Annotated in this window: 53 protein-coding genes, 4 tRNA genes and 1 pseudogene (1 of these 58 running past the window's edge); 29 read left to right on the top strand and 29 right to left on the bottom strand. The window is 61.9% G+C overall.

Annotated features, from left to right (window positions below; all coding sequences use genetic code 11):
* The 6 genes from purB to BMW49_RS13730 form a co-directional block, all read right to left on the bottom strand.
* Positions 1-855: the 5' portion of an adenylosuccinate lyase gene (gene purB, locus BMW49_RS13705; RefSeq protein ID WP_069517337.1), read on the bottom strand. It extends 516 nt beyond the left edge of the window; 855 of the gene's 1,371 nt are visible here — the first part of the coding sequence; the start codon lies at positions 853-855; its stop codon lies off the left edge, out of view.
* 85 nt (positions 856-940) lie between these two features.
* The gene (locus BMW49_RS13710; protein ID WP_244168341.1) at positions 941-1,756 is read right to left on the bottom strand and encodes a DMT family transporter; all 816 of its coding nucleotides are present in this window, start codon (positions 1,754-1,756) and stop codon (positions 941-943) included.
* A gap of 45 nt (positions 1,757-1,801) precedes the next feature.
* Complete coding sequence (gene hflD / locus BMW49_RS13715) at positions 1,802-2,422, bottom strand: high frequency lysogenization protein HflD (RefSeq protein WP_069517333.1); 621 nt, start codon at positions 2,420-2,422, stop codon at positions 1,802-1,804.
* A complete protein-coding gene (gene mnmA, locus BMW49_RS13720; RefSeq protein ID WP_069517331.1) occupies positions 2,419-3,537 on the bottom strand; it encodes a tRNA 2-thiouridine(34) synthase MnmA in 1,119 nt (372 codons plus the stop codon). Before mnmA ends, hflD begins: the two co-directional genes overlap by 4 nt.
* Before the next feature lie 60 nt (positions 3,538-3,597).
* On the bottom strand, positions 3,598-4,038 hold the full coding sequence (locus BMW49_RS13725) for an NUDIX hydrolase (protein WP_069517329.1): 441 nt from the start codon (positions 4,036-4,038) through the stop codon (positions 3,598-3,600).
* Between the two features lie 139 nt (positions 4,039-4,177).
* Entirely contained in the window at positions 4,178-6,403 is a 2,226-nt protein-coding gene (locus BMW49_RS13730; protein WP_069517327.1) for an NADP-dependent isocitrate dehydrogenase, read from the bottom strand.
* 366 nt (positions 6,404-6,769) lie between these two features.
* Here BMW49_RS13730 and icd point away from each other — a divergent pair, with 366 nt between their 5' ends.
* Positions 6,770-8,026 (top strand): NADP-dependent isocitrate dehydrogenase, encoded by a 1,257-nt coding sequence (gene icd / locus BMW49_RS13735; RefSeq protein ID WP_069517325.1) that lies wholly within the window; start codon positions 6,770-6,772, stop codon positions 8,024-8,026.
* 57 nt (positions 8,027-8,083) lie between these two features.
* Here the strand turns inward: icd and cspD are convergent, their stop codons facing one another.
* Positions 8,084-8,347, bottom strand: a complete 264-nt coding sequence (gene cspD / locus BMW49_RS13740) for a cold shock domain-containing protein CspD (RefSeq protein ID WP_069517323.1) — start codon at positions 8,345-8,347, stop codon at positions 8,084-8,086.
* Between the two features lie 211 nt (positions 8,348-8,558).
* Here cspD and clpS point away from each other — a divergent pair, with 211 nt between their 5' ends.
* Entirely contained in the window at positions 8,559-8,921 is a 363-nt protein-coding gene (clpS, locus tag BMW49_RS13745) for an ATP-dependent Clp protease adapter ClpS (RefSeq protein ID WP_069517321.1), read from the top strand.
* 29 nt (positions 8,922-8,950) lie between these two features.
* Positions 8,951-11,221: an ATP-dependent Clp protease ATP-binding subunit ClpA gene (gene clpA, locus BMW49_RS13750; RefSeq protein ID WP_069517319.1), complete on the top strand. Its 2,271-nt coding sequence runs from the start codon at positions 8,951-8,953 to the stop codon at positions 11,219-11,221.
* An 89-nt stretch (positions 11,222-11,310) separates the two neighbouring features.
* Here clpA and infA read toward each other — a convergent pair whose 3' ends face one another.
* The 4 genes from infA to trxB form a co-directional block, all read right to left on the bottom strand.
* Positions 11,311-11,529 carry a translation initiation factor IF-1 gene (infA, locus tag BMW49_RS13755; protein ID WP_002553999.1) on the bottom strand — a complete coding sequence of 73 codons (219 nt, stop codon included), beginning with the start codon at positions 11,527-11,529 and terminating at the stop codon, positions 11,311-11,313.
* A 100-nt stretch (positions 11,530-11,629) separates the two neighbouring features.
* Entirely contained in the window at positions 11,630-12,337 is a 708-nt protein-coding gene (locus tag BMW49_RS13760) for an arginyltransferase (RefSeq protein ID WP_069517317.1), read from the bottom strand.
* A gap of 97 nt (positions 12,338-12,434) precedes the next feature.
* A complete protein-coding gene (gene aat / locus BMW49_RS13765) occupies positions 12,435-13,115 on the bottom strand; it encodes a leucyl/phenylalanyl-tRNA--protein transferase (protein WP_069517315.1) in 681 nt (226 codons plus the stop codon).
* Positions 13,116-13,160: 45 nt separating this feature from the next.
* Positions 13,161-14,111: a thioredoxin-disulfide reductase gene (gene trxB, locus BMW49_RS13770; RefSeq protein ID WP_069517313.1), complete on the bottom strand. Its 951-nt coding sequence runs from the start codon at positions 14,109-14,111 to the stop codon at positions 13,161-13,163.
* Between the two features lie 223 nt (positions 14,112-14,334).
* Between trxB and ftsK the strand changes: the two genes are divergently transcribed.
* The 6 genes from ftsK (at position 14,335) to cysG (ending at position 21,984) form a co-directional block, all read left to right on the top strand.
* Positions 14,335-16,737, top strand: coding sequence for a DNA translocase FtsK (ftsK, locus tag BMW49_RS13775; RefSeq protein WP_069517311.1), 2,403 nt, complete (start codon positions 14,335-14,337; stop codon positions 16,735-16,737).
* Between the two features lie 31 nt (positions 16,738-16,768).
* Entirely contained in the window at positions 16,769-17,395 is a 627-nt protein-coding gene (gene lolA / locus BMW49_RS13780) for an outer membrane lipoprotein periplasmic chaperone LolA (protein WP_069517309.1), read from the top strand.
* Positions 17,396-17,411: 16 nt separating this feature from the next.
* Positions 17,412-18,737, top strand: a complete 1,326-nt coding sequence (locus BMW49_RS13785) for a replication-associated recombination protein A (protein ID WP_069517307.1) — start codon at positions 17,412-17,414, stop codon at positions 18,735-18,737.
* Positions 18,734-19,114, top strand: a complete 381-nt coding sequence (gene crcB, locus BMW49_RS13790) for a fluoride efflux transporter CrcB (protein WP_069517305.1) — start codon at positions 18,734-18,736, stop codon at positions 19,112-19,114. The genes BMW49_RS13785 and crcB overlap by 4 nt, the downstream gene beginning before the upstream one ends.
* A gap of 84 nt (positions 19,115-19,198) precedes the next feature.
* The gene (serS, locus tag BMW49_RS13795) at positions 19,199-20,479 is read left to right on the top strand and encodes a serine--tRNA ligase (protein WP_069517303.1); all 1,281 of its coding nucleotides are present in this window, start codon (positions 19,199-19,201) and stop codon (positions 20,477-20,479) included.
* Between the two features lie 104 nt (positions 20,480-20,583).
* Positions 20,584-21,984, top strand: coding sequence for a siroheme synthase CysG (gene cysG / locus BMW49_RS13800; RefSeq protein ID WP_069517301.1), 1,401 nt, complete (start codon positions 20,584-20,586; stop codon positions 21,982-21,984).
* A 14-nt stretch (positions 21,985-21,998) separates the two neighbouring features.
* On the opposite strand, the gene BMW49_RS13805 is transcribed toward cysG, so the two are convergent.
* From BMW49_RS13805 to BMW49_RS13835, 7 genes are all read right to left on the bottom strand, one after another.
* Positions 21,999-22,997, bottom strand: a complete 999-nt coding sequence (locus BMW49_RS13805; protein WP_069517299.1) for a glutathione S-transferase family protein — start codon at positions 22,995-22,997, stop codon at positions 21,999-22,001.
* 144 nt (positions 22,998-23,141) lie between these two features.
* The gene (locus BMW49_RS13810; RefSeq protein WP_069517297.1) at positions 23,142-24,125 is read right to left on the bottom strand and encodes a glycosyl transferase family protein; all 984 of its coding nucleotides are present in this window, start codon (positions 24,123-24,125) and stop codon (positions 23,142-23,144) included.
* On the bottom strand, positions 24,122-24,457 hold the full coding sequence (locus tag BMW49_RS13815) for a TusE/DsrC/DsvC family sulfur relay protein (protein ID WP_069517295.1): 336 nt from the start codon (positions 24,455-24,457) through the stop codon (positions 24,122-24,124). Before BMW49_RS13815 ends, BMW49_RS13810 begins: the two co-directional genes overlap by 4 nt.
* A complete protein-coding gene (tusB, locus tag BMW49_RS13820; RefSeq protein ID WP_069517293.1) occupies positions 24,454-24,753 on the bottom strand; it encodes a sulfurtransferase complex subunit TusB in 300 nt (99 codons plus the stop codon). The genes BMW49_RS13815 and tusB overlap by 4 nt, the downstream gene beginning before the upstream one ends.
* The gene (gene tusC / locus BMW49_RS13825) at positions 24,753-25,112 is read right to left on the bottom strand and encodes a sulfurtransferase complex subunit TusC (protein WP_069517291.1); all 360 of its coding nucleotides are present in this window, start codon (positions 25,110-25,112) and stop codon (positions 24,753-24,755) included. The genes tusB and tusC overlap by 1 nt, the downstream gene beginning before the upstream one ends.
* Before the next feature lies 1 nt (position 25,113).
* Positions 25,114-25,506 (bottom strand): sulfurtransferase complex subunit TusD, encoded by a 393-nt coding sequence (gene tusD, locus BMW49_RS13830; protein WP_069517289.1) that lies wholly within the window; start codon positions 25,504-25,506, stop codon positions 25,114-25,116.
* Positions 25,507-25,616: 110 nt separating this feature from the next.
* Entirely contained in the window at positions 25,617-26,285 is a 669-nt protein-coding gene (locus tag BMW49_RS13835; RefSeq protein ID WP_069517287.1) for a Bax inhibitor-1/YccA family protein, read from the bottom strand.
* A 136-nt stretch (positions 26,286-26,421) separates the two neighbouring features.
* On the opposite strand from BMW49_RS13835, the gene BMW49_RS13840 reads away from it, so the two are divergent.
* Positions 26,422-26,511: transfer RNA gene (locus BMW49_RS13840), tRNA-Ser, on the top strand.
* A 424-nt stretch (positions 26,512-26,935) separates the two neighbouring features.
* Here the strand turns inward: BMW49_RS13840 and BMW49_RS13845 are convergent.
* Positions 26,936-27,184, bottom strand: coding sequence for a DUF1654 domain-containing protein (locus BMW49_RS13845; protein WP_069517285.1), 249 nt, complete (start codon positions 27,182-27,184; stop codon positions 26,936-26,938).
* 52 nt (positions 27,185-27,236) lie between these two features.
* Between BMW49_RS13845 and BMW49_RS13850 the strand changes: the two genes are divergently transcribed.
* The 10 genes from BMW49_RS13850 (at position 27,237) to galU (ending at position 35,176) form a co-directional block, all read left to right on the top strand.
* A complete protein-coding gene (locus tag BMW49_RS13850) occupies positions 27,237-27,668 on the top strand; it encodes a S24 family peptidase (protein WP_069517283.1) in 432 nt (143 codons plus the stop codon).
* A gap of 2 nt (positions 27,669-27,670) precedes the next feature.
* On the top strand, positions 27,671-28,933 hold the full coding sequence (gene umuC / locus BMW49_RS13855) for a translesion error-prone DNA polymerase V subunit UmuC (RefSeq protein ID WP_069517281.1): 1,263 nt from the start codon (positions 27,671-27,673) through the stop codon (positions 28,931-28,933).
* Positions 28,934-29,210: 277 nt separating this feature from the next.
* The gene (gene gacA, locus BMW49_RS13860; protein WP_069517279.1) at positions 29,211-29,855 is read left to right on the top strand and encodes a response regulator transcription factor GacA; all 645 of its coding nucleotides are present in this window, start codon (positions 29,211-29,213) and stop codon (positions 29,853-29,855) included.
* A gap of 1 nt (position 29,856) precedes the next feature.
* Positions 29,857-31,683 (top strand): excinuclease ABC subunit UvrC, encoded by a 1,827-nt coding sequence (gene uvrC, locus BMW49_RS13865; RefSeq protein ID WP_069517447.1) that lies wholly within the window; start codon positions 29,857-29,859, stop codon positions 31,681-31,683.
* A 32-nt stretch (positions 31,684-31,715) separates the two neighbouring features.
* Complete coding sequence (gene pgsA / locus BMW49_RS13870) at positions 31,716-32,276, top strand: CDP-diacylglycerol--glycerol-3-phosphate 3-phosphatidyltransferase (protein ID WP_069517277.1); 561 nt, start codon at positions 31,716-31,718, stop codon at positions 32,274-32,276.
* A gap of 66 nt (positions 32,277-32,342) precedes the next feature.
* Positions 32,343-32,418, top strand: a tRNA-Gly gene (locus BMW49_RS13875).
* 39 nt (positions 32,419-32,457) lie between these two features.
* Positions 32,458-32,531: transfer RNA gene (locus tag BMW49_RS13880), tRNA-Cys, on the top strand.
* Positions 32,532-32,645: 114 nt separating this feature from the next.
* Positions 32,646-32,732: transfer RNA gene (locus BMW49_RS13885), tRNA-Leu, on the top strand.
* Between the two features lie 200 nt (positions 32,733-32,932).
* Positions 32,933-34,294, top strand: coding sequence for a UDP-glucose dehydrogenase family protein (locus tag BMW49_RS13890; RefSeq protein ID WP_069517275.1), 1,362 nt, complete (start codon positions 32,933-32,935; stop codon positions 34,292-34,294).
* Between the two features lie 42 nt (positions 34,295-34,336).
* Positions 34,337-35,176, top strand: a complete 840-nt coding sequence (galU, locus tag BMW49_RS13895) for a UTP--glucose-1-phosphate uridylyltransferase GalU (protein WP_069517272.1) — start codon at positions 34,337-34,339, stop codon at positions 35,174-35,176.
* Between the two features lie 70 nt (positions 35,177-35,246).
* Here galU and BMW49_RS13900 read toward each other — a convergent pair whose 3' ends face one another.
* A complete protein-coding gene (locus BMW49_RS13900) occupies positions 35,247-35,669 on the bottom strand; it encodes a VOC family protein (RefSeq protein WP_069517270.1) in 423 nt (140 codons plus the stop codon).
* 107 nt (positions 35,670-35,776) lie between these two features.
* On the opposite strand from BMW49_RS13900, the gene gorA reads away from it, so the two are divergent.
* Genes gorA through BMW49_RS13915 form a run of 3 tightly spaced genes read left to right on the top strand, consistent with a single transcriptional unit; the run spans position 35,777 to position 38,157 of the window.
* The gene (gorA, locus tag BMW49_RS13905; RefSeq protein ID WP_069517268.1) at positions 35,777-37,141 is read left to right on the top strand and encodes a glutathione-disulfide reductase; all 1,365 of its coding nucleotides are present in this window, start codon (positions 35,777-35,779) and stop codon (positions 37,139-37,141) included.
* Between the two features lie 2 nt (positions 37,142-37,143).
* On the top strand, positions 37,144-37,767 hold the full coding sequence (locus BMW49_RS13910; protein WP_069517266.1) for a trimeric intracellular cation channel family protein: 624 nt from the start codon (positions 37,144-37,146) through the stop codon (positions 37,765-37,767).
* A gap of 12 nt (positions 37,768-37,779) precedes the next feature.
* On the top strand, positions 37,780-38,157 hold the full coding sequence (locus BMW49_RS13915; RefSeq protein WP_069517264.1) for a VOC family protein: 378 nt from the start codon (positions 37,780-37,782) through the stop codon (positions 38,155-38,157).
* On the opposite strand, the gene BMW49_RS13920 is transcribed toward BMW49_RS13915, so the two are convergent.
* The 5 genes from BMW49_RS13920 to BMW49_RS13940 form a co-directional block, all read right to left on the bottom strand.
* Positions 38,148-38,363: a PLD nuclease N-terminal domain-containing protein gene (locus tag BMW49_RS13920; RefSeq protein WP_069517262.1), complete on the bottom strand. Its 216-nt coding sequence runs from the start codon at positions 38,361-38,363 to the stop codon at positions 38,148-38,150. The two genes, BMW49_RS13915 and BMW49_RS13920, sit on opposite strands and share 10 nt — an antisense overlap.
* Positions 38,360-38,584 carry a DUF3203 family protein gene (locus BMW49_RS13925; protein WP_069517260.1) on the bottom strand — a complete coding sequence of 75 codons (225 nt, stop codon included), beginning with the start codon at positions 38,582-38,584 and terminating at the stop codon, positions 38,360-38,362. The genes BMW49_RS13920 and BMW49_RS13925 overlap by 4 nt, the downstream gene beginning before the upstream one ends.
* A gap of 44 nt (positions 38,585-38,628) precedes the next feature.
* On the bottom strand, positions 38,629-39,144 hold the full coding sequence (locus tag BMW49_RS13930; protein ID WP_069517258.1) for a DUF4142 domain-containing protein: 516 nt from the start codon (positions 39,142-39,144) through the stop codon (positions 38,629-38,631).
* An 89-nt stretch (positions 39,145-39,233) separates the two neighbouring features.
* A complete protein-coding gene (locus BMW49_RS13935; protein WP_069517256.1) occupies positions 39,234-39,653 on the bottom strand; it encodes a hypothetical protein in 420 nt (139 codons plus the stop codon).
* A 170-nt stretch (positions 39,654-39,823) separates the two neighbouring features.
* Positions 39,824-40,231: a hypothetical protein gene (locus tag BMW49_RS13940; RefSeq protein WP_069517254.1), complete on the bottom strand. Its 408-nt coding sequence runs from the start codon at positions 40,229-40,231 to the stop codon at positions 39,824-39,826.
* 253 nt (positions 40,232-40,484) lie between these two features.
* Here BMW49_RS13940 and katE point away from each other — a divergent pair.
* Positions 40,485-42,638: pseudogene (gene katE, locus BMW49_RS13945) on the top strand (catalase HPII); the annotation flags it as partial.
* Between the two features lie 332 nt (positions 42,639-42,970).
* Here katE and BMW49_RS24810 read toward each other — a convergent pair.
* Positions 42,971-43,129 (bottom strand): hypothetical protein, encoded by a 159-nt coding sequence (locus BMW49_RS24810; protein ID WP_167362809.1) that lies wholly within the window; start codon positions 43,127-43,129, stop codon positions 42,971-42,973.
* Positions 43,130-43,579: 450 nt separating this feature from the next.
* On the opposite strand from BMW49_RS24810, the gene BMW49_RS13950 reads away from it, so the two are divergent.
* From BMW49_RS13950 to glgB, 5 genes are all read left to right on the top strand, one after another.
* Complete coding sequence (locus BMW49_RS13950; RefSeq protein ID WP_069517250.1) at positions 43,580-44,068, top strand: MgtC/SapB family protein; 489 nt, start codon at positions 43,580-43,582, stop codon at positions 44,066-44,068.
* A 340-nt stretch (positions 44,069-44,408) separates the two neighbouring features.
* Complete coding sequence (locus BMW49_RS13955; RefSeq protein ID WP_069517248.1) at positions 44,409-45,266, top strand: SDR family oxidoreductase; 858 nt, start codon at positions 44,409-44,411, stop codon at positions 45,264-45,266.
* Between the two features lie 219 nt (positions 45,267-45,485).
* Positions 45,486-47,495 carry an alpha-1,4-glucan--maltose-1-phosphate maltosyltransferase gene (locus BMW49_RS13960; RefSeq protein ID WP_069517246.1) on the top strand — a complete coding sequence of 670 codons (2,010 nt, stop codon included), beginning with the start codon at positions 45,486-45,488 and terminating at the stop codon, positions 47,493-47,495.
* Between the two features lie 11 nt (positions 47,496-47,506).
* The gene (gene treS / locus BMW49_RS13965) at positions 47,507-50,839 is read left to right on the top strand and encodes a maltose alpha-D-glucosyltransferase (protein ID WP_069517244.1); all 3,333 of its coding nucleotides are present in this window, start codon (positions 47,507-47,509) and stop codon (positions 50,837-50,839) included.
* The gene (glgB, locus tag BMW49_RS13970) at positions 50,832-53,033 is read left to right on the top strand and encodes a 1,4-alpha-glucan branching protein GlgB (RefSeq protein ID WP_069517242.1); all 2,202 of its coding nucleotides are present in this window, start codon (positions 50,832-50,834) and stop codon (positions 53,031-53,033) included. The genes treS and glgB overlap by 8 nt, the downstream gene beginning before the upstream one ends.
* Before the next feature lie 59 nt (positions 53,034-53,092).
* Here the strand turns inward: glgB and BMW49_RS13975 are convergent, their stop codons facing one another.
* Genes BMW49_RS13975 through BMW49_RS13985 form a run of 3 tightly spaced genes read right to left on the bottom strand, consistent with a single transcriptional unit; the run spans position 53,093 to position 56,033 of the window.
* The gene (locus tag BMW49_RS13975) at positions 53,093-54,067 is read right to left on the bottom strand and encodes a lysylphosphatidylglycerol synthase domain-containing protein (RefSeq protein ID WP_069517241.1); all 975 of its coding nucleotides are present in this window, start codon (positions 54,065-54,067) and stop codon (positions 53,093-53,095) included.
* The gene (gene clsB / locus BMW49_RS13980) at positions 54,064-55,302 is read right to left on the bottom strand and encodes a cardiolipin synthase ClsB (RefSeq protein WP_069517240.1); all 1,239 of its coding nucleotides are present in this window, start codon (positions 55,300-55,302) and stop codon (positions 54,064-54,066) included. The genes BMW49_RS13975 and clsB overlap by 4 nt, the downstream gene beginning before the upstream one ends.
* On the bottom strand, positions 55,299-56,033 hold the full coding sequence (locus BMW49_RS13985) for an endonuclease/exonuclease/phosphatase family protein (RefSeq protein WP_244168348.1): 735 nt from the start codon (positions 56,031-56,033) through the stop codon (positions 55,299-55,301). The genes clsB and BMW49_RS13985 overlap by 4 nt, the downstream gene beginning before the upstream one ends.
* Between the last annotated feature and the right edge of the window lie 82 nt (positions 56,034-56,115).

The raw sequence follows: 56,115 nt of genomic DNA on the forward strand, positions 1-56,115 counted from the left end.
GAAATAGCCGAGGGAGATGTAACCCCAGATATCGCGGTCGAAATCGATCAGAATAGTGTTGAAACGGGCAATCGCATCGAACAGCTCGGCGATGTAGTCGTGCGGCTCAATCTGCGTGGTGTAGGGGTTGAACTGCAGCCCCAGGTCACCTTCGATGAACTGCTTGGCGTTGGCTTCCCAGTCGATCTGCGGATAGGCCGACAGGTGCGCGTTGTAGTTGCCCACGGCGCCGTTGATCTTGCCCAGCAAAGGCACAGCGGCCACTTGGGCGATCTGCCGCTCCAGGCGGTAGACCACGTTAGCCAGTTCCTTGCCCAGGGTGGTCGGCGACGCCGGTTGGCCGTGGGTGCGCGAGAGCATCGGCACGTCGGCGAATTTGATCGCCAGCTCGCGGATCGCTTCGGCGGTCTGGCGCATCAGCGGCAGCAGCACGTCGTCGCGACCGGCGCGCAGCATCAGAGCGTGGGACAGGTTGTTGATGTCTTCGCTGGTGCAGGCGAAGTGGATGAATTCGCTGACCTTGTCCAGCTCGGGCAGCTTGGCGGCCTGTTCCTTGAGCAGGTACTCCACGGCCTTGACGTCGTGGTTGGTGGTGCGCTCGATTTCTTTGACGCGCTCGGCATGCTCGACGGCGAAGTTGTCGGCCAGCTCATTGAGAACGGCGTTGGCTTCGGCGGAGAAGGGCGCCACTTCAGTCACGCCTTCGTGGGCGGCGAGGCGCTGCAGCCAGCGCACTTCAACCATGACGCGGAAACGGATCAGGCCGTATTCGCTGAAGATTGGCCGCAGGGCGCTGGTTTTGCCGGCATAGCGGCCGTCTACGGGGGAAACCGCGGTGAGCGAGGAAAGCTGCATGGGAGGCGTTCTCGGCAGTCGGCGACGAAAAGGGCGCATATCATACATGAAATCGTCCTGAATTCGTCGTGCCTGTGGGCGCGACTCAGGCCTTGCGCCGCAGAATGGCCAGCAAGCTGGCAGAAAAAATCAGCCCGGCACCCAGCAATGAGGTCAAACCGGGGGTTTCTCCCCAGCGCCACCAGGCGATCACGCCGGCGAAGACGATGGCCAGGTAAGCCACCGGTCCGATCAGCCCAGGCGGGGCCAAGGCATAGGCCTGGGACATGATCAGTTGGCTGACAGTCGCCAGCAGGCCGATACCCAGCAGCAGAAGCAGGGTATGACTATCCAGCGGCTGCCAGGCCCAGAGCAAAGGAATGGCGGAGGCGAGGGTGCTGAACAGCGTGAAGTAAAACACGATGCGGTAGGTCGGCTCGGTGTCGCTCATCTCGCGAATGGAGACGAAGGCGAACGCGGCCATAATGCTGGCGGCCAGGCCGACCAATGCCTGACCCTCGAACAGTGCCGCAGAGGGCCGTGCCACCAGTAGTACGCCGGCCAGACCCAGCAGCGAGGTCAGCAGAATACGCGGATTCAGCGGCTCCTTGAGCCACCACCAGGCGATCAGCGGGGTGAACAGCGGCGCCGAGTAGGTGAACAGCATGGCGTCGGCCAACGGCAGGTGGGCGATGGCGTAGAAGAAGCAGTACATGGCTGCCAGGCCATAGCCGGTGCGCCACAGATGGGCGCGCAGGCGCGTCGTGCGCAATGGCCGCACGCCCTTGATAAGCAGCAGGGGAAGAAACAACAGCAGGCCGACGGCATTGCGAAAGAACACCACCGACTCGTTGTTGACCGACCCGGAGAGTTCGCGAATGCCCACGCCCATCAGGGCGAACAGCAAGGCAGACAGCGCCAACAGTGCTGCGCCTTGCAGTGGCCGAGTCTGCCGGCCGCTCATCGGTTAGCCGCGCAGCAGCGGGTAGAGTTCTTTGAGCAAGCGACCGCGGCTGAAGACCAACTGCCAGCGATGTCCGCCAAGCTGGCGCCACAGACGCGCCGAGCGGACACCGGCGAGTAGCAGGGCGCGGATCTTTGAGGCGTTGTTCGGCTGCTGCAAATGGCGCATGTCGCCTTGCACCTGAATGCGCTGGCGGAAGGTGCTGATGGTGTCCTGATACAGGCCGCCGCACGAGGCGATGACGTTTTCGTGGACCAGGCCGAAGTGTTCGACCTGTTGCTGGATTTGATCGAGGCGACTGCCCATGATCTGCAGCAGGTCATCGCGCTTGGCCAGTTGCCGTTCCAGGCTCAGCAGCCCCAGCGTGTAGCGCAATGGGTCGCGCTGCAATGTGCCGGGGTCGCGCTCCAGGGCGCTGGCAAGGGCGCGGTAGCCGTCGCGCAGGTTGAGGTCGTCGCCGCCATAGACGTCAAGGGTGGTCTTTGGGTCGCGGATCAGCAGGCTGCCGAGCATGCAGCCCAGGGCCGCTTCGCTGATCTGGCCGGTCTTGGCGACCTTGTCGACCAGGGCCGTGGCTTCGAAAACGGCGGCCAGGGCGACTAACTGCTCCTGAGTCGGGGTCATGGGCGTGCGTCCTCGTGGTACCAGGGTTCGGCTGTTTCGATGACGCCGCCGCCTAGACAGATATCGCCGTCGTAGAACACCACGGACTGGCCGGGAGTTACCGCGCGCTGCGGTTCGTCGAAGGTGGCGCGGTAGCCGTCGGCGGTTTTTTCCAGGGTGCAGGCCTGGTCGCCTTGGCGGTAGCGGACTTTGGCGGTGAGGCGGCGCGGCGTACTCAGGTCGACCGGGTTGACCCAGTAGATTTCGGACGCCAGCAACGCCCGTGAGAACAACCAAGGGTGCTCGTTACCCTGACCGACGATCAGTACATTGCGCGTCAGGTCCTTTTTGAGCACGTACCAGGGCTCGTCGCTGGCGTCCTTCTGGCCGCCGATACCCAGGCCCTGGCGCTGGCCGATGGTGTGGTACATCAGGCCGTGGTGTTTGCCGATCGCCTGGCCTTCGGTGGTTTCAATGATGCCGGGCTGGGCGGGCAGGTATTGCTTGAGGAAATCGCTGAAACGCCGTTCGCCGATAAAACAGATGCCGGTGGAGTCCTTCTTTTTCGCCGTGGCCAGGGCATATTTCTCGGCAATGGCGCGCACGGCGGGCTTTTCCAGCTCGCCGACCGGGAACAGGGTCTTGGCGATCTGTTCGCCGCCCACCGCATGCAGGAAGTAGCTCTGGTCCTTGTTCGGGTCCAGGCCCTTGAGCAGTTCGGTGCGCCCGTCGATGTCGCGGCGGCGCACGTAGTGACCGGTGGCGATCAGGTCGGCGCCCAGCATCAGGGCGTAATCGAGGAACGCCTTGAACTTGATTTCACGGTTGCACAGGATGTCCGGGTTTGGCGTGCGTCCGGCCTTGTATTCGGCCAGGAAATGCTCGAACACGTTGTCCCAGTACTCGGCGGCAAAGTTGGCGGTATGCAGTTTGATGCCGATTTTGTCGCACACGGCCTGAGCATCGGCCAGGTCGTCCATGGCGGTGCAGTAGTCGGTGCCGTCGTCTTCGTCCCAGTTCTTCATAAACAGGCCTTCGACCTGATAGCCCTGTTCAAGCAGCAGCAGGGCGGAAACGGAGGAGTCGACGCCGCCGGACATGCCGACTATGACGCGCGTGGTAGTTGGATCTTGCATGGGAATACTGGGCACAGTGTTGAAAAGAGCGCGATTCTAGCAGGCGCAGCGGTGTGGCCGTTAATCGCGGATCAGGCTCAGGGGAAAACACGCCCCGCTCAGGTAGTCGTCAATGCAGCGCAGCACCAGTTCGCTGCGCCAGCGCTCTGGTTGGGCGGCGAGTTCATCGCGGCTCAGCCAGCGTGGGCCAATGATGCCGTCGTCGAGCGGCAGCTCTGGATGGTGGCGCAGGGCCTTGGCGGCGAAGCACACGCGCTGGTAGGTGATGCCATTGCTCGGCGCGGTGTACAGGTAGATGCCGGTAATGCCGCTCAGCTCGACATCCCAGCCGGTTTCCTCGAGGGTTTCGCGGATCGCTGCCTGCAGCAGGCTTTCGTTGGCCTCCAGGTGTCCGGCGGGCTGGTTGAACACCGCTCGACCTTCGGCCATTTCCTCGACCAGCAGGAACTTGCCGTCATCTTCAATAACGGTGGCGACGGTAATGTGGGGTTGCCATTGCATAGGTAGGGCGCTGCCTTCGAGGTTTGGATGCGCAGATCATATCAGTGCAGTTGCCACTTTACGGCAGGCGAAAACACAGAACCCCGGCACGAGGGCCGGGGTTCTGTGTGGCGTGATGCCTTGCAGCGACTAGCGTCGTTTAAGCAAGTTCAGCCAGTGCGGCGTTGAACGTCGCGCTCGGGCGCATGACCTGGCTGGTGCGCTCCGGGTTGGAGCGGTAGTAGCCACCGATATCGACCGGCTTGCCTTGAGCGGCATTGAGTTCGGCGACGATGGTCGCTTCCTGCGCGCTCAGGGTCTTGGCCAGCGGTGCGAAGCGGGCCTGCAACTCGCGGTCTTCAGTCTGCTCAGCCAGGGCCTGGGCCCAGTACAGCGCCAGGTAGAAGTGGCTACCACGGTTGTCCAGCTCGCCGGTCTTGCGCGACGGCGACTTGTTGTTGTCCAGCAGTTTGCCGGTGGCCGCGTCGAGGGTGGTGCCCAGGATCTTGGCTTTCGGGTTGCTGGTCTTGATCCCGGTTTCTTCCAGGGAGACCGCCAGGGCAAGGAATTCGCCGAGCGAGTCCCAGCGCAGGTGGTTCTCTTCGATCAGCTGCTGCACGTGCTTGGGTGCCGAGCCGCCTGCACCGGTTTCGTACATGCCGCCACCGGCCATCAGCGGCACGATGGAGAGCATCTTCGCCGAGGTGCCCAGTTCCATGATCGGGAACAGATCGGTCAGGTAGTCACGCAGTACGTTGCCGGTCACCGAAATGGTGTCCTGGCCACGGATCAGGCGCTCCATGCTCACGCGGATGGCTTCGTTGTAGCCCATCATGCGGATATCCAGGCCGTTCAGGTCGTAGTCCTGCAGGTAGGTTTCAACCTTTTTCTGCAGTTCACGATCGTGAGCGCGTTCTGGATCGAGCCAGAAGATTGCCGGGGTGTTGGACTGGCGGGCGCGGGTGACGGCCAGCTTGACCCAATCACGGATCGGCGCATCTTTGGTCTGGCAGGCGCGCCAGATATCGCCGGCTTCCACTTCGTGCTGCATCAGTACGGTGCCGTCGGCGAGGACCACACGCATGCTGCCATTGGCGCTCATTTCGAAGGTCTTGTCGTGGGAGCCGTACTCTTCGGCTTTCTGCGCCATCAGGCCAACGTTCGGTACGGTGCCCATGGTGGTGGGGTCGAACGCGCCATTGGTTTTGCAGAAATTGATCATTTCCTGGTAGATGCGGGCGTAGGTGCTTTCCGGCATCACCGCTTTGGTGTCCTTGAGCTTGCCGTCCTTGCCCCACATCTGCCCGGAGCTACGGATCATTGCCGGCATCGAGGCGTCGACAATCACGTCGCTTGGGATGTGCAGGTTGGTGATGCCCTTGACCGAGTCAACCATCGCCATTTCCGGGCGGTGGCTGTAGCAGGCATGGATGTCATCGAGGATTTCTTCCTGCTGCGAAGCCGGCAGGGATTTGATCTTGTCGTAGACGCTGCTGATACCGTTGTTCGGGTTGACGCCCAGCTCTTCGAACAGCTTGCCGTATTTGTCGAATACGTCTTTGTAGTAGACGCTGACGGCGTGGCCGAAGACGATCGGGTGGGAGACCTTCATCATGGTCGCCTTGACGTGCAGGGACCACATCACGCCCGTCTCTTTGCAGTCTTGCAGGGTCTTCTCGAAGAACTCGCGCAGCTTGCGGCAGCTCATGAACATGCTGTCGAAGACTTCGCCTTCTTGCAGGGCGAGTTGTTTCTTGACCTCGACCTTGCCGTCTTTGCCGACGAACTCGATGCGTACATCACCGGCCTTGGCCATGGTGATCGACTGTTCGCTGGAGAAGAAGTCGCCGCCGCGCATGTAGTCGGCGTGGGATTGCGAGGCCATGCTCCACTTACCCATGGAGTGCGGGTGCTTGCGGGCGAAAGCCTTGACCGCTGCAGGCGCGCGACGGTCCGAGTTGCCTTCGCGCAGCACTGGGTTCACGGCGCTGCCGAGGACCTTGCTGTAACGCGCACGGGCTTCTTTCTCGGCGTCGGTCTGCGGGTCTTCCGGGAAGTCCGGAATGGCGTAGCCCTGGGCCTGCAGCTCGGCGATGGCGCCTTTGAGCTGCGGTACCGACGCGCTGATGTTCGGTAGCTTGATGATATTGGCGTCTGGCGAGGTGGCCAGTACGGCAAGCTCGGCGAGGTCATCCTCGATCTGCTTGTCTGCACCCAGTTGATCGGCAAAGCTCGCCAGGATTCGACCTGCCAGGGAGATGTCGCGCGTTTCGACGGCGATATCTGCGGAGGCAGCGAAGGCTTCTACAATGGGAAGAAGCGAATAGGTGGCCAGGGCCGGGGCTTCGTCGGTGAAGGTATAGATGATCTTCGAACGGGTGGGCATTTAGAGTTAACTCTCTTCTTTGCTGAGCGTGCACAGAAACTCGACATGCGCAGATAGGCGCCTTGGCTCCTGAAGTATCGAGCCGTACGTCGAGGACTCGCCGCAGTGATGTGGGATGCACCAGTAGAGTGTCGAACATTTCGAGCCGTCGAGCCACGGTAGCGTATCGACGGGATCAAGAAGCAGGGCGCCTTGTCCAAGGCTATCCGCTCCTTATGACTCGTTAGTCATGGGTGGAGTATACCACTGCGTCAGGGCGTCGCAGAATGCCCTTGCGCATAAGACCAATGAACATATGGTTTCGCCCGTTTCATGTGGAGTACCCTCGGGAGACGCGCACAGTTCATACATCAGACGGAGTTCAGCATGGGATACCAAAAGATCCAAGTGCCAGCCCAGGGTGACAAAATCACCGTAAACGCCGACATGTCGCTCAATGTACCGAACAATCCGATCATCCCGTTCATCGAAGGCGATGGCATCGGCGTAGACATCAGCCCGGTGATGATCAAGGTGGTCGATGCCGCTGTCGAGAAAGCCTATGGCGGCCAGCGCAAGATTTCCTGGATGGAGGTCTATGCCGGCGAGAAAGCTACCCAGGTCTACGATCAGGACACCTGGCTACCACAGGAAACCCTGGATGCGGTCAAGGACTACGTCGTATCCATCAAGGGGCCGCTGACCACGCCGGTCGGCGGCGGTATCCGCTCTCTGAACGTTGCCCTGCGCCAACAGCTCGATCTGTATGTCTGCCTGCGCCCAGTACGTTGGTTCGAAGGCGTGCCCAGTCCGGTGAAGAAGCCTGGCGACGTGGACATGACCATCTTTCGCGAGAACTCCGAAGACATCTATGCCGGTATCGAGTGGAAAGCTGGCTCGCCTGAGGCGAACAAGGTGATCAAGTTCCTCAAGGAGGAGATGGGCGTCACCAAGATCCGTTTCGACCAGGATTGCGGTATCGGCATCAAGCCGGTTTCCAGGGAGGGCACCAAGCGCCTGGCACGTAAAGCACTGCAGTATGTGGTCGACAACGACCGCGACTCGCTGACCATCGTGCACAAAGGCAACATCATGAAGTTCACCGAAGGGGCGTTCAAAGAGTGGGCTTACGAGATTGCGGCCGATGAGTTTGGCGCTACCTTGCTCGATGGCGGGCCCTGGATGCAGTTCAAGAATCCACGTACCGGCAAGAATGTCGTCGTCAAAGACGCCATTGCCGACGCCATGCTGCAGCAGATTCTGTTACGCCCGGCCGAGTACGATGTGATCGCCACGCTTAACCTCAATGGCGATTACCTCTCCGACGCGCTGGCGGCTGAAGTCGGCGGGATCGGTATTGCGCCGGGCGCCAACCTGTCCGATAACGTGGCAATGTTCGAAGCGACCCACGGTACGGCACCCAAGTACGCCGGGCTGGACAAGGTCAATCCGGGTTCGCTTATTCTCTCGGCGGAAATGATGTTGCGGCATATGGGCTGGAGCGAGGCGGCCGACCTGATCATCAAAGGCACCAACGGAGCGATTTCCGCCAAGACGGTGACCTATGACTTCGAGCGGCTGATGGAGGGCGCGACCTTGCTGTCATGCTCGGAGTTTGGTGATGCGATGATCTCGCACATGTGATGCGGGCGCGCGAAGACCGACCTTGCGGCCGGTCTTCTGCCCAAGTGGTGCTGAGGGTCAGGCTTGGGCGGTAGCGCGAGTTGTAGCCATTGGCGTCGACGAGGTGTCGCCATTTGCCATGACGGTGCTGATATTCACGGCATGTAGGCCTTTAGGGCCCTGGATGATATCGAAGCTGACCGGCTGGCCCGCCTTGAGCGTTTTGTAGCCATCCATCTGAATCGCCGAGTAATGGGCGAACAGGTCCTCATCGCCGCCGTCAGCAAGGATGAATCCATAGCCCTTGGCGTTGTTGAACCACTTGACCTTACCGCTGACCATGCTGATATCCCTCTGCAAAGCACTCCATCACTGGAGTATCATCCACTTCGTCACCCCGACAGTTGCCGCCGGGAAACCCTGATGCCCAGAAGGGGCATTCATTGTTTGTAACACCGTTTTGCCTATAGTCAAGGCGCAGCTGCAATAGACCGAGAAGCTGGTCAAACTCCATCCAGTGCCTATTCGCCCAATCAAGAATCCGTATCCCAGCATGCATGCAAGTAGCCAGATTCGACTAACATTCAATCAGGATCGCCCCACCACGCATGAGGACGATGGCTCCGGTGTTGCCGTGCAGGAGGCCAGGCCGGCGTTGCAGGCACCTCCTCTGTATAAGGTGGTCATATTTAATGACGATTACACGCCAATGGATTTTGTGGTTGAAGTGCTTGAGGTGTTCTTCAGCATGAACCGCGAGGTGGCTACGCGACTGATGCTCACCGTCCATACCGAAGGTCGGGCCGTGTGCGGCATGTATACGCGAGATATAGCCGAAACTAAGGCGATGCAGGTTAATCAATACGCTAGGGAGAGCCAGCATCCGCTACTCTGTGAGATCGAGAAGGACGGTTAACGCCGGCCATTGGGGCATGAGGTGAAGCTATGTTAAATCGAGAGCTCGAAGTCACCCTCAATCTAGCCTTCAAGGAGGCACGTACCAAGCGTCATGAGTTCATGACGGTTGAGCACCTGCTGCTTGCGCTGCTGGATAACGAGGCTGCCGCCAGCGTCCTGCGTGCGTGCGGTGCCAACCTGGACAAGCTGCGGCATGATCTGCAGGAGTTCATTGATTCCACCACGCCACTGATTCCACAGCACGATGAAGAACGTGAGACTCAGCCAACCCTGGGCTTTCAGCGTGTTCTGCAGCGCGCCGTATTTCACGTGCAGAGTTCCGGCAAGCGTGAAGTAACAGGCGCCAACGTGCTGGTGGCGATTTTCAGCGAGCAGGAAAGCCAGGCAGTCTTCCTGCTCAAGCAACAAAGCGTCGCGCGCATTGATGTGGTCAATTTCATTGCCCATGGTATTTCCAAGGTGCCCGGTCACAGTGGCCATCCGGAAGCCGAGCAGGAAATGCAGGACGAAGAGGGCGGTGAAGCGGCTGCCTCTAGCAATCCGCTGGATGCCTACGCCAGTAACCTGAACGAACAGGCCCGCCAGGGACGCATTGACCCGCTGGTCGGGCGCGAGAGTGAAGTCGAGCGTGTCGCGCAGATTCTTGCTCGCCGGCGCAAGAACAACCCGTTGCTGGTTGGCGAAGCCGGCGTAGGTAAGACGGCCATCGCTGAAGGGCTTGCCAAGCGCATCGTAGATGGCCAAGTGCCCGATTTGCTTTCTGATAGCGTGGTTTACTCCCTGGATCTAGGCGCTCTCCTGGCCGGAACCAAGTACCGCGGTGACTTCGAGAAGCGCCTCAAAGCGCTGCTCAACGAGCTGCGCAAGCGTCCACACGCCATTTTGTTCATCGATGAAATTCACACCATTATCGGCGCCGGTGCGGCATCGGGCGGGGTGATGGATGCATCCAACCTGCTCAAGCCGATGCTCTCTTCCGGTGAGATTCGCTGCATTGGCTCCACCACGTTCCAGGAGTTCCGCGGCATCTTCGAAAAGGACCGTGCCCTGGCGCGGCGCTTCCAGAAGGTTGATGTCAGTGAGCCCTCCGTGGATGACACCTATGGCATCCTCAAGGGCCTCAAGGGGCGTTTCGAGCAGCACCACGGTATCGAGTACAGCGACGAGGCCCTGCGTGCAGCGGCCGAGCTGGCTGCGCGCTACATCAACGACCGGCACATGCCGGACAAGGCCATCGACGTGATCGATGAAGCCGGTGCCTACCAGCGCCTGCAGCCACTGGAGCGCCGCGTGAAGCGTATCGAGGTGGCGCAGGTGGAAGATATCGTCGCCAAGATCGCGCGTATCCCCCCGAAGCATGTGTCCAGCTCCGACAAGGAGTTGCTGCGTAACCTGGAGCGCGATCTCAAGCTCACGGTCTTCGGCCAGGAGGCGGCCATCGACTCGTTGTCTACGGCTATCAAACTGTCGCGAGCCGGGCTCAAGGCGCCCGACAAACCGGTGGGTTCCTTCCTGTTCGCTGGTCCGACCGGTGTGGGCAAAACCGAGGCGGCGCGTCAGTTGTCCAAGGCGCTGGGGATCGAGCTGGTGCGCTTCGACATGTCCGAGTACATGGAGCGGCACACCGTTTCACGGCTGATCGGTGCGCCACCTGGTTATGTCGGTTTCGACCAGGGAGGGCTGCTGACCGAGGCGATCACCAAGCAACCGCATTGTGTGCTGCTGCTCGATGAAATCGAAAAGGCCCATCCGGAAGTCTTCAACCTGCTGCTGCAGGTCATGGACCACGGCACCCTGACCGACAACAACGGGCGCAAGGCGGATTTCCGCAATGTGATCCTGATCATGACCACCAACGCCGGTGCCGAGACAGCCTCGCGGGCATCGATTGGTTTCACCCATCAGGACCATTCGTCCGATGCGATGGAGGTGATCAAGAAGAGCTTCACACCGGAGTTCCGTAACCGTCTGGATACCATCATTCAGTTCGGCCGCCTGAGCCACGAAGTCATCAAGAGCATCGTCGACAAGTTCCTTACCGAACTGCAGGCGCAGCTTGAGGACAAGCATGTCACTCTGGAAGTTAGTGAGGCGGCGCGCGGTTGGCTGGCCGAGCAGGGGTATGACGTGCATATGGGCGCTCGTCCGATGGCGCGCTTGATCCAGGACAAGATCAAGCGACCGCTGGCCGAAGAGATTCTCTTTGGCGAACTGGCCGAGCATGGTGGTGTGGTGCATATCGACTTTGTCGCGGGTGAGCTGACCTTCGACTTTGAGACAACCGCCGAACTGGCCTGATCACTGCTGTTTCGCCCAACAAAAAACGCCCGGCATAAGCCGGGCGTTTTTATGGGTGCTTGCAGCGCTGGGGCGTGACGCGCAGCCGATTAACGGGCGCGGTAGGTAATACGACCCTTGCTCAAGTCATAAGGCGTCAACTCGACGCGCACTTTGTCGCCAGTGAGAATGCGGATGTAGTTCTTGCGCATCTTTCCGGAGATGTGCGCGGTTACGACGTGCCCATTTTCCAACTCCACACGGAACATGGTGTTGGGCAGGGTGTCGACGACAGTGCCTTCCATTTCGAAGCTGTCTTCTTTCGACATGCAGTAAAGCCCTCGGTATCCAATGAATGGCCCGGCGCAACTGGCCCCAGGCAAAAGCGGCGTGCATTGTGCCCGAAAATAGTGGTTTACGCCAAGGACTTCAGGTAAGGGCGACCCATCGCTGATTAACGAACAGCTCGATAGGCCGGTATTGGGTCTTGTAGTTCATCTTGCGGCAGGCCTTGATCCAGTAGCCGAGGTAGACCGCCTCAAGGCCAAGGCGCAGGGTTTCGTTGATTTGCCAGAGGATGGCGAAGCGGCCCAGGCTGCGCTGTTCCTCGCCCGGTTCATAAAAGGTGTAGACCGCCGAGAGGCCATTGGGCAAGACGTCGGTAACAGCGATGGCCAGCAGGCGCCCGTCCTTGCGGAACTCGAAAAAACGGCAAAAGGCCAAATCCCTGACCAAAAAGGTGGCGAACTGTTCGCGACTCGGCGGGTACATGTCACCGTCGGCATGGCGCTGCTCGATGTAGCGCACATACAAGCCGTAATACTCGTCCGTGAACGTGGGCCGCACGCTGCGTACGGTCAAGTCCTGGTTGCGCTTGAGTACCCGGCGTTGCTGGCGGTTGGGGGTAAAGCGGGCCGCGGGGATGCGTGCCGGCAGGCAGGCGGTGCAGCGTTGGCAGTGGGGGCGGTACAGGTGGTCTCCGCTGCGGCGAAAGCCCATTTCTGAAAGTTCGGCATACACGGTCTCATCCATGGGCTGACTGGGGTCGAGGAACAGGGTGGTGGCTTGTTCGTCGGGCAGATAGCTGCAGGGATGGGGTTGGGTGGCATAGAACTTCAGCCGCGCCAGTTCGGTCATGGTCGACTCTCGCTAGGGAGCTACAGGGCGTGTGCCGGTTTCACTGCATGAAACGACAACAGGCTTTGATCAGTGTAAGCCAGGGTTTGGCGCACGCCTAGGCGCGCCAGTCGACTGGGCAGGGCAGATCAAGGTCGCGGGCCAGGTAGCTGGCAAAGCTTGCCCGGCTGATGGCCCGCGCGCCTAGGCTGTGCAGATGTTGGGTTGGCATCTGGCAGTCGATCAGACTGAAACCGGCGGCCTGCAAATGACGAACCAGGGTTACGAAACCGACCTTGGAGGCGTTGTCGGTGCGGCTGAACATTGACTCGCCGAAAAACAAACGACCCATGGCCAGGCCATACAGGCCGCCCACCAGCACGCCATCCTGGCGTACCTCGACCGAATGGGCCAGACCGCGGCGATGCAGCTCCAGGTAGGCTTGTTGCATCGCGTCGGTGATCCAGGTGCCATCGGCATAGTCGCGCGGCGCGGCACAGGCGGCGATGACAGCGGCAAAATCCTGGTCGAAGCTGACCGTGAAGCGTTGCTGACGCAAAACCTTGGTCAGGCTGCGGGATACATGCAGTTCGTCGGGAAACAGCACGGTGCGCGGGTCGGGCGACCACCACAGCAGCGGTTGGCCATCCTGGTACCAGGGGAAGCAGCCGTGCCGGTAGGCGGCGATCAGGCGTTCGGCGCTCAGATCGCCGCCAGCGGCCAGCAGCCCGTTGGGCTCACGCAACGCCTGCTGCAGGGGCGGGAATGCCAGAGAATCGCGCGACAACCAGGTCAGCATGGCCAAGCACCGAAGTGGGGGAGGGCGGCGTTGCCGCCCGCAGGCTCAGAGGGCGTCGAGGAACTTTTCCACATCCAGTGCGGCCATGCAGCCGGCGCCGGCCGAGGTAATGGCCTGGCGGTAGACGTGGTCGGCGACATCGCCGGCGGCGAACACGCCTTCGATGCTGGTCGCAGTGGCGTTGCCATCACCGCCGCCCTTGACGAGCAGGTAGCCATCGCGCATTTCCAGCTGACCCTGGAACAGCTCGGTGTTGGGCTTGTGGCCAATGGCGATAAAGACGCCAGCCAGGGGCAGCTCGTGGCTGTTGCCAGTCTGTGTGTCTTTCAAGCGCACACCGGTTACGCCAGTGGCATCACCCAGCACTTCTTCGAGGGTGTGGTTCCAGTGCAGGCGCACATTGCCGTTAGCAGCTTTTTCGAACAGTTTGTCCTGCAGGATCTTCTCCGAACGCAGCTTGTCGCGGCGGTGGATCAGGTGCACTTCCTTGGCGATGTTCGACAGGTACAGGGCTTCTTCAACAGCCGTGTTGCCGCCGCCGATCACGGCCACTACCTGGTTGCGGTAGAAGAAGCCGTCGCAGGTCGCGCAGGCTGATACGCCCTTGCCGGCGAAGGCTTCCTCGGAAGGCAGGCCCAGGTACTGCGCGGAGGCGCCCGTAGCGATGATCAAGGCATCGCAGGTGTAGGTAGCGCTGTCACCTTTGAGAGTAAAGGGGCGGCTCTGCAACTCGGCAGTATGAATGTGGTCGTAGACGATCTCGGTGTCGAAACGCTCCGCATGTTTTTGCATGCGGTCCATCAGTGCCGGGCCGGTCAGGCCTTCCACATCACCCGGCCAGTTATCGACTTCCGTGGTGGTGGTCAGTTGCCCGCCGGGTTGAATGCCGGTGATGATGACGGGCTTGAGGTTGGCGCGGGCGGCATAGACGGCAGCGCTGTAACCGGCGGGGCCGGAGCCCAGGATGATCAGGCGGGAATGCTTGACTTCGCTCATAAAAACCCCTCATAAGCCTTTGTCACAAAAGAGAATGCGTGCTCCAATTGAGCCGCAGGAGTGATGTTGCCGGGTATGCTACACCGAAGCAGGTGGCGAGCGGGAGCCGTGCGCGGCCAGGGGCTTGCGCAGCACATGGCAGCACAAAGCTAAAGTCGTACAATAGGGCAGATCATTGCTAATCGACCACTCGGCGCCACGCCGACGCAGGAATAAACCCGTTTTGAAGAACTCCAGCCCCACCACTCAGGCACCGCTGTGGCGCCAGCAATTGCCCTCCCGACTCAAGGAAGGCGCGCTCATCGCCTTGGGGGCCCTGTGCCTGTATCTGTGGATGGCGCTGTTGACCTATGACCCGGCTGATCCGGGCTGGACCCACACCAGCAATGTCGAGCAGGTGCAGAATGCCGCTGGACGTGCCGGGGCCTGGTTCGCCGATATCCTGTTTATGGCGCTAGGTTACTTTGCCTACCTGTTCCCGCTGCTGCTGGGCGTGAAGACTCTGCAGGTGTTCCGCTCGCGCCACCAGCCTTGGCAGTGGAGTGGCTGGCTGTTCTCCTGGCGCCTGATTGGCCTGGTATTTCTGGTGCTGTCGGGGGCCGCATTGGCCTATATCCATTTCGAGTCGGGCAACAGCATGCCCGCGTCTTCAGGTGGCGCGCTGGGTGAGAGCCTCGGTCATCTGGCGATCAATGCGCTCAACGTGCAGGGCAGTACGCTGCTGCTGATCTCACTGTTTCTCTTCGGCCTCACTGTGTTCACTGATCTGTCCTGGTTCAAGGTCATGGACCTGACCGGCAAGATCACCCTGGACCTGGTCGAGCTGGTGCAGACTCTGGTCAACCGCTGGTGGAGTGCGCGTCAGGACCGCAAGCAACTGGTCGCGCAATTGCGTGAGGTGGACGAGCGGGTGAATGAGGTCGCCGCGCCCGTGGTGCGTGATCGCCGCGAGCAAGCGCGGGTCAAGGAGCGTCTGATCGAGCGCGAAGACGCCCTGAACAAGCACATGATGGAGCGCGAGAGTCGCCCGGCACCGGTGATTACGCCGCCGGCGGCGCCAAAAGCGGTGGAGCCGAGCAAGCGGGTGCAGAAAGAGAAACAGGTATCCCTGTTTGTCGACAGCGCCGTCGAAGGCACACTGCCGCCGATTTCCATTCTCGACCCTGCCGAAGTCAAGAAAGTCGCCTATTCCCCCGAGTCGCTGGCCGGCGTTGGCCACCTGCTGGAGATCAAGCTGAAGGAGTTCGGTGTCGAGGTCACGGTCGACTCCATCCACCCCGGCCCGGTCATCACCCGTTACGAGATTCAGCCGGCCGCAGGGGTCAAAGTCAGCCGCATTTCCAATCTGGCCAAAGACCTGGCGCGCTCGCTGGCAGTGACCAGTGTACGTGTGGTCGAGGTGATCCCCGGCAAGACCACGGTGGGTATCGAGATCCCCAACGAAGACCGGCAGATCGTGCGCTTTTCCGAGGTGCTGTCGTCCAGCGAGTACGATGAAGCCAAGTCGCCGGTTACCCTGGCCCTGGGCCATGACATTGGCGGCAAACCGGTGATCACCGACCTGGCAAAGATGCCTCACTTGCTGGTGGCCGGTACCACCGGTTCGGGTAAGTCGGTTGGGGTCAACGCGATGATCCTGTCGATCCTGTTCAAGTCCAGCCCGGAAGAGGCCAAGCTGATCATGATCGACCCGAAAATGCTCGAGCTGTCGATCTACGAAGGCATTCCCCATCTGCTCTGCCCAGTGGTTACCGACATGAAGGAGGCCGCCAACGCACTGCGCTGGAGCGTCGCCGAAATGGAGCGGCGCTACAAGCTGATGTCGAAGATGGGCGTGCGCAACCTGGCGGGCTTCAACCGCAAGATCAAGGACGCCATCGAGGCCGGTACGCCGATCGCCGACCCGCTGTACAAGCGCGAGAGCATGCACGATGAAGCGCCGCTGCTCAAACCGCTGCCGACCATCGTGGTGGTGGTCGATGAGTTCGCCGACATGATGATGATCGTCGGCAAAAAGGTTGAAGAGCTGATTGCCCGTATCGCCCAGAAAGCACGAGCCGCAGGCATTCACCTGATTCTTGCGACCCAGCGCCCGTCGGTGGACGTGATCACCGGTCTGATCAAGGCCAACATTCCAACCCGCATGGCGTTCCAGGTGTCGAGCAAGATCGACTCGCGGACCATTATCGACCAGGGCGGCGCCGAGCAATTGCTCGGCCACGGTGACATGCTCTACATGCCTCCGGGCACCAGCCTGCCGATTCGTGTGCATGGCGCTTTTGTTTCCGACGAGGAAGTGCACCGCGTGGTCGAAGCCTGGAAGCTGCGTGGGGCGCCGGACTACAACGAAGAGATTCTGGCGGGCGTGGAGGAGGCCGGCAGTGGCTTCGAAGGCAGCAGTGGCGAGGGTGGCGACGACAGCGAAGATGATCCGCTGTACGACGAGGCTGTGAACTTCGTGCTGGAAAGCCGTCGCGCCTCTATTTCTGCAGTGCAGCGCAAACTGAAGATCGGCTACAACCGCGCCGCACGGATGATCGAAGCCATGGAAATGGCCGGCGTGGTGACCTCGATGAATACCAATGGCTCGCGTGAAGTAATTGCCCCAGGGCCTACGCGCGACTGACACCCTTTTTTGCTCTATTACGAGGACTTCAATGCGCCTTTATCGCCTGTTGCTTTTAGCCGTACTCAGCGTTTCCTGCCTCACCGCTCAGGCTGAGGATGCCGCTGCCGTGCAGCGCCTGACTCAGCTGCTCGATCAGGCCCAGACCCTGACCGCGCGTTTCTCCCAGCTGACCCTCGATGGCAGCGGCACCCAGTTGCAGGAGACCGCCGGCGAGCTGGCGCTCAAGCGTCCTGGGCTGTTCCGCTGGCACACCGATGAGCCGATGGAGCAACTGCTGGTCTCCAATGGCGAGAAAGTCTGGCTGTATGACCCGGATCTGGAGCAGGTCACCATTCAGGCCCTGGACCAGCGCCTGACCCACACCCCAGCGCTGCTGTTGTCTGGTGATGTGTCGCAGATCCAGGACAACTTCGACATCACCTTCAAGGAAGGCGGCAATGTCGTGGACTTCATCCTCAAGCCGAAATCCAAGGACACCCTGTTCGACAGCCTGCGCCTGTCGTTCCGGGCCGGTGTGCTCAATGATATGCAACTGATCGACAGCATCGGTCAGCGCACCAATATCCTCTTTCTGGCCGTCAAGATGAACCAGCCCGTCGATGACGCGCAGTTCACCTTCGAGGTGCCGGAAGGCGCCGACGTCATTCAGGAATAAGAGCCCCTTAACCGCCATGGATCTGTTTGCCCGCGCCCCTGTCGCCCAGCCCCTGGCCGCTCGCTTGCGTGCCGCCAGCCTGGATGAGTACGTGGGTCAGGAGCATCTGCTGGCTCGCGGCAAGCCGCTGCGCGAGGCGCTGGAGCAGGGCGCGCTGCACTCGATGATCTTCTGGGGGCCGCCAGGTGTGGGCAAGACCACCCTGGCGCGGCTGCTTGCCGATGTTTCCGAGGCGCACTTCGTGACCATTTCTGCGGTCTTGTCCGGGGTCAAGGAGATCCGTCAGGCGGTCGAGGTGGCCCAGCAGCATGCCGCGCAGTACGGGCGCCAGACCATCCTGTTTGTTGACGAGGTGCACCGCTTCAACAAGTCCCAGCAAGATGCCTTTCTGCCCTATGTGGAAGACGGCACGCTGATCTTTATCGGCGCCACCACCGAGAACCCGTCCTTCGAGCTAAACAACGCCTTGCTCTCGCGGGCCCGGGTGTATGTGCTCAAAAGCCTCGACGAGGCGGCGTTGCGCAAACTGGTCAGCCGCGCCCTGAGCGACGCCAAGGGGCTGGGTGAGCGCCATCTGCAGTTGCCGGAGGAGAGCTTTCGCATCCTCATGAGCGCGGCTGACGGCGATGGCCGGCGCTTTCTCAACTTTCTCGAGAATGCTGCCGACCTGGCCGAGGATGGCAGCGAAATCAGTGTCGAGTTGCTGCGTGACCTGCTCGGGGATACCCAGCGGCGTTTCGACAAGGGCGGCGAGGCGTTCTACGATCAGATTTCCGCCCTGCACAAGTCGGTGCGCGGCTCCAGCCCTGACGGTGCGCTCTACTGGTTTGCGCGCATGCTCGATGGCGGCTGCGACCCGCTGTACATCGCCCGGCGCGTGGTGCGCATGGCCAGCGAGGACATCGGCAATGCCGACCCGCGCGCCCTGACCCTGTGCCTCAACGCCTGGGATGTGCAAGAGCGATTGGGCAGCCCGGAGGGTGAGCTGGCCGTAGCCCAGGCCATCGTCTACCTGGCCTGCGCGCCCAAGAGCAACGCGGTGTACAACGCCTTCAAGGCGGCCATGCGCGACGTCTCCGAGAGCGGCTCGTTGGAGGTGCCGCTGCACCTGCGCAACGCGCCGACCAAGCTGATGAAAGAGCTGGGCTACGGCAACGAATACCGCTACGCCCATGACGAACCTGATGCCTACGCCGCCGGCGAAGACTATTTCCCCGAGTCCCTGACGCCGCGTCAGTACTACCAGCCAGTGCCCCGTGGCCTGGAGCTGAAGATTCGCGACAAGCTCGCGCACCTGGCTCAGCAGGATGCCGACAGCCCGAAAAAGCGGAGAGAGCCATGATCCGGGTTGCCTTGGCTGTCGCCTTCGCCGGTGCACTAGGTTGCGTGTTGCGTTTTTTGGTGGCCAGTTACGCCGTGGCTCAATGGCCGCGGCATTTTTACCTGGCGACCTTTACCGTCAATATCATCGGTTGTTTGCTGATCGGCCTGCTCTCGGGGCTGTTTCTGTTGCGCACCGACTTGCCGCTGGAGCTGCGCACCGGCCTGACCGTGGGCTTTCTCGGCGGTTTGACGACGTTCTCATCCTTTAGCCTGGAGCTGCTCAAACTGCTCGAGGCCGGGCGTCTGCCAGAAGCCGGCGCCTACCTGCTGTGCAGTATTTTCGGCGGTCTGCTGGCCGCCTGGGGTGGTTTGAGCCTTGCGCGCTTGCTGCACTGAGCGGCGCTAAGCCTTAAACTGCGCCACACCTCGCACCGCTCTGCGGCTGCCTGACTTTTTTCGTTGATGTATTGAGACCTGAACATGCTCGACTCCAAACTCGTTCGTACCCAGCTTCACGACGTGGCCGAGCGCCTGGCCGTTCGCGGCTTTGCCCTCGACACCGCGCGCTTCGAGGCCCTGGAAGCCCAGCGCAAGACCGTACAGACCCGCACCGAGCAATTGCAGGCCGAGCGCAACAGCCGCTCCAAGGCCATCGGCCAGGCCAAGCAGCGCGGTGAAGACATCGCGCCGTTACTGGCGGATGTCGACCGCATGGGCAGCGAACTGGAGGAGGGCAAGCGTGAGCTGGACGCCATCCAGGTCGAGCTCGACAACCTGCTGCTGAATATCCCTAACCTGCCCCACGAGTCGGTGCCGGTGGGTGAGGACGAAGAGGGCAACGTCGAAGTGCGTCGCTGGGGTACGCCGACGGCGTTCGATTTCCCGGTGCAGGACCATGTCAGCCTCGGTGAGCAGCATGGCTGGCTGGACTTCGAGACCGCCGCCAAACTCTCCGGCGCGCGCTTCGCCCTGCTGCGTGGGCCGATTGCCCGCCTGCACCGCGCACTGGCCCAGTTCATGATCAACCTGCACACCAGCGAGCATGGCTACGAAGAAGCCTACACGCCTTACCTGGTGCAGGCGCCGGCCCTGCAGGGCACTGGCCAATTGCCGAAGTTCGAGGAAGACCTGTTCAAGATCAGCCGCGAAGGCGAGGCGGACTTCTACCTGATTCCGACTGCCGAGGTGTCGCTGACCAATATCGTGGCCGGTGAGATTCTCGATGCCAAACAGCTGCCGCTGAAGTTCGTCGCCCATACGCCGTGCTTCCGTAGCGAAGCGGGCGCCTCCGGCCGCGATACCCGCGGGATGATCCGCCAGCACCAGTTCGACAAGGTCGAAATGGTGCATATCGTCGAGCCGGGCAAATCCTTCGAGGCACTGGAAGAACTGACCGGGCACGCCGAGAAGGTCCTGCAGCTGCTTGAACTGCCCTACCGCGTCCTGGCGCTGTGCACGGGCGACATGGGCTTCAGCGCAACCAAGACCTATGACCTGGAAGTCTGGGTGCCGAGTCAGGACAAGTACCGCGAAATCTCCTCCTGCTCCAACTGTGGCGACTTCCAGGCGCGGCGCATGCAGGCGCGCTACCGTAACCTGGAAACCGGCAAGCCGGAGCTGCTGCACACCCTCAATGGCTCGGGCCTGGCCGTAGGCCGTACCCTGGTGGCGGTGCTGGAAAATTATCAGCAAGCCGACGGCAGCATTCGCGTACCTGAGGTGCTCAAGCCTTATATGGGCGGCATCGAGGTCATCGGCTGAGCGTCCATCTGCGGGTGATCCGGTGTCGCCCGATGTAGCCGCCCGGCTGCAGGTCTACTGCACGCCGGGCGATTTTGTTTAGTGCCAGTCTGCGAGCCCTTGTCATGGATTTTCTTCCCCTGTTTCACAAGCTGCGTGACCGCGTGGTGTTGGTGGTCGGCGGCGGTGAGGTAGCGTTGCGCAAGTCGCGCCTGATCGCCGAGGCGGGGGCCAGGCTGCGCGTCGTGGCCCCCGAGGTGCGCGAAGAGCTGCAGGCGCTGGTTGCCGACAGCGGCGGGGAAGTGCGCCTGCGCGATTACCTGGACGACGACATCTTGGGTGTGTGCCTGATCATCGCCGCCACCGATGACGAGCCGCTCAACGCGCGAATCTCCGCCCAGGCGCAGCACCTGGGTATGCCGGTCAATGTCGTCGATGCGCCAGCGCTGTGCAGCGTGATCTTCCCGGCCATTGTCGATCGCTCGCCGCTGATCGTCGCCGTCACCAGTGGCGGTGATGCGCCCGTGCTGGCGCGCCTGATTCGCGCCAAGATCGAGACCTGGATTCCTGCTACCTACGGCCAATTGGCCGGCCTGGCCAAGCGCTTCCGCGCCCAGGTCAAGGCGCTGTTCCCCGATGTGCAGCAGCGCCGGGTGTTCTGGGAAGACGTGTTCCAGGGGCCGATTGCCGAAAGCGTATTCGCCGGCAAACCGGGCGAGGGCGAGCGCCTGCTTAAAGAGAAAATCGAGGGCATCGCCCCACGCACCCTGGGTGAGGTGTACCTGGTCGGTGCCGGGCCGGGTGATCCCGATTTGCTGACCTTCCGCGCCCTGCGTCTGATGCAGCAGGCCGATGTGGTGCTTTACGACCGTCTGGTGGCGCCGGCGATCATCGATTTGTGCCGCCGCGACGCCGAACGCATCTATGTCGGCAAGCAGCGCGCTGACCATGCGCTGCCCCAGGAGCAGATCAACCAGCGTCTGGTTACCCTGGCCCTGGAAGGCAAGCGCGTGCTACGCCTCAAGGGCGGTGACCCGTTTATCTTCGGCCGTGGTGGGGAGGAAATCGAAGAACTGGCCGCCCATGGCATTCCGTTCCAGGTGGTGCCGGGCATTACTGCCGCCAGTGGCTGCGCGGCCTATGCCGGGATTCCCCTGACCCATCGCGACCATGCGCAATCGGTGCGCTTCGTCACCGGCCATCTCAAGGATGGCAGTTGCGATTTGGCCTGGGGCGAGCTGACGGCTCCCAGCCAAACGCTGGTGTTTTATATGGGCTTGGTCGGCTTGCCGATGATCTGCGCGCAACTGATCGCCCATGGACGCAGCGCAGACACGCCAGCGGCGCTGATTCAGCAAGGCACCACCCAGAACCAGCGCGTATTCACCGGCACCTTGGCCAACCTGGCCGAACTGGTGGCGCAGCATGACGTGCGTGCGCCGACCCTGGTGATTGTCGGCGAGGTGGTGCAGTTACGCGAAAAGCTGGCCTGGTTCGAGGACGCAGTTCAAAGCAACCGAGCCTGAGCCGGGCCAGTTGCTTATTGCTGGTAGATACCTTTGCCCGGCAGGCGTGCGCGGTCATGGGGGCGGTCAAGCGCCAGCGACGGGCCTTTGGGGATCACCCCGGTCGGGTTAATGGTGGCGTGACTGGCGTAGTAGTGGCTTTTGATGTGGGTGAAGTCCACGGTCTCGGCAATGCCCGGCCACTGGTACTGCTCGCGCAGCCAGTTGGCCAGGTTGGGGTAGTCTTCCAGGCGGCGCAGGTTGCACTTGAAATGGCCGTGGTAGACCGCGTCGAAGCGCACCAGGGTGGTGAACAGACGAATGTCGGCCTCGGTTAGGTATTCGCCAGCCAGGTAGCGCCGGCTGTCCAAGCGCGCTTCCAGGCTGTCCAGTGCATCGAACAGCTCGTCGAAGGCTTCCTCATACGCATCCTGGCGCGTGGCAAAGCCGGCGCGATACACCCCATTGTTCACCGCCGGGTAGATGCGGCCGTTAAGGGCATCGATCTGCTCGCGCAGGTGTTCGGGGTAAAGGTCGAGGCGGTTGCCCGTCAGTTCATCGAAGGCGCTGTTGAACATGCGGATGATTTCCGCTGACTCATTGCTGACGATACGCTGGCGCTGGGTGTCCCACAGCAGCGGGACCGTCACACGGCCGGTGTATTGCGGATCGTCGGCGCTGTAGCGTTGATGCAGGTAGGTCAGGTCGCCGAGGGCATCGCCGCTGGAGCCGTGGGCCGTATCGAAGGTCCAGCCGTTCTCGCGCATCAGCCAACTGACTGTTGAGACGCCAATCAGCGGCTGCAGGCCTTTGAGGTTGCGCAGTATCAGGGTGCGATGGGCCCAGGGGCAGGCGAGTGACACATACAGGTGGTAGCGCCCGGGTTCGGCGGTAAAGCCACCGTCGCCGCTGGGGCCGGGCGCACCGTCCGGGGTGATCCAGTGGCGGCGTTGTGCGTCTTCACGCTGGAAGCGTCCGGTGTCTCCGGTGTCGTACCACTGGTCGCGCCAGGTTCCGTCTATCAGCAGGCCCATAAGACTGGCTCCGTCGTAAGTGAGGGTGTCAGTCTAACGACCTGGGCTAGGGTCTGTTGCCGTTTCGTCGCAAGCCGCGTTGCCGCGAACGAAACGGCAACAGACCCTAATTGAAAGGTGCAAAAAAACGCCCGGTTTGATCGGTCAGGCCGATCTGTGTCGGGCTGCCCAGCGCCGCTTCGCGTCCTCGAATGCAGCCTCACGGCTGGCTCCCAGCCCGCGCAGCGCCAGGGCCATGGTGCTGATTACCGCCAGTTCGCCATAGGCATCTGCGGCTTCGCCGTTCCACACTGCGAGCAAATGGCTCGGATCCAGGCGCTCGGGTTTGACGTGGCGCATTGGGCTCAGCGCAGGCCAGCTCTCATCCCAGTTTTCGCCATTGCCGGTGCCATACAGCTGGCTGTTGGCGTCCGGGTTGACTTCGATCTCGCCGCCTTCGCCCTTGATTACGATGGCCGTGTCGCCAAGCAACTGGCTGGCTTCGCGGTGCACGGCCTGATAGCCCGGGTGGAAAATACTCTGCAACCCACAGGTGGCCCCCAGTGGGTTGAGAATACGTGCCAGCGAGTGGATCGGTGAGCGCAGGCCCAGGGTGTTGCGCAAATCGATCATGCGCTGCAGCTGGGGCATCCAGTCGCCCAGGGGAATAAAGGCCAGGCCGCTGTTATCCAGTGCGTCGCCGACTTGCGACCAATCCCGACACAGGGTGATATTCAGCGTCCCCAGCAACTGCTCGCTGTACAGGCGGCCAGCCGTATGGGCGCCGCCACCGTGCATCAGGATACGTAGGCCGCTGCCTGCCAGGGCCTTGGCCGCCAGTAGAAACCAGGGCAGGTGGCGCTTTTTGCCGGCGTAGGTGGGCCAGTCCAGGTCGACCGGGAGGCTGGGCACCTGCAGGCGTGCGCGCACGGCTTCGGTAAAGCCGGCCATTTCTTCGGCGCTTTCTTCCTTGTGCCGCAGCAGCATGAGAAAGGCACCCAGCTGGGTGTCTTCTGTCTGCCCATCGAGCAGCATGCCCATGGCTTCGCGGGCTTCCTCGCGGGTCAGGTTGCGCGCGCCACGCTTGCCCTTACCGAGGATGCGCACGAACGTGGCGAAGGGGTGTTCGGCGGGCGTCTCGAGGATCATAGGCAATTCGTCGGTTTGGGCAGGCCAGCAAGCTTGGCCGCCAGTTTGGCAGGGGTGCCGTTGAACAGTTGGTTCAGGTGCAGGCTGTTGCCCTTTTCCGGGCCCAGTTGCAAGGCGATGTATTTGATCAGCGGGCGGTTGGCCGGGGACAACTGAAATTCGGCATAAAACGCCCGTAGGGCGTGCAGGATTTCCCAATGTGCTGCCGTTAACGACAAACCTGATTCGCGGGCCAGGGCTTCGGCGACCGGCTCGGACCAGTCGCTCAGGTCGACCAGATAACCGTCCTTGTCCAGGGCAACGGTCTGCCCTTCGAGAGATAGCGTCGTCATAGCCAGCTGTTGACCTTGTCATAGCGCAGGGTCAGGGCCACAAATGTCGAGTAATCGACCGCCGTGACCGCATCGTCCGCCTGGATATTGCGCGCCTGCAGATCCTCGGCGAGGGCATACAGCCCCGCGCCGCTCGGCAGCGAAGCCAGCGCCTTGCGCGCGGCGCTGGCCGGTTGCAAGGCATAGACCGCATCGCCGCTGAGCAATAAGCCATCCTCTGCGCCGAACAGGCGCAGACAGCTAGTGAGGCGGTCATTCCCGTAGGGTGAATGAGAGAGTAGGTGCAGGGTCGTCATCAGAGGGTTATCACCTGATCGTAGCGGGCCAGCAGCGCCTGCAGTGCGCTCGTGTCGAGCAGTTCGGCAGGCAGCGCTAGGGGTGTCTGGCCGAGTCCGCGCTCGCCCAGGCTGTGGGCGCAGCAGTACAGCGCTTCGATGCCGAACAGCGGCAAGGCCTGCAGGTTGGCGGTGAGGTCTTTCTGTTGCAGGGCCTTAGGTGCCTGCTCGGCAAACAGTTGGAACACGCCATCATCGAGAAACAGCAAGCCGATCGGCAGGTCATAGGCGCCGCCCGCCAGCACGATATCCAGCGTCTCACGGGCGCCAGGGCCGCTCCAGGGCGCCTGGCGGCTGATGATCAATAGCGACTTGCTCATCTCAAGGCCCTCCAAAGCAGATCAGACGATCCGCTTCCTGTACGGCCTCGTGCAGTTGTCCCAGCCCGGACAACACCCAGGGCGCCTCGATACTGGCCGCGGTGCGGCCGTAGCGGGTGGCTTCATCAGTGTCGAGCACACCACGGCGCAGCGCAGCGGCAATGCACACCACACCATCGAGGTTATGGGCCTTTACAAAGGTGCGCCATTCGGCGGTTAGATCAAGCTCGTCCTGGCTGCTGACCACGCTGGAAGAGGCGCTGTGGACGCCGTCCTGATAAAAGAACAGCCGCACGATTTCATGGCCGTCGGCCAGCGCGGCCTGGGCAAAACGCAAGGCCCGACGCGCAGCGGGCTGATGGGGCGCGGCGAACAGCGCAATGGCGAATTTCATGGATGATCCGGCAATACAGTCTGCGCGAATGATAAAGCCTGAGCGCTGAAGATGCTTGCGGCAGATATGAAAAAGCCCGCCGAAGCGGGCTCTCTCACATGCTGCAGTACTCAGTCGTCGCCGCCCATGATGCCAAACAGCTGCAGCAGGCTGACGAAGAGGTTGTAGATGGACACATACAGGCTGATGGTCGCCATGATGTAGTTGCGCTCACCGCCGTGGATGATCGCGCTGGTCTGGAACAGAATGCAGGCCGAGGAGAACAGCACGAAGCCTGCGCTGATCGCCAGTTGCAGCCCGCTGATCTGGAAGAAGAAGCTCGCCACGATGGCGCCCAGCAGGACGAAGAACCCGGCGGTGATGAAGCCGCTGAGGAAGCTCATGTCCTTGCGCGTGGTGAGCACGTAGGCCGAGAGGCCGAAGAACACCAGAGCGGTCATGGTAAAGGCCGAGCTGACGACTTCCGCGCCGTTGGCCATGCCCAGGTAGCGATTGAGAATCGGACCCAGGGTGTAGCCCATGAAGCCGGTGAGGGCGAGGGTCGAAACCAGGCCCCAGGCCGAGTCACGCAGCTTGGCGGTGAGGAAGAACAGCCCGTAGAAGCCGATCAGTACCACGAAGATGTTCGGGTAGGCGACGTTGGCGCGCTGGGCGAGGAACGCCACCAGGCCGCTGAAGGCCAGGGTGATGGCCAAAAGGCCGTAAGTGTTGCGCAATACGCGGCTGACTGCTTGCTGCTCAACCTGCGCATGGCCGAGTGCGTAATCTTGTTCGTGCATGGCGACACTCCTGTAGAAGACGGGGTAGGTTCCGTGACCTGAGTCGGGCTTGATCATAACAGAGCTCGATACGCTGCCAAGCCAGAGAGTTTGACAGTGTGTTGCGTTCCGGTAAGATTGCCGCCCGCAACACGCCGGAAGCGTGGCAGAGCGGTTGAATGCAACGGTCTTGAAAACCGTCGAAGGGGAAACTCTTCCGTGAGTTCGAATCTCACCGCTTCCGCCATTTTTGACAGACCCCTGATACCGAAAGGTTCAGGGGTTTTCTGTTTACGGCTGCTACTACACAGGCTGGCGCTTGATACGCCCTGTGTGGCCCCCTTGGGACGCTCTGCGTCGGCCGTACCGAGACGCGGCGTGTCTCGGGCTGCATGCCCACGCGGAGCGTGGAAACGATTAAAAAAGAACTCCGGCCGCCGCACAGTAGGCCTGGACTCCAAGCGATTTGATTTTGCTGGTCATCATCCGCCGTGGGCTGGTGGTGATCAGCCGTGCTTGATGGCGACGTTGTCGGCTGCTGCCGCCAGGATCGGAGCGCAACGTAACCCACGAAGATGATATAGAGCGGGGACATGGAAGTTCTTCTAGCTGATCGCGGTGGAGCCGCTTGTCCTTGTGAGTGTTAAGCGGGTGTGCTGCTGTCGCCTGTGTCAATCGTCTTTGGGCACCGTCCAGAACAGCTGCACACCGTCGTCGCGATGGGCGATGGTGACGTTGTCGTTTTCGGCGATCTCATCGAGGATGCGCGCCCAGTCTTCGGGTGTGTCGCCTTCGACCCGTAACAGCACCGCTGATCGGGATTTTTGCGCAGCTGGCGCGTTGATAGCGCGGTGGATACGGGCGCCGAGCAACTCGTAGCTAGTGGGTGCTGCAGCGGGAGCGGGTTTGCCTTTTGCCATGGTTTGTTATCTCGATTACTGTATGTGCATACAGTAATTCCGAGGTCAGCAAATGTCACTCTCCATTCTTGGTCGCAACCAGCGGCTCGAGCACCTGTTGCCGGAAGCCCGCGAGCTGCGCATTACCGGGTTTCAGTCGCCAGCCGAAGACGAGAAGGAGGGCGGGCTTTCGTTGGATGCACTAACGGGCCTGGGTGCGCCGCAAATTTGGGTGGTGCGTGTAGACGACGACACGCTGCTGGGCTTTGGCCTGTACCCCGGCGACCGCCTGGTGGTAGACCGTGGCGCGCTGTGCACTCATGAGCAGTATGTAGTCGTGGATCTGGACGGCAGCTACCGCGTGCGCCTGATGATGCGTAACGAGGAGGGCTGCCTGGTGCTGCGTGCGGCTCAGCGTTTTACGCCGGATATTGTCTTGGGGCCTGAAGCGATCCTTGATGTATGGGGAGCTGTGCGTTGGGTGGTCAGCTATGTGGGGCCTTGAACATGTCCGTGTTCGCATTGATTGATTGCAATGCCTTTTACTGCAGCTGCGAGCGGATCTGTCAGCCGGCGCTCAAGCAGATGCCCGTGGTCGTGGTGAGCAATAACGATGGCTGCATCATTGCCCGTACCCGTGAAGCCAAGGCGCTGGGCATACCCATGGGGGCTCCGTATTTCAAGGTGCGCGATCAGTTGGCAGCGGCCGGGGTTGCAGTGCGCTCGAGCAATTACACGCTCTATGCAGATATCAGCAACCGGGTAATGCGCACCATCGCTGAGCTGGTACCGGCGATTGAGGTGTATAGCGTCGACGAGTGCTGGGCAGATCTAACCGGCATTGTCGATTTAGCCGGCCTGGGTGTACAGATACGCACGCGTTTGCTGCGCGATGTGGGTATGCCGGTGGGCGTGGGCATCAGCACTACCAAGACCCTGGCCAAATTGGCTAACTGGGCCGCGAAGAAGTGGCCGGCCACGGGTGGCGTGGTGGACCTTACAGCGTCGGCTCGTCAGGCGAAGCTGCTGCGCATTGCTCCGCTGAATGAGGTGTGGGGTATTGGCCGGCGTTTAGCGCCGCAGTTGCAGGCATTGGGCATGAGCACCGCCTGGGATTTGGCGCAGTACGACATTGCTACGCTGCGCAAAACCTTCGGCGTGACCCTGGAGCGCACAGCGCGCGAGCTACGCGGTGAGAGTTGCCTGCAGATGAGCGAAGGTCCACCGCCCAAGCAGGCGATATGCAGCTCGAAGATGTTTGGCCACAGGCTGTACGAGTTGGCGCCGATACGCGAGGCGCTGGCGACTTATGTAACTCGCGCTGCCGAGAAACTGCGCAGTCAGGCGTCCCTGTGTGGCGCCATTCAGGTAGGGTTGCGCACCCAAGCGCACAACCTCCATCTGCCGCGCTATGCCAACGCCTTGAGCGTGGCGCTGCACAGCCCCACCGATGACACGCGGGACATACTCGCTCCGGCACTGCGCGCGTTGGAGGCAATTTATCGACCGGGGTTTGCGTACTCCAAGTGCTCAATCTTACTAACGGACCTCAGCCGGCGCGGTGAGATGACAATGGATCTGTTTGCCTCCGCGCCAAGGCCGGGCAGTGAGCGGCTGATGGCCGTCGTTGATGCGATTAATAAGCGCGAGGGCCGCGGTACCGTGCGTCTTGGGCGAGTGCCCGTTGCCCCGGCCTGGGCCATGCGCCGGGAGATGAAAAGCCAGTGCTACACCACCCGCTGGGATGAGGTGATCGGTGTTAGAGGCTAGAGGGGCCTGACCAACGCTGTCATCCGACCAGTCGTCGACGATCCTGATCGGATGGTCGAGTGTTTCTCCTGGCCACCCTTGTTCTGTACACTGCACAAAAAATTCGCCGGAAGTACCGTCCTAGAGCGGTTTTTGTGTTTTATCCGAGCATCTGTCGAAGCGCATCCAGGCACTGAATGGGCATTTGTCCGTACTAGGTCTTGCGGATGCTTTTTGCTATGGTGAGTGCATTCGAAAAGACCGCTCTGGCAGCGGCTGCTGCAGTACGAGGTGTCGTTTGATTAAGGTTCTAGTCGTTGATGACCATGATCTGGTGCGCACGGGTATCACCCGTATGCTGGGCGATATCGATGGGCTACAGGTGGTGGGGCAGGCGAGTTCTGGCGAGGAGTCGCTGAAAAAGACCCGCGAACTCAAGCCTGATGTCGTGCTGATGGACGTACGTATGCCGGGCATTGGTGGGCTGGAGGCGACGCGCAAGCTAATTCGCAGCCATCCCGATCTCAAGGTCGTGGCCGTTACCGCTTGTGAGGAAGACCCTTTCCCTACGCGACTCTTGCAGGCCGGAGCCGCCGGTTACATGACCAAGGGCGCAGGCCTGGAAGAAATGGTCCAGGCGATCCGCATGGTGTTTGCCGGCCAGCGTTATATCAGCCCGCAGATTGCCCAGCAGTTGGCCCTCAAATCCTTTCAGCCACAAACCTCGCAGTCGCCATTCGAGCTGCTGTCAGAGCGCGAAATCCAGATCGCCCTGATGATCGCCGGCTGCCAGAAGGTCCAGAGCATTTCCGACAAGTTGTGCCTGTCGCCCAAGACGGTGAATACCTACCGCTACCGCATCTTCGAAAAGCTCTCCATCACCAGCGACGTCGAGTTGGCGCTGCTGGCTGTGCGCCATGGCATGGTCGATGCCACCCACTGAGATGCTGCCTGCGTTCGACCCCAGTGCCTTTCTTTCTACCTGCAGCGGTCGGCCAGGCGTGTACCGCATGTTCGATGCGGACGGCAAGCTGCTGTACGTCGGCAAGGCAAAAAACCTCAAGAAGCGCTTGGCCAGCTACTTTCGCAAGCTCGGTCTGGCGCCCAAGACTGCTGCGCTGGTCGGTAAGATCGCCTCGGTCGAAACCACCATCACCGCCAACGAGACCGAGGCGCTGCTGCTCGAGCAGACGCTGATCAAAGAGTGGCGCCCGCCGTACAACATCCTGCTGCGTGACGACAAATCCTACCCCTATGTGTTTCTCTCCGACGGGGCATTCCCGCGTCTGAGCATTCACCGTGGGGCGAAGAAGGCCAAGGGCCGCTACTTCGGCCCGTATCCGAGTGCCGGTGCGATCCGCGAGAGCCTGCAACTGCTGCAGAAGGCCTTTCAGGTGCGTCAGTGCGAAGACAGTTACTACCGCAACCGTACTCGGCCATGTCTGCAGTACCAGATCAAACGCTGCAAGGGGCCCTGTGTCGAGGGCCTGGTCACACCTGAGGTATATGCCGAGGACGTGCGCCATTCGGTGATGTTTCTCGAAGGCCGTAGCAATGCCCTGAGTGACGAGTTATCGGCCGCGATGCAAAGCGCTGCGATGAACCTGGACTTTGAACGCGCTGCCGAGCTGCGTGACCAGATGGCACTGCTGCGTCGGGTCCAGGACCAGCAGAGCATGGAAGGCGGCACGGGCGACGTCGATGTAGTCGCGGCCATGGTCAACCCCGGCGGCGCCTGCGTGCACTTGATCAGCGTGCGCGGTGGCCGGGTGCTGGGCAGCAAGAATTTCTTCCCCCAGGTGGGCATCGAAGAGGCAGGCAGCGAGGTGCTGCTGGCGTTCCTGGCGCAGTATTACCTGGGCAGCGCCGAGCGCGATTTGCCCAGTGAGCTGATCGTCAACGCCCAGCACGAGGACTATCCGACCCTGATTGCCGCCATCGACGCGCAGCGCGGCCGTGAGTTGAGCATCAGCTACCGCGTACGCGGCACTCGCGCACGCTGGCAGCAGCTGGCGGTGACCAACGCCGAACAGGCGTTGGGCGCGCGTCTGGCCAACCGTCAGCACGTGGCGGCGCGCTTCGAGGCGTTGGCCGAAGCGCTGGGCATGGATGAGATTCCGCAGCGCCTGGAGTGCTTCGACATCAGTCATTCCAGTGGCGAGGCGACGGTTGCCTCCTGCGTCGTATTCGGCCCGGAAGGCCCGCTGAAGTCCGACTACCGCCGCTACAACATCGAAGGTGTGACCGCAGGCGATGACTATGCCGCGATGCACCAGGCCCTGACCCGGCGCTTCAGCAAGATCAAGGACGGCGAGGGCAAGCTGCCCGATATCCTCCTGGTCGATGGCGGCAAGGGCCAGTTGGCCATGGCCCGCGATGTGCTGCAGGAGCTGGCCGTACCCGACCTGACGCTGCTTGGTGTGGCCAAGGGCACTACGCGCAAGCCGGGCCTGGAAACCCTGTACCTGAACGATGCCAGCAATGAATTTACCTTGCCGGGCCATTCGCCGGCGCTGCACCTGATTCAGCAGATTCGCGACGAATCCCACCGTTTCGCCATCACCGGTCACCGCGCGCGCCGCGGTAAAACGCGGCGCACTTCGACCCTGGAGGAGGTTGCAGGCGTCGGTCCAAAGCGCCGCCGCGAACTGCTCAACCACTTCGGTGGGCTGCAGGAACTGACGCGTGCGAGCACCGAAGAGATCGCAAAAGCGCCGGGTATCAGTAAAAAGCTTGCCGAGTCGATTTATGAGGCTCTGCACAGCGAGTAGAATGCCGACTCACCTCGCAGCTAATCGTGCCGATGAATATCCCCAACCTGCTTACCGTGCTCCGCGTTGTACTGATCCCCATCTTTATCCTGCTGTTCTACATGCCGTTCAGCTGGAGCTATTGGGCAGCCAGTGCCGTGTTTGCTGTTGCCGCTGTCACCGACTGGCTTGACGGCTACCTGGCGCGTCTGTGGGAGCAAAGCACGCCATTCGGCGCCTTTCTCGATCCGGTCGCGGACAAGCTGATGGTCGCCACCGCGTTGGTACTTCTGGTGGCCGAACACGCCAACCTCTGGCTGACCCTGCCGGCGGCCATCATCATCGGGCGGGAGATCGTGGTGTCTGCGCTGCGCGAGTGGATGGCCGAGCTGGGCGCGCGGGCGCATGTTGCTGTCTCCAACCTGGCCAAGTGGAAGACCGCCGCACAGATGGTTGCGCTGGTCATCCTGCTGGGTAATCCGCCGCTGTTCACCATCTGGGTCGTGCTGGGTTACGTCCTGTTGATCATCGCTGCCGTGCTCACTCTATGGTCGATGTTGCAGTACCTGCTGGCCGCCTGGCCGCACCTGAGTATCACGGCCGAGAAGAAATAACTTTTTTGAATCAAGGGCTTGACGGGGCGTTCTGAAGCTATAGAATGGCGCCCGTCAACACGACAAGCGGGAATAGCTCAGTTGGTAGAGCACGACCTTGCCAAGGTCGGGGTCGCGAGTTCGAGTCTCGTTTCCCGCTCCAATTTCAACGGGCCGTTGCAAACGGCCCGTTTAGTTTCAAGGCTGAGTAGCAGAGTGGTTATGCACCGGATTGCAAATCCGTGAACGCCGGTTCGATTCCGACCTCAGCCTCCAATTAGAAAAGCCCCGTAAATCGATGATTTACGGGGCTTTTTGTTAACAGGCTAGACGCCTTGCGAGCAGCACCTGGGCTGTATATAGTCCAACCCCTGCCGTAGGCCATCATCCGCCCCGATGGTGAAATTGGTAAACACAGCAGACTTAAAATCTGCCGACCGCAAGGTCTTGCCGGTTCGATTCCGGCTCGGGGCACCATTTGCATGACTCAGTGTTCCCAGTGAACCTGACGTCCACTTAAACCGGCCTTTACAGCCGGTTTTTTTGTGCCTGCAATTCCTGCCGAGAGTCGACGACAGCGTGTTTAGCGCAGCCCCTGCCATGAGACTGTCGCGTAGCTGTCATATGCCTGCCATCGCCCCGAGGTGCAATCGTCCTGACGCTTAAGGAGGACGGCCATGCGCATCTGTGTAATCGGGGCAGGGTATGTGGGGCTGGTGACGGCAGCCTGTTTTGCCGAGATGGGCAACCAGGTGATTTGCCTGGAGCGCGACGCCCAGCGCGTTGCGCGGTTGCGCCGTGGCGATGTGCCGATTCATGAGCCGGGGCTGGAGCCTATGGTGCGGGCGCACCTGGCCAGTGGCGACTTGCAGTTCACCAGCGGCTGGAATGAAGCGCTGCGTGGTGTTGAGGTGGTGTTTATCGCCGTGGGTACACCCAGCGGTGAAGATGGCTCGGCAGATCTTAGCCATGTGCTGGCGGTGGCTGAGGCGCTGGGTCAGCAGTTGCAACAGCGCTGCGTGGTGGTCGATAAGTCCACGGTGCCGGTGGGCACGGCGGAGCGGGTGTCGCGTTGCATCGATGCCGGGCTGCGTCAGCGCGGCAAGACGTTCAGCGTAGCGCTGGCCAGCAACCCGGAGTTTCTCAAGGAGGGTGTGGCGATTGCCGATTTCATGCGTCCTGATCGGGTAATCATCGGCTGTGATGACGAGGACGCTCAGGAGTGTCTGCGCCGTTTGTACGCGCCGTTCTTGCGCAACCACGAACGCTTGCTGTGCATGGGTGTGCGAGCGGCGGAGTTCAGCAAGTACGCGGCCAATGCGTTTCTTGCCACCAAGATTTCCTTTATCAATGAAATGGCTAGCCTGTGCGCGCGCCTGGATGTCGATATCGAGGAAGTGCGCCGCGGCATCGGCAGCGATACGCGCATTGGCACGCATTTCATCTATGCCGGCTGCGGCTATGGTGGCTCGTGCTTTCCCAAGGATGTGCGCGCATTGATTCGCACAGCGGAGCAGGAGGGCGTCGAGCCGAGCATTCTGCGCGCGGTCGAGGCACGTAATGCGCTGCAGAAGACCCTGCTGTTTCAGGCAGTGCGTGAACATTTTTCGGGCTATATGCAGGGACGGGTCGTGGCGATCTGGGGGCTGGCGTTCAAACCCGGTACGGACGATATCCGCGAGGCGCCAAGCCTGGTGCTGATCGATGCGCTGTTGGCCGCCGGCGTACGGGTGCAGGCCTGCGATCCGGTCGCCACGTCCGCCGTAGCCGGGCGCTACGCCACAGCGCTGGCTGCTGGGCAATTACGCCTGGGCGAGTCGCCTTATCAGGCGGTGGAGGGCGCCGATGCCCTGGTGCTGGTGACAGAGTGGAAGCAGTTTCGCCAGCCGGACTTCCTGCGCGTACGCGGCCTGATGCGCATGCCGGTGCTGTTCGATGGGCGCAATATCTATGACAGCCAGCAACTGAGCGAAGCCGGGTTTCTCTATCGCGGCATTGGCCGGCCTGCAGCGGGCGATTGTAAGCAAAGTGCAGCCTGATAGACTGTATGGATATTTACCACTCGCCTCGCTAGGAGTCCCATGATCAAGAAATGCCTGTTCCCCGCCGCCGGTTACGGTACGCGCTTTCTGCCCGCCACCAAGGCGATGCCCAAGGAAATGCTGCCGATCGTAAACAAGCCGCTGATCCAGTATGGGGTCGAGGAGGCGCTCGAGGCCGGTCTGACGCAGATCGCCATGGTGACTGGGCGCGGCAAGCGCTCGCTGGAAGACCACTTCGACATCAGCTATGAACTCGAGCACCAGATCCGCGACACCGACAAGGAAAAATACCTGGTCGGTATCCGCCGTCTGATCGACGAGTGCAGCTTCTCTTACACCCGTCAGGTGGAGATGAAGGGCCTGGGCCATGCCATTCTCTGTGGCCGTCCGCTGATCGGTGACGAGCCGTTTGCCGTGGTGCTGGCTGATGACTTGTGCCTGAACCTGGAAGGTGACGGCGTACTGACCCAGATGGTCAAGCTGTACAACCAGTTCCGCTGCTCGATCGTCGCGGTTCAGGAAGTCCCCATGGACGAAATCCACAAGTACGGTGTGATCGCCGGCGAGATGATCCGTGACGATATTTACCGGGTGAACAGCATGGTCGAAAAGCCCAAGCCCGAAGATGCACCGTCGAATCTGGCGATCATTGGCCGTTACATCCTCACGCCGGACATTTTCGATCTGATCGAGAAGACCGAGCCGGGCAAAGGCGGTGAAATTCAGATCACTGACGCCCTGATGAAACAGGCTCAGGACGGTTGCGTAATGGCCTATAAGTTCAAGGGCCAGCGCTTTGACTGCGGCGGCGCCGAAGGTTATATCGACGCGACCAACTTCTGCTTCGAGAACCTGTACAAGACCGGCCGCGCTTACTGAGAGCGGTTGCTGCGCTGAACGAGAGGCCACCTACGGGTGGCCTTTTGCGTCTTAGGCGTGCCGCCCAGGTTCAAGGTTGAGGTAATGCCTCGGCCCCTGGTCCTAATGGTTGGCCGTAGCTGAACTCCACGGCCCGTCCCGATGGGTCGCGCACGCCACAGTAATAACCCACCGGAAAGGGTTCCTCGCGCGGCGCCCAGAGCAGGCAGCCGCTGGCCGCGGCGCGGGCGGCAATGGCGTCGACCTGTTCGCGGCTGGCCAGGGCGAAGCCGAGGTGGCTGTAGTCATCGTCGGCGCGTTCGTGGCGCTGGCCGCCCGGCATCAGCACAAAGATAAAGCGCTGGGCCTGGCCCGGCTCGGCCATCCAGACGATGCGTGAGCCTTTGCCGGCGCGCTCATGGACGACCTGCATGCCGCAGAATATTTGGTAGAAGGCGATGCTGGCCGGCAGATCCGGCACGTGCATCGCCAGATGGGTGAGGGTCGGGTGCATGGCTGTTCTCCTTTAATCATCAGGGCTCAGTGTAGGACCAGGCGCGCCCCGGTGCAGAGCTGGCGCGGCGATTCGGGTATGCTTGCCGCCTGCTTTGGAGGTGAACGATGAGCTACGATTTTGACCTGTTTGTGATTGGCGCCGGCTCCGGTGGTGTACGTGCCGCGCGCTTTGCTGCCGGCTATGGCGCACGCGTGGCCGTGGCGGAAAGCCGCTATTTGGGCGGCACCTGCGTCAACGTCGGTTGCGTGCCGAAAAAGCTGCTGGTGTACGGCGCCCACTACGCTGAAGACTTCGAGCAGGCCCGTGGCTTTGGCTGGAGCGCCGAGGCGCCGCAGTTCGATTGGACGACCCTGATCACCAACAAGGACCGGGAAATCAATCGCCTCAATGGTATCTACCGCAACCTGCTGCTGGGCAGCGGCGTGACCCTGCTCGAAGGCCATGGGCGGATGCTCGACGGCCATCGTGTCGAGGTCGACGGCAAGGTTTACAGCGCGAAGCACATTCTGCTCGCCACCGGTGGCTGGCCGCATATCCCCGACCTGCCCGGTAAGGAGCACGCGATCAGCTCCAATGAGGCGTTTTACCTCAAGCAGTTGCCCAAGCGCGTGTTGGTGGTCGGCGGCGGTTACATTGCCGTCGAGTTTGCCTCGATCTTCCACGGCCTGGGCGCCGATACCTCGCTGTTGTACCGCGGTGATCTGTTCCTGCGCGGCTTCGATGGCGCGGTGCGCAAGCACCTGCAGGCCGAATTGAGCAAGCGCGGCATGGACCTGCTGTTCAATGCCGACATTCAACGCATCGACAAGCAGCCCGATGGCAGCTTGCAGGCGACCCTCGAAGACGGTCGCACGCTGACGGCTGATTGCATCTTCTACGCCACCGGGCGCAAGCCGATGCTCGACAACCTGGGCCTGGAAAACGCCGGGGTCGCGCTGGATGAACGCGGTTATATCAAGGTCGACGAGCAATACCAGACCAGCACCGCTTCGGTGTTGGCCATTGGTGACGTGATCGGCCGGGTGCAGCTCACGCCGGTGGCCCTGGCCGAAGGTATGGCCGTGGCGCGCCGGCTGTTCAAGCCGGAGGAATACCGTCCGGTCGATTACCACTTGATCCCGACTGCGGTATTCAGTCTGCCGAACATCGGTACCGTCGGCCTCAGTGAAGAGCAGGCGCGCGAAGCTGGGCATCGGCTGAGTATCTTCGAGAGCCGCTTCCGGCCGATGAAACTGACGATGACCGATTCGGACGAGCGCACCCTGATGAAGCTGGTGGTCGATGCCGACACCGACCGCGTACTGGGTTGCCATATGGTCGGCCCCGACGCCGGCGAGATCATCCAGGGCCTGGCCGTGGCGCTGAAGGCCGGCGCAACCAAGCGCATCTTCGATGAAACCATGGGCGTACATCCGACTGCCGCGGAAGAATTCGTCACCCTGCGCACGCCGGTGTCTGTTGACTCATGAACATGGCGAACCTGTTTTATTTGGCCGACCTGTTCGGCGTTGCGGTCTTCGCCATTACTGGCGCGTTGATGGCCGGGCGCAAGTCGATGGACCTGTTCGGCGTGCTGGTAATCGCCATCGTCACCGCCCTGGGCGGCGGTACGCTGCGTGACTTGATTCTCGATAACCACCCGGTCAGCTGGATCCGCAACGATGTTTATATCGTCGTGGCCTCGCTGGCGGCCATCGGCACGGTGGTCTGGGTGCGTCTGACCCAGCCAATCCACGAGAAGGGTCTGCTGATCGCCGACGCCTTCGGCCTGGCGGTGTTCACCGTGATTGGCACTGAAGTGGCCCTGCAGCATGCCGTACCGCTGAGTACGGCGGTGATCATGGGAGTGATGACCGGTGTCGCGGGCGGAGTCATGCGGGATGTGATCTGTAACGAGATTCCGCTGATCTTCCAGAAGGAAATCTATGCCACTGCCTGCATTGCGGGTGCGCTGGTGTTTATTGTGTTGCGGGCAATGGACACGCCGCATTGGCTGGACACCGGGCTGGCGATGCTGGTGGTGCTGCTGATCCGTCTGGCGGCGATTCGCTGGCATGTATCGCTGCCGCGCTTTCATCTGCTTGATCGTGATTGAGGGAGAACTGCTGTGATTGAACGCCTGGACCATCTGGTACTGACTGTCGCTGACATCCCGACCACGGTTGCCTTCTACAGCCGCGTGCTGGGTATGCGCCATGAAACCTTCGGCCATGGCCGCAGCGCTCTGGCTTTTGGCCAGCAGAAATTCAACCTGCACCAGCATGGCAATGAGTTCGAGCCCAAGGCCAAATGGCCGACACCCGGCTCAATCGATCTGTGCCTGATTACCGAATGGCTGCTGGTGGATGTGCTGGCCCATTTGCAGGCCCAGGGCGTGACGATTGAGGACGGGCCCATTCAGCGTACTGGCGCGACTGGACCTATCGAGTCGGTGTATTTCCGCGACCCGGATGGCAACCTGATCGAGGTCAGTCGCTACCTCTGATGAACCGGTCTGCTGTGATCAGCGCGTGGGCCGGCCAGCAGCCAGGCGATAAGCCCCACAACGGGCAAAAGCGCAAGGGCGAACCACCAGGCGAACTTGCGATTCACATCCACCGTGCTGCGCCAGACGTGATAGATCGCCCAGAGGTTGAGCGCCGTCACGCCTATGGCGAGCAGGATTAGCAGGTAGCCCGAGGCGTCGCTCATTCGTCGTGAGCCAGGTTGACGCGGTTGTCCTTCGCCCCGGCGACCAGCAGGGTTTCGACTTCCTCCTCGGTGAGCATGGCGTTCCAGGCGTCGAAGCGGATCACCGAGGCGCGCAGGTTCTCATCGGTGGTAATGCTCAGGCGATGGATCGGCACCTCATTGAGCGTGCCATTGGCGGCGATGGTGCAGGTGCCTTTTTCCAGATCGATTGCAACGGACATGCGAACCTCCTGATGCCAGCGGCAGTGCCGCTAGCGAGTGCGGTTTAATTGGCGTGGGTAATGGCGACCAGGTCTTTGGCCATCTGCAGGTGATGCTCCAGCTTGGGCAGGGTCTCCTTGGCGAAAGCGCTGACTTGGGCATCTTCCGAGCTCACCGCCTCGCGAAACAGCTCGATGGTTTGCTCGTGGGCCACGACCTGGTTATTGGCGTAGGCGCGGTCGAAGGATTCGCCATCGCGCAGTTGCAGAATCATGGCTTTGGCCTTGCTCACCAGTTCGGCGTCATCGGCGACCTCCAACGCCTGATCGGCTGCCAGTTTGGCCAGGGCCTGATTGGCGGCGGTGTGGTCGTCGATCATTTGCTGGGCGAAGCTTTTGATATCTGCCGAGGTGGCCTTGTCCAGGGCCAGTTTGGCGGTCTCAATTTCCGCGATGCCCTTGGCCGATGCCTCGTCGATAAAGTTGCGCGGGGTAATGCTGTCGGCTGCCCAGGCGGTGAACGTGAGCGCGCAGAGCGCGGCGCAGGCGGTACCGGTGATGAGGGTACGTAGGGTCTTCATGGCTGGAGCTCCTTGAAGGGTGTGACGTTGAGAGGAATCCGACAGCACCTGATCTCATGACGTCTGGATGCTCAGGCTTAGCGGCCGGCTTACGGGGTCCAGGTACCGCCCGAGGTTTCGCATTCCTTGCGGACCTGCTCGACCTCATCGAGGGCGTAGTAGTAAGTGACCAGGCGGGCATCATCGGGAATGCGCAGGGACTGTTCTTCGTCTTCGCCGACGGCATTGTGGTTGGCCAGGGAGTCTTGGGTGAGGGCGGCACTGCAGCGCGCTACATGGCCCTGGGGGCAAGCCGGCACGCGGGTTTTCTTGACGTCGTGCATCTGCTCTTGCTCGTTGCTGCACGACCAGGCAATGGAGTCTGCGGGCATGCCCTGGTGTTCATAGCAACTCTGGCGTTCGACGTTGGCAATCTGCTCGCTGAGTGGCCGGGTCGTGACCTGACAGGCCTCGGCGAGGGCTTCGCCAGCCAGCATGAGCAATGCAAATGAATAATATGAGGCATGCATGGTGGTCCTCCTGGCCTGTTAGCAGGCGTCGGGGCTTTGCCGTTTTTGTGCAAGGTGCAGCGCATATCAAGCGGGTTGAGCGGTTTTTTGTTCGCGCCTTAAAGGTCTTGAGGCGTTGCGCGCCTGGGGAGTTCAGGCAGACGGACGAATGGTGTCTGTGCTCCTTGCAGCTAAAAGCCGATCGGATGACGCCGGCTGAACAGCTCCAGGCGCAGGCCAAACAGCTCGCGGTAGAACGCCTCCAGGCCGGTGTCCACGACCTTCTCATTGAGGGCGGCGAGGGGTGCCACTTCTTGCCAGGTCTCACCGCTACGGGCGTCATGGGTTTCGTAGGTAACGCGGTTTTCCAGCGGATGGGCGCTGAGGCGATAGTGGTTCATCTTGCCGCTGTCGGGATGGATGGCATGAACCGCCAGGTGATAAGGCAGCCCCGTGGTGTCCTGCTGCACCTGACTGGCGACGCCTTGGCGTGAGGCCTGCTCCGCCGCTTGTTGGAAGACCGGAGCAATGTATTGCTCCAGGCGCCGAGCAAGATCGCTGTAGTGTTTATTTTCAATAGCTTGCTCGTTATAGCTCATCTACTTTCTCCTAAAAATAAATGCCGGAATTCCCTACGCCGCCCGATGCTGCGCGCGAACGTCTGTGTGCAGTGGAGTGTGTCTGCCGGCTATTCGTTCGCCTGCCTATACAGCAGTTGGCGATGACCGGTCGTGAGCGCGCACGTCTGACGGACGGCGCTCAAAAAGACCCGAACCTCCGGCGAACCCGGGTTCTCCAAGCCATGACCGTAGCCAAGCGTTTTGCTCTGCTGGCAAGCGCGTAACTGACCGAGAGGAAAACCTGATGGATATGCCACCGAAGCATGGAACCAGCGATTTAGCGGGTACCGACACGCCAGACCGCAACAACAAGAATGCCAAGCTGGACCAACTGGATGCCTACCGCGAAGACGCCACCGGTCAGGACCTGACCACCAATACCGGCACGCGTATCGCGGATAACCAGAACTCGCTCAAAGTCGGCGAACGCGGGCCCACGCTGCTGGAAGACTTCATCCTGCGTGAGAAGATCACTCACTTCGACCATGAGCGTATTCCCGAGCGCGTGGTGCATGCACGCGGTGCTGGTGCCCATGGTTTCTTCCAGGCCTATGCGCCGTTGAGCGAGCTGACCAAGGCCGACTTTCTCAATGACCCGAGCAAAAAGACCCCGGTCTTCGTGCGCTTTTCCACCGTGCAAGGCCCGCGCGGCTCGGCCGATACCGTGCGTGATGTGCGCGGCTTTGCCGTGAAGTTCTACACAGACGAAGGCAACTTCGACCTGGTCGGCAACAATATGCCGGTGTTCTTCATCCAGGATGCGATCAAGTTTCCGGACTTTGTCCATGCGGTCAAACCGGAGCCGCATAACGAGATTCCCACCGGCCAGTCGGCCCATGACACCTTCTGGGATTTCGTGTCGCTGGTGCCAGAGTCGGCTCACATGGTGCTCTGGACCATGTCCGACCGGGCGATCCCGGTGACCTACCGGGCCATGGAAGGTTTTGGCGTACACACCTTCCGCATGGTCAACGCCGAGGGCAAGAGCGTCTTCGTCAAGTTCCACTGGAAGCCAGTCTCGGGCGTATTTTCCCTGGTCTGGGACGAGGCGCAGAAGCTGGCCGGCAAGGACCCGGATTTCCACCGCCGTCAGCTTTGGGAAGACATCGAGAAGGGCGACTACCCGCAATGGGAGCTGGGTGTTCAGGTGGTAGCCGAGGAGGATGAGCACGCGTTCGACTTCGACCTGCTCGACCCGACCAAGCTGATCCCCGAAGAACTGGTGCCGGTGCGACCGATCGGTAAGCTGACGCTCAACCGCAACCCGGACAACTTCTTCGCCGAAACCGAGCAGGTGGCCTTCCACCTCGGGCATATCGTGCCGGGCATCGATTTCAGCAACGACCCGCTGCTGCAGGGCCGGCTGTTTTCCTACACCGACACCCAGTTGCTGCGCCTGGGCGGGCCGAACTTCAACGAACTGCCGATCAACCGCCCGGTCTGCCCGTTCCACAACAACCAGCGTGATGCGCCGCACCGGCAGACCATCAACCGCGGTCGGGCATCCTACGAGCCCAACTCCATCGACGGCGGCTGGCCCAAGGAAGCTCCCGAGGCGCCGAGCAAAGGTGGCTTCACCTCGTACCCGGAAGCCATCAGTGCACAGAAGATTCGTCAGCGCAGCGCCTCGTTCGGCGACCACTTCTCCCAGGCGCAGCTGTTCTGGGCCAGCATGAGTGCGCACGAGCAGGCGCATATCATCAATGCCTACAGCTTCGAGCTGAGCAAGGTCGAGCGCATGCACATTCGCGAGCGTCAGGTGCATGAGATTCTGGCCAATATCGACGCGGACCTGGCGCGTCAGGTGGCGCTGAATATCGGCGTCAAACCACCGGCCGAGCAAGCCAAGAAGGGCGCCGCAGCCAAGGCCGTGAAGCCATCGCCTGCGCTGAGCCAGATGAACCTGCTGTCCGGCAATATCAAATCGCGCAAGGTCGCGGTGTTGATCGCCAACGGCGTGAATGACGCCGACATCGACAGTCTGGTCAGCCGCCTGCAGGCCGAAGGCGCCAGCCATAAGCTGATCGCGCCCTCGGTTGCTCCGGTGACCAGTGCCGGCGGCAAATCGCTGGTGCCGGATGCGTCCATGGAGGGCATGCCATCGATTGCCTTCGATGCGCTATTCGTGCCCGGTGGCAAGGCGGCCGTGGATGTTTTGCTGGCCAATGGCACGGCGCTGCATTACCTGCTCGAAGCGTACAAGCACCTCAAGGCCATTGCCTTGTGCGGCGACGCTGGCGACCTCGCCAGTCAACTGCGCTTGGAGATGGATGCCGGGCTGCTCAGTGCTGCGGATGCGCACGGCGTGCTGGATGCGTTCGTCACGGCCATGGCCCAGCACCGGGTCTGGGCGCGCGAGCCAAAGACGGCAGCTATTCCGGCCTGATAACGCAACGCTAAAACGCGGACCTGGGGGCATGCCTCAGGTCCGTTTTTTTGCTTGTTCGTTCAGTTATGGGAGCGAAGGGGCGCCCAGCTTTTATTCGCGACAGCATCGCGAATAAATTCGCTCCTACACAGGGTGCAGACCATAACGCAGCACCGGTATGAACCACCGTACAGGTGTAGGAGTCCCGCCTCGGGGCGAAGCGATTGCAGCCACTACGCCATATCGGCCTTGTGCAGGGCATTCGCCGCGCAGCGTGGCTCACACGAAAAATATCGGTGCCGTGCAACACAGCGCTGGGACATAGCTTTTGCTTTAGCTGCTATCGATGATCAGCGCGTGGCGCGCAGCAATTCGGCGCCTTGATCGGCGGGGGTGTCGAGTTCGACGGGGCGATGCGGGCGCGTAAGGCGCAGGATGCCGCGCAAAAAGGCCAGCGTCATCAGCAACCAGCCAACGACGACCAACAGCAAGAACATTTCCGGGCTCATGGTTCAACCTCCTGTTTGGCAGCCCCGCCAGCGCTGCCTGGCGCTACGCCGTAAGACGTTTGTGGCAACCCTGCATGGGCTTCATGACGTTTGAACCTGTCGTTGTGCCATCGGTTCAGGTTTGACGATCAACGGCAGCTCGGGTCCGGACTGCAGGCTGTAACGGCAACGACGCGGGAAAAATGGCTATGTCCCAAACCGTGTTGCAACCTCAAAACGGATTGTGTCGGAGCGAAGGGGGCCTAACCTTTAGTCGCGATTGTGCCGCGAATTTCGCGAATAAATTCGCTCCTACAACTCTCAACAGCCTATTGGGACACAGCTGGAAAAATCCTCTAAACACTGGTCGCGGCGCTCGGTCGAACAGCTGAAGTGCATTCGTTTGAATAAGACCCCGGAGGTGGGCGTGTCGATGAGTTATCCGTTGTATGACCCTAGGGCGCTGCGCGTATGAGTACCTGGCAGGTGATCGCCAGCACCCTGGCATCGGAGTTTTCCGACCTGAACGATGTCGAGCAGGCGACCCGCGTGACCTTGCGCATCGTGCTGGCTGCCGTGCTTGGTGGGCTGCTCGGCCTTGAGCGGGAAGTCCATGGCCAGGCTGCCGGGGTGCGCACGCATATGTTGGTGGCGCTGGGCTCGGCGCTGTTCGTGCTGGTCCCCGGTTTTGCCAGTGCTGAACCCGATGCCATGAGCCGGGTGATTCAGGGGGTGGTGGCCGGGGTCGGCTTTCTCTGTGCCGGGACCATTCTCAAGGAGAGCGGCGCGGCTCAGGTCAAAGGGCTGACCACGGCGGCAGGCATCTGGCTGACGGCGGCCATCGGCATGACCGTCGGCCTGGGCCGCGAGGCCACAGCGCTGCTGGCTACCTTGCTGGCCCTGCTGATTCTCAATGTGCTGCCAGACCTGATAAAGCGACTGGAAAAGCCGCGCTCCTAAGTGAGCGGCTAGAACGAAGCTATGTCCCAGTGTTGTGTTGCACTGGGATGATGCTTTTCGTGGGAGCCGCGACCCGCGGCGAATGCCATGCACATGCCGAGGTCACTGAATGGCTGCAATTGCTTCGCCCCGAGGCGGGGCTCCTACGCGTTTTCAGCGGCTCATACGGCTGTAGCGTTTGTGGCCTGGCCCGGGGTGCAACAGCCGATTGGGACATGGCCTAGAACAACCGCTTATCGGGCAGGGTAGGCAATTGCCCTGAACCTCGACCGTGACCGCTCAGTCCTGAACTACGGGGGCGCGGTCCGCGCCTCTGTCATTCACCCTGATGGAGCCCGTCATGAGCGTACAACAGACCCTTCCACCACAGCATCAACAGCGGCAGCCCGGTTTGGAGCAGGCGATGGACCCGCAGCCGGTGTACATCACCGCTGACTACCGCAGCGCCGGCAAGCTGACCGGCAAGGTCGCCATCATCACCGGCGCCGACAGCGGCATCGGCCGCGCCGTGGCAGTTCACTATGCCAGCGAAGGCGCCAACCTGGTGTTGCTGTATCTGGATGAGCACGATGACCTGGCGGTCACCCGTCGCGAGGTCGAAGACCGCGGTGTGCAATGCCTGGCTCTGGCTGGCGATGCCGCCGATGAGGGCTATTGCCGCAAGGTGGTCGAGCAGACGCTGAGCAAATGGGGGCGTATCGACATTCTGGTCAACAACGCCGGCGAGCAGCACCCGCAAGCGAGCCTGGAGGACATCAGCGAAGCGCAGTGGGAGAAAACCTTCCGCACCAACATCTTTGCCATGTTCCAGCTGACCAAGGCGGTGCTGCCGCACTTGCGCCGCGGTGCGAGCATCATCAATACCACCTCGATCACCGCTTACAAGGGCAGCCCCGGCCTGCTCGACTATTCCTCGACCAAGGGTGCGATCACCAGCTACACCCGCTCCCTGGCGATGAACCTGGCCGAGCGTGGCATTCGCGTCAATGGTGTAGCGCCTGGGCCGATCTGGACGCCGCTGATTCCCTCGACCTTCACCGCCGAGGAGGTTGCCGAATTTGGCGCCAATACGCCCATGGGGCGGCCGGGGCAGCCCGCTGAAGTGGCGCCGGCCTATGTCTACCTGGCTTGCCAGGACTCCAGCTACGTCAGCGGCCAGGTGCTGCATATCAACGGCGGCAGTGTGGTCAACGGCTGAGGTGGCGGTCACCGCCAGCCTCGTTGTAAACCCGGGCAGCGGCGCCAGCAGGCTACCAATCAGCCTGAACTTTTGCCGCTGCATCCCCCTCGGAACTAGCAGGAGGCACGCTCGCCAGCTTGTGGCGGCACCACGCCGCCGCCTGCTGGCTTTGCTTCTGCCTCGTCATTCAATACCCGGTCCACCGCACGCTGCGGTGGAGCCCCAAGGAGCCCAGCCATGACCGATCCCATGCCACCTGTGGAGCCTCTTTACCGTCCTCTGGACCTCGAAACGGCCATCGACCTGCCACGCATCGCCATCGAGCAGGTGGCGCCGATGCTCGATGACGGCCGCTTTGCCGTTAAGGCGGTGGTAGGCCAGGCGGTCACGGTCACGGCCGTGGTGTTCGCCGATGGTCACGACCAACTGGGCGCCGCCGTGCTCTGGCGTGATGAGCAGGACCCGAGCTGGCGCCGCGTGCCCTTGCAGGAGTTGGGCAACGACCGCTGGCAGGCGCAGTTCACACCCACCCACATGGGGCGCGCCGAATTCGTCATCGAGGCCTGGTGGGACCGCTATGGCAGCTACACCTATGAGCTGCAGAAAAAATACGCGGCCGGCGTCCCTGTGACCCTGGAGTTGCAGGAAGGCGAGTTGCTCCTGCAGCAGATTGCCGAGCAAGCCAGTGCGACCCAGGCCGAACGCGTGTTACGCCTGCTCGCCGAGCTGCAGCAGGCGCAGGCGCTGGAGGAGCGCGTGGCACTGCTGCTCGCCCCGGACAGCGTGGTGCTGCTGGCCGAGGCCAGTCGCCACCCGCATGTCGTGCGCAGCCAGCGCTACCCGGTTGATGTGGAGCGCCTGCGCGCGCAGTTCGCCAGCTGGTACGAGCTGTTCCCGCGCTCGCAGACCGACTCGGAGCAGCGCCACGGCACCTTTCGCGATGTCATCACGCGCCTGCCGGATATCCAGGCGATGGGCTTCGACGTGCTGTATTTCCCACCGATCCACCCCATCGGCAGCAGCCACCGCAAGGGCCGCAATAACTCCCTGGTGGCGGGCGAGAACGACCCAGGCAGCCCCTATGCGATTGGCAGCGAGGAGGGTGGCCACGAGGCGATTCACCCGCAGTTGGGTAGCGTTGAGGACTTCCGTGCGCTGGTCAGTGCGGCGCGCGAGCATGACCTGGAAATAGCCCTGGATTTCGCCATCCAGTGTTCCCCAGACCATCCCTGGCTCAGTGAGCACCCGGGCTGGTTCAGCTGGCGGCCGGACGGCAGCATCCGCCATGCGGAAAATCCGCCGAAAAAATACGAAGACATCGTCAACGTCGACTTCTACAACACTGAGGCGATCCCCAGCCTGTGGCTGGCCCTGCGCGATGTGGTGCGCGGCTGGGTCGAACTGGGTGTGACCCAGTTTCGCGTGGACAACCCGCACACCAAGCCATTGCCGTTCTGGGAATGGCTGATCGCCGATATCCGTACCGATCATCCCCAGGTGGCTTTTCTTGCCGAGGCCTTCACCCGGCCGGCGATGATGGCGCGCCTGGGCAAGGTCGGTTACAGCCAGAGCTACACCTATTTCACCTGGCGCAATACCAAGGCCGAACTGGCCGCCTATTTCACCGAGCTGAACGAAGCGCCGTGGCGCGACTGCTACCGGCCGAACTTCTTCGTCAACACGCCGGACATTAACCCGGCCTTCCTGCACCACAACGGCCGCCCGGGTTTTCTTATCCGCGCGGCGCTGGCGACCATGGGCTCGGGCCTGTGGGGCATGTACTCGGGCTTCGAACTGTGCGAAGCGGCGGCGGTGCCCGGCAAGGAAGAGTACCTGGACTCTGAGAAGTACCAGCTGCGCCCGCGGGACTATTACGCCCCCGGCAATATCGTCAGCGAGATTACCCAGCTCAACCGTATCCGCCGGCAGAACCCGGCCTTGCAGACCCACCTGGGGCTGCAGGTCTACACGGCGCATAACGACAACATCCTGTATTTCGGCAAACGCAGCGCAGACCTGGAGAACTTCATCCTGGTGGCGGTCTGCCTCGACCCGCACAACGCCCAGGAAGCGCATTTCGAGCTGCCCCTGTGGGAGTTCGGCCTGGGTGATGACGCCGCAATGCACGGCGAAGACTTGATGAACGGCCATACCTGGACCTGGCATGGCAAAACCCAATGGATGCGCATCGAGCCGTGGCATCAGCCATTCGGCATCTGGCGCATCCGCCCCGTTCGCACCGTTTGAGAGACTCCTCCATGGCGAAGAAACCCCGGCCTGCCGCATTTATCAAAGACCCGCTCTGGTACAAGGACGCGGTGATCTACCAGGTCCACGTGAAGTCCTACTACGATGCCAACAACGACGGCATCGGTGACTTCGCTGGGCTGATCGACAAACTCGACTACATCGCCGATCTGGGCGTGAATACCATTTGGCTGCTGCCGTTCTACCCGTCGCCGAGGCGCGACGATGGTTACGACATCGCCGAGTACCGTGGTATCCACCCCGACTACGGCGATATGAACGACGCCCGGCGCTTTATCGCCGAGGCGCACAAGCGCGGCCTGCGCATCATCACCGAGCTGGTGATCAACCATACCTCCGACCAGCACCCGTGGTTCCAGCGTGCGCGCACTGCGAAAAAAGGCTCCAAGGCCCGTGATTACTACGTCTGGTCCGACACCGATCAGACCTACCAGGGCACCCGGATCATCTTCCTCGACACGGAAAAATCCAACTGGACCTGGGACCCGGTGGCCGGCCAGTACTTCTGGCACCGCTTCTACTCGCACCAGCCGGACCTCAATTTCGACAACCCGCAGGTGCTCAAGGAAGTGCTTTCGGTGATGCGTTTCTGGCTCGACATGGGCGTCGATGGCCTGCGCCTGGACGCCATTCCGTACCTGATCGAGCGCGACGGCACCAATAACGAGAACCTGCCGGAAACCCACGTCGTCCTGAAAAAGATCCGCGCCGAGCTGGATGCCACCTACCCGGACCGCATGCTGCTGGCCGAGGCCAATCAGTGGCCGGAGGACACCCAGCTGTACTTCGGCGGGGAAAACGGCGGCCTGGGCGACGAATGCCACATGGCCTTTCACTTCCCGCTGATGCCGCGCATGTACATGGCCATCGCCCAGGAAGACCGCTTCCCGATCACCGACATCCTGCGCCAGACCCCGGATATCCCGGAAAACTGCCAGTGGGCGATCTTCCTGCGCAACCACGATGAGCTGACCCTGGAAATGGTCACCGACGATGAGCGCGACTACCTCTGGGACTACTACGCCGCCGACCGCCGCGCACGCATCAACCTGGGCATTCGCCGACGCCTGGCGCCTTTGGTGGAGCGGGATCGGCGGCGCATCGAGCTGCTCAACAGCCTGCTGCTGTCGATGCCCGGCACGCCGACCCTGTATTACGGCGACGAAATCGGCATGGGCGACAACATCTACCTGGGCGACCGCGACGGTGTGCGCACGCCCATGCAGTGGTCGGTCGACCGCAATGGTGGTTTCTCCCGCGCCGACCCAGCGAGCCTGGTGCTGCCGCCGATCATGGACCCGCTCTACGGCTATGCGAGCATTAACGTGGAAACCCAGTCGCGCGACCCGCACTCGCTGCTCAACTGGACGCGGCGCATGCTCACCGTGCGCAAGCAGCAGAAGGCCTTCGGCCGTGGCACCCTGAAAATGCTCGCGCCGAGCAACCGGCGCATCCTCGCCTATTTGCGCGAGTTCACCGGGGTCGACGGCAAGCACGAGCTGATTCTCTGCGTCGCCAATATGTCGCGCGCGGCCCAGGCCGTTGAGCTGGAGCTGTCAGCCCACGCCGGCCGGGTGCCGGTGGAAATGGTCGGCGGCAGTTCCTTCCCGCCGATTGGCGAGCTGAACTACCTGCTGACCTTGCCGCCCTATGGCTTTTACTGGTTTTTGCTCGCCGACAAGGCGCAGATGCCGCATTGGCATGTGGAGCCGGTGGCGCAAATGCCGGAGCTGACCACCCTGGTGATCAAACGCGATCTGCAGGAGCTGTTGCAGGCGCCGCTGCGCAAGGTCGTCGAGCGTGACGTGCTGCCGGCCTACCTGGCCAACCGCCGCTGGTTCAGCCAGGACAGCACGCAGGCCAGCGAGCCGAGCCTGCTGTACTGTCTGCCGTTTGGCGAGACCGACGCCCAGCAGGTGCTCTGCGAAGTGCAGGTAAAGGGCGCTGATGGCCTGGACAGCTATCAATTACCGCTGGGCTATGTCGACGAGCGCGGCACGGGCAGCCACACGCCGCAGCAACTGGCCCTGAGCCGGCTGCGCCGTGGCCGCCAGGTGGGCCTGATGACCGATGCCTTCAGCCTGCCGTCCTTTAGCCAGGCGGTGTTGGCACAGCTGCGTCGCCAGACGGTGCTCACCGGGCAGGGTAGTGAGGTGCAGTTTCTCGGTACCGAACACCTGATGACGGTCGAGGAGCGTAGCGACGAGGAAGTGCGCCTGCTGTCTGCCGAGCAGTCGAACAGCTCGGCGGTGATTGGCGAGCGCATGGTGCTCAAACTGATCCGCCGGGTCATGCCCGGCATTCACCCGGAAGCCGAGATTGGCGGCCACCTGACGCGCCAGGGCTTTGCCAATATCGCGCCCATGCTGGGCGAGGTGCGCCGTGTGGACAGTGCGGGCCAGTCGCACACCCTGATGATTCTGCAAGGCTACGTCAGCAATCAGGGCGATGCCTGGCAGTGGACTCAGGACACTCTGGAGCGCGCCGTGCGTGATCGCCTGGCCGCTGGCCAGACGGCGCTGGAGATGCCCTACGACGCCCTGGCCGATCTGGAAACCTTTGCCCGCGTGTTGGGGCAACGGGTCGGTGAACTGCACCTGGCCTTGGGTCAGGCCAGCGACGATGGTGATTTCGGCTATGTAGAAAGCGCCGCTGAACAGGCCGAGCACTGGGCGCAGAGCATCGGCCGTGAGGTCGAACAGGCCTTGCATGCGCTGGAAGGCAGCCAGGCTCGCCTGAATGCCACCGACCGCGCCCTGGCCACACGCCTGCTGGGCCAACGGGCGGAGCTGCTTAAGCGGGTCGCGCAACTGGCGAAGCGTGCTACCGGCGGCATCTTGATGCGCGTACATGGTGATCTGCACCTGGGCCAGGTACTGGTGGCCCAGGGCGATGCCTACCTGATCGACTTCGAGGGTGAGCCGTCGCGCAGCCTGGCCGAACGTCGCGCTAAACACAGCCCGCTGAAGGACGTGGCCGGTGTGCTGCGCTCCTTCGACTATGCCGCCGCCATGGCGCTGCGCAACGCCCAGGGCAACGACCTCTCGGGCGAGGCCGAAGCGGCACGCCAGGAGATTGCCGGGCGCTACCGCCTGCAGGCCCGCGAAGCCTTTGTGCAAGCCTATCGCCTGGCGGCAGCGGACCTGCCCCATGCCTGGCAGCAAGGCGATGGCGAATCCGCCGCGCTGGCGCTGTTCAGCCTGGAGAAGGCCGCCTACGAAGTGCAATACGAAGCGCGCTACCGGCCCGATTGGCTGGGTGTGCCCGTCCAAGGCCTGAGCGAGCTGACCGACCACCTGATGGGGAGTAAACGCAATGACTGACGGCCGTCTCGACCGCGATACATTGGAGGCGCTGGTGCGCGCCGAGCATGGCGACCCGTTCGCCGTGCTCGGGCCGCACCCGGAAGGCGAGGGCACGCTGATTCGTGCCTACCTGCCGGCGGCATTGAAAGTCGAGGTGATCGACGCTGAAAGCGCCGCGTTGCTCGGTGAGATGCAGCCTGGCGCCATCCCTGGTTTATTCACCCTGCAGCTCGATCAGCGCCCGGCGTACCGTTACCGCATCCACTGGGCTGACGCTGTGCAGGAAACCGAAGACCCTTATGCCTTCGGCCCGCTACTGGGTGACATGGACCTGTACCTGTTCGCCGAGGGCAACCACCGTGAACTGGGACAGGTCTTCGGCGCCCAGCCGGTGCTGCACGATGGTGTTGCCGGGGTGCGTTTTTCTGTCTGGGCACCGAATGCTCGGCGCGTCTCGGTGGTCGGCGGGTTTAATGGCTGGGATGGCCGCCGCCACCCGATGCGCTTGCGCATGCCCAGCGGCGTCTGGGAGTTGTTTATCCCGCGCCTGACCCCGGGCGAGGTGTACAAATACGAGATTCTCGGCGCCGACGGGGTGCTGCCGCTCAAGGCCGACCCATTGGCCCGCGCTACCGAGCTGCCGCCGGCCACCGGCTCGGTGGTGGCTGAAAGCATGCAGATCACCTGGCACGACCAGGCCTGGATGGCCCAGCGAGCAGCGCACCAGGGCCACGACCGGGCGTTGTCGATCTACGAGGTGCATGTCGGCTCCTGGCGCCGCGAAGGGGACGGTGAAGAGAGCAGGCCCCTGAGTTGGCACGAACTCGGCGATCAGTTGATTCCTTACGTGCAGGACCTGGGCTTCAGCCATATCGAACTGCTGCCGATCATGGAGCATCCCTTCGGCGGATCCTGGGGTTACCAGCCGCTCTCGCAGTTCGCCCCCAGTGCGCGTTTCGGCAGCCCGGAAGACTTTGCCGTATTCGTCGACCGCTGCCACCAAGCCGGCATCGGCGTGATCCTCGATTGGGTGCCGGCGCATTTCCCCACCGATGCCCACGGCCTCGGCCAGTTCGACGGCACGGCGCTGTACGAGTACGCGCACCCCTTCGAGGGTTTCCACCAGGACTGGGAAACCAACATCTACAACCTGGGGCGCAACGAGGTGCACGGTTTTATGCTGGCCTCGGCGCTGTACTGGTTGCGCAGCTTTCACATCGATGCCTTGCGCGTCGATGCCGTGGCCTCGATGCTCTACCGCGACTACTCGCGCAAGCACGATGAGTGGATCCCCAACCGCCACGGCGGCCGGGAAAACCTCGAAGCCATCGACTTTCTGCGTCACCTCAACGATGTGGTCATCCATGAAGTACCTGGCGCGCTGGTGATCGCCGAGGAATCGACCGCCTGGCCGGGTGTCAGCCGACCGACCGCCGAGGGCGGCCTGGGGTTCGCCTACAAGTGGAACATGGGCTGGATGCACGACAGCCTCAATTACATGGCCGAAGACCCGGTCAACCGTGGTCATCACCACCATCAGATGACCTTCGGCCTGCTTTACGGGTTTTCCGAGCACTTTATCCTGCCGATCTCCCACGACGAGGTGGTGCACGGCAAGCGCTCGCTGCTCGACAAGATGCCCGGTGATCGCTGGCAGAAGTTCGCCAACCTGCGTCTGTACCTGAGCTTTATGTGGAGCCATCCGGGCAAGAAGCTGCTGTTTATGGGCTGCGAGTTCGGCCAATGGCGCGAGTGGAATCACGATCAGGGGCTGGACTGGTACCTGCTGCGCTACGCCGAGCACCAGGGTTTGCAGAACCTGGTGCGCGACCTCAACGGCCTGTACCAGCAGGAGCCGGCGCTGCATCAGCTCGACGGTCAAGCCCAGGGCTTTCAGTGGCTGATTGGCGATGATGCGCAGAACAGCGTGTACGCCTGGCTACGCCTGGACCGTGAGGGCCAGCCGGTGCTGGTGGTGCATAACTTCACCCCGGTACCGCGCCCAGGCTATCGCATCGGCGTGCCCCTGGATGGCACTTGGCAGGTAGCGCTGAACAGCGATGCCGAGCACTACGCTGGTAGTGCAGCGGGTAGCCGTGAGGGCATTGCCAGCGAAGGGTTTGGCAGCCATGGCCAAGCCTATTCGCTGGTGCTCGATCTGCCGCCGTTAGGCGCGTTGATCCTGCGGCCGCAGCCGGTCACGTTCGGCTGAGTGCGCCCCAGCAAAAAGGGCCTCCCTCACGGGTAGGCCCTTTTTGTTGGGTTTCGGGGCTACTTGCGCAGGTGCCGGGCGCGTTTTTCCAGGATCAGGTAAACGATGCAGGCCAGCGCCAGGGGCAGCAGAAAGTAGATGGCCCGATAACCGATTAGCGCCGCGAGAATGGTGCTCTGCGGCATCTGATGCTGCAGCAGGGCAATAAACACCGCCTCCAGCACGCCCAGCCCTGCAGGGATATGGGTAACCACACCGGCGATACTGCTGATCAGCAAGATACCCAGGATCGACGGGTAAAACGCCTCACTCGGCAACAGCACGTAGATCAGCGCCGCCATCAGCGACCAGTTCAAGGCACCCAGGCACGCCTGGATCACCGCCATGCGCAGCGATGGCAGGGTCAGCTCGACCTGGCGAAAGTGCCAGGTACGCCGCCGCGAGAACTGGCACGCCAGCAGGTAGGTAGATGCTGCCAGCAGCAACCCCACGCCGATAATCCGCAGCCCGGTGCTGCCGACCTCCCAGCTGCCGGGCAATTTGACAAAGCCCAGGGCAAACACCGCACCGGCCAGCAGCATATAGCCCAGCCAGTTGGTGATCAGACTGATGCTGAGGATCTTGGTGATGGTTGGCACATCCAGCCCGAGCCGTGAATACAGGCGGTAGCGCAGGGCGATGCCGCCGACCCAGGAGCTGAGGTTGAGGTTGAAGGCATAGCAGACGAAGGTCACCGGCAGCGTCTGCAGGGCCGGCAGCTTGTGCCGGGTGTAGTGCCGGCCGATCAGGTCGAAGCAGCAGTACGCCAGGTAACTCAGGGCGCAGATACCCAGCGCCAGCAGCAGGGTGCTGGCCTTGTAGGAGAGCAGGGCGCTGCGCACTTCCTGCCAGTCGAGGTTTTTGATCAGCATGAACAACAGCACCGGCACCAGAATAAACAGGCACAGGGTCAGAATTCGCTTGGCCCAGCGCCATTTCGGGTTTCCGGTTTGCTGCTCTGGCGCGCCGTCCAGTGTGCTGTCGGCTGCGCTCATAGCGGGCTCTCCTGTTCCAGGCGTGCTTCCTGAGCCGGGGTGCTGTTCACCTGCGGTACCAGCAGCTTGAGCTTGGGCGAGTGGACAGGGAACCAGCCGGCAATCGCCGGGAAATGGCGCAGGAAGTGAAAGCTCAGAAAGATCAGCGGCATGCGCCACCAGTAGCCGCGCCTGGCTTTTTCCAGGCTGACGCTGCGGCAGGTTCGGCTGGCCAGCTGTTGCAGGTGATCGTAGAGCTGCTGGTTGAAGGCGGCATCGCGGATCATCACGTTGGCCTCCAGGTTCAGTGACAGGCTCAGCGGGTCCAGGTTGCTCGAACCGACCGTGGCCCACTCATGGTCCACCAGCGCGACCTTGCCGTGCAGCGGCCGCTCGCAGTATTCGTGGATCTGCACGCCATCGCGCAGCAGGTAGGCATACAGCAGCTTCGAGCAGATGCGCACCATCGGCATATCGGGCTGGCCCTGCAGAATCAGGGTTACCTGCACGCCACGGCGGGCGGCATTGCGCAGCTCACGCAGCAGCCGGTAGCCAGGGAAGAAATAGGCATTGGCGATAACCAGACGAAAACTCGCCGAACGCACGGCCTCAAGGTAATGGGCCTCGATATCGGTGCGGTGCTGGTCGTTGTCGCGAATCGCCAGGCGCATGCGCGCGGTGCCGGCATAGCGGTTGCTCGCCGGGTGCGTGTGGCTGGGCGCGCGCTGCTGGGTGGCGGCGGACGGGTGCAGGGCGAAGAGGTCGAGGCTGGCCTGGTGCAGGTCAGCGACTATGGGCCCGCGTACCTTGACCGCGTAATCCTGCTTGGCCATGTCACCGAAGTCGGCCAGGTGGTCGGCACTGAAGTTGATGCCGCCGATATAACCCAGCTCGCCATCGATCACCACGATCTTGCGGTGCAAACGGCGGAACAGGTTGGTGCGCATGCCGAGGATCTTCGGCTGCGGGTCGAACACATGGACCTGCACGCCCACGCGGGCCATGTCGGCAACAAATTGCTGGGTCAGGTCGGCGGTGCCGTAGCCATCGACCAGCACCTTGACCACGGCGCCGCGTTCGGCCGCTTCGATCAGGACCTGCTGCAGCTCGTCGCCGACCTTGTCCTGAAAGATGATGAAGGTTTCCAGCAGCACCTCTTCACGGGCATTGCGGATGGCCTCGAAGACACTCGGGTAAAAGGCTTCGCCGTTGATCAGCAACTCGACCTCGTTGCCGTCTCTCCAGTTGAAACTCATAAACGCACCTCAACAGCCAACGGGGCATGATCGGATAAATGGGACCAGGGCCGGCGGTTGAGCACCTGGGGGACATGGGTGGTGGCGTTGCGCACATAGATGCGGTCCAGGCGCAGCAGCGGCCAGCGCGCCGGAAAACTGCGCGCCGGGGCGCCGAACGCCTGGGCGAAGGCCTCGTGCAGGCCGTGCTCGGCCAGCACCGCATCGGCGCGCTGGCGCCAGTCGTTGAAGTCGCCGGCGACAATTACCGGCGCATCGGCGGGCAGCTCCTGCAACAGGCGCCCGAGCAGGCCGAGTTGTTCCTGGCGCTGCGACTCGTAGAGGCCCAGATGAACGCAGATCGCATGCAGCTCGCGTTGCCCGCCCAGCTGCAACACAGAGTGCAGCAGGCCGCGCTCTTCGTGGTCACCCACGGAAATGTCAAGGTTACGGTGCGTGCTGATGGGAAACTTCGACAGCAGGGCATTGCCGTGATCGCCTTCGGGATACACCGCATTGCGCCCGTAGGAGAACTCCGGCCAGATGCTGTCTGCGAGAAACTCGTACTGCGGCATGCTCGGCCAGTCGCGGTAGCGCTGCGGATGGCCGACATGGGTGCCGTGTACCTCTTGCAGAAAGACGATATCGGCGGCGGCGGCGCGCACCGCTTCGCGCAGCTCCGGCAGAATGAAGCGGCGGTTGAAGAAGGAAAAACCCTTGTGCGTGTTAAGGGTCAGTACCCGCAGGCGCATCTCGCTGGGAGCGGGGGCCGGGTTGCTCGCTGCGGTGGGTGCCTCGGGCAGTACGGGGCTCATGGCAACGCTCCTTGTGCGC

This window comes from Pseudomonas cuatrocienegasensis (genome assembly GCF_900110925.1).
Taxonomy (GTDB): Bacteria; Pseudomonadota; Gammaproteobacteria; order Pseudomonadales; family Pseudomonadaceae; genus Aquipseudomonas; species Aquipseudomonas cuatrocienegasensis.

Coding starts and splice junctions, on each gene's coding strand:
- hflD (WP_069517333.1), bottom strand. CDS start 2,422: ATGACCCCGACTCAGGAGCAGTTAGTCGCCCTGGCCGCCGTTTTCGAA.
- mnmA (WP_069517331.1), bottom strand. CDS start 3,537: ATGCAAGATCCAACTACCACGCGCGTCATAGTCGGCATGTCCGGCGGC.
- BMW49_RS13725 (WP_069517329.1), bottom strand. CDS start 4,038: ATGCAATGGCAACCCCACATTACCGTCGCCACCGTTATTGAAGATGAC.
- BMW49_RS13730 (WP_069517327.1), bottom strand. CDS start 6,403: ATGCCCACCCGTTCGAAGATCATCTATACCTTCACCGACGAAGCCCCG.
- icd (WP_069517325.1), top strand. CDS start 6,770: ATGGGATACCAAAAGATCCAAGTGCCAGCCCAGGGTGACAAAATCACC.
- cspD (WP_069517323.1), bottom strand. CDS start 8,347: ATGGTCAGCGGTAAGGTCAAGTGGTTCAACAACGCCAAGGGCTATGGA.
- clpS (WP_069517321.1), top strand. CDS start 8,559: ATGCATGCAAGTAGCCAGATTCGACTAACATTCAATCAGGATCGCCCC.
- clpA (WP_069517319.1), top strand. CDS start 8,951: ATGTTAAATCGAGAGCTCGAAGTCACCCTCAATCTAGCCTTCAAGGAG.
- infA (WP_002553999.1), bottom strand. CDS start 11,529: ATGTCGAAAGAAGACAGCTTCGAAATGGAAGGCACTGTCGTCGACACC.
- BMW49_RS13760 (WP_069517317.1), bottom strand. CDS start 12,337: ATGACCGAACTGGCGCGGCTGAAGTTCTATGCCACCCAACCCCATCCC.
- aat (WP_069517315.1), bottom strand. CDS start 13,115: ATGCTGACCTGGTTGTCGCGCGATTCTCTGGCATTCCCGCCCCTGCAG.
- trxB (WP_069517313.1), bottom strand. CDS start 14,111: ATGAGCGAAGTCAAGCATTCCCGCCTGATCATCCTGGGCTCCGGCCCC.
- lolA (WP_069517309.1), top strand. CDS start 16,769: ATGCGCCTTTATCGCCTGTTGCTTTTAGCCGTACTCAGCGTTTCCTGC.
- BMW49_RS13785 (WP_069517307.1), top strand. CDS start 17,412: ATGGATCTGTTTGCCCGCGCCCCTGTCGCCCAGCCCCTGGCCGCTCGC.
- crcB (WP_069517305.1), top strand. CDS start 18,734: ATGATCCGGGTTGCCTTGGCTGTCGCCTTCGCCGGTGCACTAGGTTGC.
- serS (WP_069517303.1), top strand. CDS start 19,199: ATGCTCGACTCCAAACTCGTTCGTACCCAGCTTCACGACGTGGCCGAG.
- cysG (WP_069517301.1), top strand. CDS start 20,584: ATGGATTTTCTTCCCCTGTTTCACAAGCTGCGTGACCGCGTGGTGTTG.
- BMW49_RS13805 (WP_069517299.1), bottom strand. CDS start 22,997: ATGGGCCTGCTGATAGACGGAACCTGGCGCGACCAGTGGTACGACACC.
- BMW49_RS13810 (WP_069517297.1), bottom strand. CDS start 24,125: ATGATCCTCGAGACGCCCGCCGAACACCCCTTCGCCACGTTCGTGCGC.
- BMW49_RS13815 (WP_069517295.1), bottom strand. CDS start 24,457: ATGACGACGCTATCTCTCGAAGGGCAGACCGTTGCCCTGGACAAGGAC.
- tusB (WP_069517293.1), bottom strand. CDS start 24,753: ATGACGACCCTGCACCTACTCTCTCATTCACCCTACGGGAATGACCGC.
- tusC (WP_069517291.1), bottom strand. CDS start 25,112: ATGAGCAAGTCGCTATTGATCATCAGCCGCCAGGCGCCCTGGAGCGGC.
- tusD (WP_069517289.1), bottom strand. CDS start 25,506: ATGAAATTCGCCATTGCGCTGTTCGCCGCGCCCCATCAGCCCGCTGCG.
- BMW49_RS13835 (WP_069517287.1), bottom strand. CDS start 26,285: ATGCACGAACAAGATTACGCACTCGGCCATGCGCAGGTTGAGCAGCAA.
- BMW49_RS13845 (WP_069517285.1), bottom strand. CDS start 27,184: ATGGCAAAAGGCAAACCCGCTCCCGCTGCAGCACCCACTAGCTACGAG.
- BMW49_RS13850 (WP_069517283.1), top strand. CDS start 27,237: ATGTCACTCTCCATTCTTGGTCGCAACCAGCGGCTCGAGCACCTGTTG.
- umuC (WP_069517281.1), top strand. CDS start 27,671: ATGTCCGTGTTCGCATTGATTGATTGCAATGCCTTTTACTGCAGCTGC.
- uvrC (WP_069517447.1), top strand. CDS start 29,857: ATGCTGCCTGCGTTCGACCCCAGTGCCTTTCTTTCTACCTGCAGCGGT.
- pgsA (WP_069517277.1), top strand. CDS start 31,716: ATGAATATCCCCAACCTGCTTACCGTGCTCCGCGTTGTACTGATCCCC.
- BMW49_RS13890 (WP_069517275.1), top strand. CDS start 32,933: ATGCGCATCTGTGTAATCGGGGCAGGGTATGTGGGGCTGGTGACGGCA.
- galU (WP_069517272.1), top strand. CDS start 34,337: ATGATCAAGAAATGCCTGTTCCCCGCCGCCGGTTACGGTACGCGCTTT.
- BMW49_RS13900 (WP_069517270.1), bottom strand. CDS start 35,669: ATGCACCCGACCCTCACCCATCTGGCGATGCACGTGCCGGATCTGCCG.
- gorA (WP_069517268.1), top strand. CDS start 35,777: ATGAGCTACGATTTTGACCTGTTTGTGATTGGCGCCGGCTCCGGTGGT.
- BMW49_RS13910 (WP_069517266.1), top strand. CDS start 37,144: ATGGCGAACCTGTTTTATTTGGCCGACCTGTTCGGCGTTGCGGTCTTC.
- BMW49_RS13920 (WP_069517262.1), bottom strand. CDS start 38,363: ATGAGCGACGCCTCGGGCTACCTGCTAATCCTGCTCGCCATAGGCGTG.
- BMW49_RS13925 (WP_069517260.1), bottom strand. CDS start 38,584: ATGTCCGTTGCAATCGATCTGGAAAAAGGCACCTGCACCATCGCCGCC.
- BMW49_RS13930 (WP_069517258.1), bottom strand. CDS start 39,144: ATGAAGACCCTACGTACCCTCATCACCGGTACCGCCTGCGCCGCGCTC.
- BMW49_RS13935 (WP_069517256.1), bottom strand. CDS start 39,653: ATGCATGCCTCATATTATTCATTTGCATTGCTCATGCTGGCTGGCGAA.
- BMW49_RS13940 (WP_069517254.1), bottom strand. CDS start 40,231: ATGAGCTATAACGAGCAAGCTATTGAAAATAAACACTACAGCGATCTT.
- BMW49_RS24810 (WP_167362809.1), bottom strand. CDS start 43,129: ATGAGCCCGGAAATGTTCTTGCTGTTGGTCGTCGTTGGCTGGTTGCTG.
- BMW49_RS13950 (WP_069517250.1), top strand. CDS start 43,580: ATGAGTACCTGGCAGGTGATCGCCAGCACCCTGGCATCGGAGTTTTCC.
- BMW49_RS13955 (WP_069517248.1), top strand. CDS start 44,409: ATGAGCGTACAACAGACCCTTCCACCACAGCATCAACAGCGGCAGCCC.
- BMW49_RS13960 (WP_069517246.1), top strand. CDS start 45,486: ATGACCGATCCCATGCCACCTGTGGAGCCTCTTTACCGTCCTCTGGAC.
- treS (WP_069517244.1), top strand. CDS start 47,507: ATGGCGAAGAAACCCCGGCCTGCCGCATTTATCAAAGACCCGCTCTGG.
- glgB (WP_069517242.1), top strand. CDS start 50,832: ATGACTGACGGCCGTCTCGACCGCGATACATTGGAGGCGCTGGTGCGC.
- BMW49_RS13975 (WP_069517241.1), bottom strand. CDS start 54,067: ATGAGCGCAGCCGACAGCACACTGGACGGCGCGCCAGAGCAGCAAACC.
- clsB (WP_069517240.1), bottom strand. CDS start 55,302: ATGAGTTTCAACTGGAGAGACGGCAACGAGGTCGAGTTGCTGATCAAC.
- BMW49_RS13985 (WP_244168348.1), bottom strand. CDS start 56,033: ATGCGCCTGCGGGTACTGACCCTTAACACGCACAAGGGTTTTTCCTTC.